This is a genomic window from Acinetobacter sp. UNC436CL71CviS28 (genome assembly GCF_000620525.1).
GTDB classification, from domain to species: Bacteria; Pseudomonadota; Gammaproteobacteria; order Pseudomonadales; family Moraxellaceae; genus Acinetobacter; species Acinetobacter radioresistens.
Genome location: NZ_JIBB01000004.1, coordinates 1 through 57,671, shown reverse-complemented (window position 1 = coordinate 57,671; position 57,671 = coordinate 1). Strand labels below are relative to the sequence as shown.

The 57,671-nt window shown below is 41.5% G+C and carries 53 protein-coding genes, 3 tRNA genes, 1 other RNA gene and 2 pseudogenes (1 of these 59 running past the window's edge); 29 read left to right on the top strand and 30 right to left on the bottom strand.

Features of this window, described 5'->3' with window-relative positions:
* Nucleotides 1-171: the 3' portion of an isocitrate lyase gene (locus N518_RS0103165; RefSeq protein ID WP_005027281.1), read on the top strand. 1,434 nt of this gene lie to the left of the window's left edge; the window shows 171 of its 1,605 coding nt (coding positions 1,435-1,605); the start codon falls outside the window, past its left edge; its stop codon occupies nucleotides 169-171.
* Nucleotides 172-249: 78 nt separating this feature from the next.
* On the opposite strand, the gene N518_RS0103160 is transcribed toward N518_RS0103165, so the two are convergent.
* Together N518_RS0103160 and N518_RS17180 are read right to left on the bottom strand one after the other, a co-directional pair.
* Entirely contained in the window at nucleotides 250-747 is a 498-nt protein-coding gene (locus tag N518_RS0103160) for a copper resistance protein NlpE (protein ID WP_005027279.1), read from the bottom strand.
* A 224-nt stretch (nucleotides 748-971) separates the two neighbouring features.
* Nucleotides 972-1,115, bottom strand: a complete 144-nt coding sequence (locus N518_RS17180) for a hypothetical protein (protein ID WP_005019096.1) — start codon at nucleotides 1,113-1,115, stop codon at nucleotides 972-974.
* A 283-nt stretch (nucleotides 1,116-1,398) separates the two neighbouring features.
* Between N518_RS17180 and N518_RS0103150 the strand changes: the two genes are divergently transcribed.
* A complete protein-coding gene (locus N518_RS0103150) occupies nucleotides 1,399-1,980 on the top strand; it encodes a 1-acyl-sn-glycerol-3-phosphate acyltransferase (RefSeq protein ID WP_010699851.1) in 582 nt (193 codons plus the stop codon).
* Nucleotides 1,981-2,222: 242 nt separating this feature from the next.
* On the opposite strand, the gene N518_RS0103145 is transcribed toward N518_RS0103150, so the two are convergent.
* Nucleotides 2,223-2,546, bottom strand: coding sequence for a hypothetical protein (locus N518_RS0103145; protein ID WP_026055455.1), 324 nt, complete (start codon nucleotides 2,544-2,546; stop codon nucleotides 2,223-2,225).
* Nucleotides 2,547-2,689: 143 nt separating this feature from the next.
* Nucleotides 2,690-3,451, bottom strand: coding sequence for a 3-oxoacyl-ACP reductase (locus N518_RS0103140; protein WP_005027272.1), 762 nt, complete (start codon nucleotides 3,449-3,451; stop codon nucleotides 2,690-2,692).
* Nucleotides 3,452-3,771: 320 nt separating this feature from the next.
* On the opposite strand from N518_RS0103140, the gene N518_RS0103130 reads away from it, so the two are divergent.
* The gene (locus N518_RS0103130) at nucleotides 3,772-4,008 is read left to right on the top strand and encodes a hypothetical protein (protein WP_005027268.1); all 237 of its coding nucleotides are present in this window, start codon (nucleotides 3,772-3,774) and stop codon (nucleotides 4,006-4,008) included.
* Nucleotides 4,009-4,027: 19 nt separating this feature from the next.
* Here N518_RS0103130 and rsmD read toward each other — a convergent pair whose 3' ends face one another.
* Both rsmD and mrdA read right to left on the bottom strand, forming a co-directional pair.
* On the bottom strand, nucleotides 4,028-4,579 hold the full coding sequence (gene rsmD, locus N518_RS0103125) for a 16S rRNA (guanine(966)-N(2))-methyltransferase RsmD (RefSeq protein WP_005027266.1): 552 nt from the start codon (nucleotides 4,577-4,579) through the stop codon (nucleotides 4,028-4,030).
* A gap of 2 nt (nucleotides 4,580-4,581) precedes the next feature.
* Nucleotides 4,582-6,594: a penicillin-binding protein 2 gene (gene mrdA / locus N518_RS0103120; RefSeq protein ID WP_017400822.1), complete on the bottom strand. Its 2,013-nt coding sequence runs from the start codon at nucleotides 6,592-6,594 to the stop codon at nucleotides 4,582-4,584.
* Nucleotides 6,595-6,832: 238 nt separating this feature from the next.
* Between mrdA and N518_RS0103115 the strand changes: the two genes are divergently transcribed.
* From N518_RS0103115 to N518_RS0103100, 4 genes are all read left to right on the top strand, one after another.
* Entirely contained in the window at nucleotides 6,833-7,345 is a 513-nt protein-coding gene (locus N518_RS0103115) for a hypothetical protein (protein ID WP_005019112.1), read from the top strand.
* Between the two features lie 60 nt (nucleotides 7,346-7,405).
* Entirely contained in the window at nucleotides 7,406-8,719 is a 1,314-nt protein-coding gene (locus tag N518_RS0103110) for a hypothetical protein (protein WP_005019113.1), read from the top strand.
* Nucleotides 8,720-8,825: 106 nt separating this feature from the next.
* Nucleotides 8,826-9,485, top strand: a complete 660-nt coding sequence (gene adk, locus N518_RS0103105) for an adenylate kinase (protein WP_005019114.1) — start codon at nucleotides 8,826-8,828, stop codon at nucleotides 9,483-9,485.
* A gap of 91 nt (nucleotides 9,486-9,576) precedes the next feature.
* Nucleotides 9,577-9,762, top strand: coding sequence for a hypothetical protein (locus N518_RS0103100; RefSeq protein ID WP_005019115.1), 186 nt, complete (start codon nucleotides 9,577-9,579; stop codon nucleotides 9,760-9,762).
* A 7-nt stretch (nucleotides 9,763-9,769) separates the two neighbouring features.
* Here the strand turns inward: N518_RS0103100 and nth are convergent, their stop codons facing one another.
* A complete protein-coding gene (nth, locus tag N518_RS0103095; RefSeq protein ID WP_005019116.1) occupies nucleotides 9,770-10,486 on the bottom strand; it encodes an endonuclease III in 717 nt (238 codons plus the stop codon).
* A complete protein-coding gene (locus tag N518_RS0103090) occupies nucleotides 10,483-11,283 on the bottom strand; it encodes an RnfABCDGE type electron transport complex subunit B (RefSeq protein ID WP_005019117.1) in 801 nt (266 codons plus the stop codon). Before N518_RS0103090 ends, nth begins: the two co-directional genes overlap by 4 nt.
* A gap of 335 nt (nucleotides 11,284-11,618) precedes the next feature.
* On the opposite strand from N518_RS0103090, the gene gdhA reads away from it, so the two are divergent.
* Nucleotides 11,619-12,962 (top strand): NADP-specific glutamate dehydrogenase, encoded by a 1,344-nt coding sequence (gdhA, locus tag N518_RS0103085; protein ID WP_005019118.1) that lies wholly within the window; start codon nucleotides 11,619-11,621, stop codon nucleotides 12,960-12,962.
* Between the two features lie 67 nt (nucleotides 12,963-13,029).
* Here gdhA and N518_RS0103080 read toward each other — a convergent pair whose 3' ends face one another.
* The 3 genes from N518_RS0103080 to rlmH form a co-directional block, all read right to left on the bottom strand.
* Entirely contained in the window at nucleotides 13,030-14,133 is a 1,104-nt protein-coding gene (locus tag N518_RS0103080) for an META and DUF4377 domain-containing protein (protein ID WP_005027260.1), read from the bottom strand.
* Between the two features lie 158 nt (nucleotides 14,134-14,291).
* Nucleotides 14,292-15,068: a dioxygenase gene (locus tag N518_RS0103075; RefSeq protein WP_026443964.1), complete on the bottom strand. Its 777-nt coding sequence runs from the start codon at nucleotides 15,066-15,068 to the stop codon at nucleotides 14,292-14,294.
* Nucleotides 15,069-15,185: 117 nt separating this feature from the next.
* Nucleotides 15,186-15,665 carry a 23S rRNA (pseudouridine(1915)-N(3))-methyltransferase RlmH gene (rlmH, locus tag N518_RS0103070; protein ID WP_005019124.1) on the bottom strand — a complete coding sequence of 160 codons (480 nt, stop codon included), beginning with the start codon at nucleotides 15,663-15,665 and terminating at the stop codon, nucleotides 15,186-15,188.
* 154 nt (nucleotides 15,666-15,819) lie between these two features.
* On the opposite strand from rlmH, the gene N518_RS0103065 reads away from it, so the two are divergent.
* Nucleotides 15,820-16,770: a M28 family peptidase gene (locus N518_RS0103065; protein WP_005027255.1), complete on the top strand. Its 951-nt coding sequence runs from the start codon at nucleotides 15,820-15,822 to the stop codon at nucleotides 16,768-16,770.
* Nucleotides 16,771-17,029: 259 nt separating this feature from the next.
* On the opposite strand, the gene lon is transcribed toward N518_RS0103065, so the two are convergent.
* Nucleotides 17,030-19,456, bottom strand: a complete 2,427-nt coding sequence (gene lon / locus N518_RS0103060) for an endopeptidase La (protein WP_005027253.1) — start codon at nucleotides 19,454-19,456, stop codon at nucleotides 17,030-17,032.
* Nucleotides 19,457-19,608: 152 nt separating this feature from the next.
* The gene (locus tag N518_RS0103055) at nucleotides 19,609-20,190 is read right to left on the bottom strand and encodes a 5-formyltetrahydrofolate cyclo-ligase (RefSeq protein WP_005027251.1); all 582 of its coding nucleotides are present in this window, start codon (nucleotides 20,188-20,190) and stop codon (nucleotides 19,609-19,611) included.
* An 842-nt stretch (nucleotides 20,191-21,032) separates the two neighbouring features.
* Here N518_RS0103055 and N518_RS16075 point away from each other — a divergent pair.
* Nucleotides 21,033-22,358 (top strand): annotated as a pseudogene (locus N518_RS16075) (amidohydrolase).
* Nucleotides 22,359-22,450: 92 nt separating this feature from the next.
* On the opposite strand, the gene N518_RS0103045 reads toward N518_RS16075, so the two are convergent.
* The gene (locus N518_RS0103045) at nucleotides 22,451-23,479 is read right to left on the bottom strand and encodes a helix-turn-helix domain-containing protein (RefSeq protein WP_026443963.1); all 1,029 of its coding nucleotides are present in this window, start codon (nucleotides 23,477-23,479) and stop codon (nucleotides 22,451-22,453) included.
* A gap of 114 nt (nucleotides 23,480-23,593) precedes the next feature.
* Nucleotides 23,594-24,799 carry an alkane 1-monooxygenase gene (locus tag N518_RS0103040; RefSeq protein ID WP_026443962.1) on the bottom strand — a complete coding sequence of 402 codons (1,206 nt, stop codon included), beginning with the start codon at nucleotides 24,797-24,799 and terminating at the stop codon, nucleotides 23,594-23,596.
* A gap of 834 nt (nucleotides 24,800-25,633) precedes the next feature.
* Between N518_RS0103040 and N518_RS0103030 the strand changes: the two genes are divergently transcribed.
* Entirely contained in the window at nucleotides 25,634-26,395 is a 762-nt protein-coding gene (locus N518_RS0103030) for a sulfite exporter TauE/SafE family protein (RefSeq protein ID WP_005027230.1), read from the top strand.
* A gap of 185 nt (nucleotides 26,396-26,580) precedes the next feature.
* Nucleotides 26,581-26,691: a hypothetical protein gene (locus N518_RS17175; protein WP_016801167.1), complete on the top strand. Its 111-nt coding sequence runs from the start codon at nucleotides 26,581-26,583 to the stop codon at nucleotides 26,689-26,691.
* Between the two features lie 193 nt (nucleotides 26,692-26,884).
* Here the strand turns inward: N518_RS17175 and N518_RS0103020 are convergent, their stop codons facing one another.
* A complete protein-coding gene (locus N518_RS0103020) occupies nucleotides 26,885-27,517 on the bottom strand; it encodes a LysE family translocator (protein ID WP_005027228.1) in 633 nt (210 codons plus the stop codon).
* Nucleotides 27,518-27,655: 138 nt separating this feature from the next.
* On the opposite strand from N518_RS0103020, the gene N518_RS0103015 reads away from it, so the two are divergent.
* Nucleotides 27,656-28,126: an Lrp/AsnC family transcriptional regulator gene (locus N518_RS0103015; RefSeq protein WP_005027227.1), complete on the top strand. Its 471-nt coding sequence runs from the start codon at nucleotides 27,656-27,658 to the stop codon at nucleotides 28,124-28,126.
* Nucleotides 28,127-28,168: 42 nt separating this feature from the next.
* Here the strand turns inward: N518_RS0103015 and ssrS are convergent.
* The 3 genes from ssrS to N518_RS0103000 form a co-directional block, all read right to left on the bottom strand.
* Nucleotides 28,169-28,352, bottom strand: a non-coding RNA gene (ssrS, locus tag N518_RS16655) — 6S RNA.
* A gap of 101 nt (nucleotides 28,353-28,453) precedes the next feature.
* The gene (locus tag N518_RS0103005) at nucleotides 28,454-28,738 is read right to left on the bottom strand and encodes a cell division protein ZapA (protein ID WP_005019143.1); all 285 of its coding nucleotides are present in this window, start codon (nucleotides 28,736-28,738) and stop codon (nucleotides 28,454-28,456) included.
* A complete protein-coding gene (locus N518_RS0103000; protein WP_005019144.1) occupies nucleotides 28,735-29,295 on the bottom strand; it encodes a hypothetical protein in 561 nt (186 codons plus the stop codon). The genes N518_RS0103005 and N518_RS0103000 overlap by 4 nt, the downstream gene beginning before the upstream one ends.
* A gap of 64 nt (nucleotides 29,296-29,359) precedes the next feature.
* Here N518_RS0103000 and N518_RS0102995 point away from each other — a divergent pair, with 64 nt between their 5' ends.
* From N518_RS0102995 to N518_RS0102975, 5 genes are all read left to right on the top strand, one after another.
* Entirely contained in the window at nucleotides 29,360-29,989 is a 630-nt protein-coding gene (locus tag N518_RS0102995) for a UPF0149 family protein (RefSeq protein ID WP_005027221.1), read from the top strand.
* 71 nt (nucleotides 29,990-30,060) lie between these two features.
* Nucleotides 30,061-31,386, top strand: a complete 1,326-nt coding sequence (gene pepP, locus N518_RS17065; RefSeq protein WP_026055443.1) for a Xaa-Pro aminopeptidase — start codon at nucleotides 30,061-30,063, stop codon at nucleotides 31,384-31,386.
* A 24-nt stretch (nucleotides 31,387-31,410) separates the two neighbouring features.
* Complete coding sequence (gene ubiH / locus N518_RS17060; RefSeq protein ID WP_005027217.1) at nucleotides 31,411-32,619, top strand: 2-octaprenyl-6-methoxyphenyl hydroxylase; 1,209 nt, start codon at nucleotides 31,411-31,413, stop codon at nucleotides 32,617-32,619.
* A complete protein-coding gene (locus N518_RS0102980; RefSeq protein ID WP_005027216.1) occupies nucleotides 32,616-33,857 on the top strand; it encodes an FAD-dependent monooxygenase in 1,242 nt (413 codons plus the stop codon). The genes ubiH and N518_RS0102980 overlap by 4 nt, the downstream gene beginning before the upstream one ends.
* A gap of 147 nt (nucleotides 33,858-34,004) precedes the next feature.
* Nucleotides 34,005-34,265 (top strand): hypothetical protein, encoded by a 261-nt coding sequence (locus tag N518_RS0102975; RefSeq protein ID WP_005027214.1) that lies wholly within the window; start codon nucleotides 34,005-34,007, stop codon nucleotides 34,263-34,265.
* Between the two features lie 74 nt (nucleotides 34,266-34,339).
* Here the strand turns inward: N518_RS0102975 and rsmI are convergent, their stop codons facing one another.
* Nucleotides 34,340-35,182: a 16S rRNA (cytidine(1402)-2'-O)-methyltransferase gene (gene rsmI, locus N518_RS0102970; RefSeq protein ID WP_005027211.1), complete on the bottom strand. Its 843-nt coding sequence runs from the start codon at nucleotides 35,180-35,182 to the stop codon at nucleotides 34,340-34,342.
* A gap of 12 nt (nucleotides 35,183-35,194) precedes the next feature.
* Here rsmI and N518_RS0102965 point away from each other — a divergent pair, with 12 nt between their 5' ends.
* The 4 genes from N518_RS0102965 (at nucleotide 35,195) to N518_RS0102950 (ending at nucleotide 38,225) form a co-directional block, all read left to right on the top strand.
* Nucleotides 35,195-36,145 carry a penicillin-binding protein activator gene (locus N518_RS0102965; RefSeq protein WP_005027209.1) on the top strand — a complete coding sequence of 317 codons (951 nt, stop codon included), beginning with the start codon at nucleotides 35,195-35,197 and terminating at the stop codon, nucleotides 36,143-36,145.
* Between the two features lie 20 nt (nucleotides 36,146-36,165).
* Complete coding sequence (locus tag N518_RS0102960) at nucleotides 36,166-36,570, top strand: YraN family protein (RefSeq protein ID WP_005027205.1); 405 nt, start codon at nucleotides 36,166-36,168, stop codon at nucleotides 36,568-36,570.
* Nucleotides 36,571-36,651: 81 nt separating this feature from the next.
* Complete coding sequence (locus tag N518_RS0102955; RefSeq protein ID WP_005027202.1) at nucleotides 36,652-37,347, top strand: BON domain-containing protein; 696 nt, start codon at nucleotides 36,652-36,654, stop codon at nucleotides 37,345-37,347.
* 5 nt (nucleotides 37,348-37,352) lie between these two features.
* A complete protein-coding gene (locus tag N518_RS0102950) occupies nucleotides 37,353-38,225 on the top strand; it encodes an alpha/beta hydrolase (RefSeq protein WP_005019162.1) in 873 nt (290 codons plus the stop codon).
* 10 nt (nucleotides 38,226-38,235) lie between these two features.
* Here the strand turns inward: N518_RS0102950 and nudC are convergent, their stop codons facing one another.
* The 3 genes from nudC to dnaQ all read right to left on the bottom strand — a co-directional run bounded on the left by nudC (nucleotide 38,236) and on the right by dnaQ (nucleotide 42,140).
* Complete coding sequence (gene nudC, locus N518_RS0102945; protein WP_005027199.1) at nucleotides 38,236-38,994, bottom strand: NAD(+) diphosphatase; 759 nt, start codon at nucleotides 38,992-38,994, stop codon at nucleotides 38,236-38,238.
* On the bottom strand, nucleotides 38,995-40,638 hold the full coding sequence (locus N518_RS0102940) for a hypothetical protein (RefSeq protein ID WP_005027196.1): 1,644 nt from the start codon (nucleotides 40,636-40,638) through the stop codon (nucleotides 38,995-38,997).
* A 134-nt stretch (nucleotides 40,639-40,772) separates the two neighbouring features.
* Complete coding sequence (gene dnaQ, locus N518_RS0102935) at nucleotides 40,773-42,140, bottom strand: DNA polymerase III subunit epsilon (RefSeq protein ID WP_005027195.1); 1,368 nt, start codon at nucleotides 42,138-42,140, stop codon at nucleotides 40,773-40,775.
* Between the two features lie 221 nt (nucleotides 42,141-42,361).
* Here dnaQ and N518_RS0102930 point away from each other — a divergent pair, with 221 nt between their 5' ends.
* The 6 genes from N518_RS0102930 to N518_RS0102905 all read left to right on the top strand — a co-directional run bounded on the left by N518_RS0102930 (nucleotide 42,362) and on the right by N518_RS0102905 (nucleotide 52,340).
* Nucleotides 42,362-45,415: a lytic transglycosylase gene (locus N518_RS0102930; RefSeq protein ID WP_005027193.1), complete on the top strand. Its 3,054-nt coding sequence runs from the start codon at nucleotides 42,362-42,364 to the stop codon at nucleotides 45,413-45,415.
* A 25-nt stretch (nucleotides 45,416-45,440) separates the two neighbouring features.
* A complete protein-coding gene (locus N518_RS0102925) occupies nucleotides 45,441-47,285 on the top strand; it encodes an extracellular solute-binding protein (RefSeq protein ID WP_005027192.1) in 1,845 nt (614 codons plus the stop codon).
* A gap of 37 nt (nucleotides 47,286-47,322) precedes the next feature.
* Nucleotides 47,323-48,390 carry a microcin C ABC transporter permease YejB gene (locus N518_RS0102920; RefSeq protein WP_005027190.1) on the top strand — a complete coding sequence of 356 codons (1,068 nt, stop codon included), beginning with the start codon at nucleotides 47,323-47,325 and terminating at the stop codon, nucleotides 48,388-48,390.
* Nucleotides 48,390-49,403 (top strand): ABC transporter permease, encoded by a 1,014-nt coding sequence (locus N518_RS0102915; RefSeq protein WP_017400826.1) that lies wholly within the window; start codon nucleotides 48,390-48,392, stop codon nucleotides 49,401-49,403. Before N518_RS0102920 ends, N518_RS0102915 begins: the two co-directional genes overlap by 1 nt.
* Complete coding sequence (locus N518_RS0102910) at nucleotides 49,378-50,973, top strand: ABC transporter ATP-binding protein (protein WP_005027186.1); 1,596 nt, start codon at nucleotides 49,378-49,380, stop codon at nucleotides 50,971-50,973. Before N518_RS0102915 ends, N518_RS0102910 begins: the two co-directional genes overlap by 26 nt.
* Before the next feature lie 122 nt (nucleotides 50,974-51,095).
* Nucleotides 51,096-52,340 carry an NADH:flavin oxidoreductase/NADH oxidase family protein gene (locus N518_RS0102905; RefSeq protein ID WP_005027184.1) on the top strand — a complete coding sequence of 415 codons (1,245 nt, stop codon included), beginning with the start codon at nucleotides 51,096-51,098 and terminating at the stop codon, nucleotides 52,338-52,340.
* A gap of 299 nt (nucleotides 52,341-52,639) precedes the next feature.
* Here N518_RS0102905 and N518_RS0102900 read toward each other — a convergent pair.
* The 6 genes from N518_RS0102900 to pyrC all read right to left on the bottom strand — a co-directional run bounded on the left by N518_RS0102900 (nucleotide 52,640) and on the right by pyrC (nucleotide 56,463).
* Nucleotides 52,640-52,715, bottom strand: a tRNA-Glu gene (locus N518_RS0102900).
* Nucleotides 52,716-52,916: 201 nt separating this feature from the next.
* On the bottom strand, nucleotides 52,917-54,335 hold the full coding sequence (locus N518_RS0102895) for an amino acid permease (RefSeq protein WP_005027182.1): 1,419 nt from the start codon (nucleotides 54,333-54,335) through the stop codon (nucleotides 52,917-52,919).
* Nucleotides 54,336-54,433: 98 nt separating this feature from the next.
* Nucleotides 54,434-54,509: transfer RNA gene (locus N518_RS0102890), tRNA-Glu, on the bottom strand.
* A 179-nt stretch (nucleotides 54,510-54,688) separates the two neighbouring features.
* Nucleotides 54,689-54,764 (bottom strand) — tRNA-Glu (locus N518_RS0102885).
* 20 nt (nucleotides 54,765-54,784) lie between these two features.
* Complete coding sequence (gene rnt, locus N518_RS0102880) at nucleotides 54,785-55,444, bottom strand: ribonuclease T (protein ID WP_026055442.1); 660 nt, start codon at nucleotides 55,442-55,444, stop codon at nucleotides 54,785-54,787.
* The gene (gene pyrC, locus N518_RS0102875) at nucleotides 55,429-56,463 is read right to left on the bottom strand and encodes a dihydroorotase (protein WP_005027176.1); all 1,035 of its coding nucleotides are present in this window, start codon (nucleotides 56,461-56,463) and stop codon (nucleotides 55,429-55,431) included. Before pyrC ends, rnt begins: the two co-directional genes overlap by 16 nt.
* A 136-nt stretch (nucleotides 56,464-56,599) precedes the next feature.
* On the opposite strand from pyrC, the gene N518_RS16070 reads away from it, so the two are divergent.
* On the top strand, nucleotides 56,600-57,544 hold the full coding sequence (locus N518_RS16070) for a GGDEF domain-containing protein (RefSeq protein ID WP_228133326.1): 945 nt from the start codon (nucleotides 56,600-56,602) through the stop codon (nucleotides 57,542-57,544).
* On the opposite strand, the pseudogene N518_RS17055 reads toward N518_RS16070, so the two are convergent.
* Nucleotides 57,506-57,671, bottom strand: a pseudogene (locus N518_RS17055) (IS4 family transposase); the annotation flags it as partial. The gene N518_RS16070 and the pseudogene N518_RS17055 overlap by 39 nt on opposite strands.

The window sequence follows — 57,671 nt, the reverse complement described above, 5'->3', positions numbered from 1 at the left end:
GTTGCTGGTGTACAGCGCAAAGAAATCCGTGGTGGCATCGCTTGTGTGAAACACCAAGCAATGGCGGGTTCTGATATCGGTGATGATCATAAAGAAATTTTCGCTGGTGATAACGCGCTTAAAGCGGGCGACGATGCGAAAAACACAATGAACCAGTTTGCTAACCACTAAGGTTTAAGCTGATTCAAAAAAACCCCGCTTCTGCGGGGTTTTTATTTGGTCGACGTTAAAGAACTAAAATAAATTTTTTTAAAATTCTTTCTTCAAGGTGTAATTCAGCTTGCTATCTATTTTTTCACCAGTAATGCGATCGCGCAATTCAGCAAAGCTTTCACCAATAAAATATTTACGCTGATCACCAGCCTGATCCAGTACAACTAGAGAAGGGTTAGCAGCATCAAAATGGAACAGCCCACGTACCTTAAATTTATTATTTGGCCCTTTACCTAAATATTCTTCTGTTAATTCATAGGTTTTATCGGCATGCAATTCCAGCTCTGTTTTAATGCCTTCGCAGTCAGCACAAGGTAATATACCTTCATATTCACCTTCCCAGTCGAGTGAGTTTTCAACATTATGGGCGCTATCCGCCATTTGAGCTTTACGAGAAGTCGATGGAGTAGGCGTCATTACAGTAGTAGCATGTCGGTCATTATCCTTTTCAGAATGTTGAGTAGCCTGCTCATTTGTACTACAGGCCGTAAAGAAAATAGATGAGATCGCAAAAATACAGATAGTCTTTTTCATTATTCCCTCTTGGCAGTTCGTGAATAAATAATTTATATAGATAAATTGATATAAGTAGTTTAATAGAGTAAGTATTTCGACTTATAGGTCATCATTAGAAATTACTACAACACTGTAAATAAAATGCTACTAAAATAGTTACAGGCCAAAACTGGCCTGTCTTTAACTAATTTGGTTATGTTGGAATGATCTGGTCAACTAGAAGTTAGAAGCTTGGTACAAAGTTATTTCTGCTTTTGAGGAATTCCTTTATCAATTTCTTTCTGCTGTTGTTCTTTCTGTTGTTCTTCTTTTTCAGAGAATTTTTCATGAGTATTGTCCGTATGCTGAACATGGGGATTATCATTCGCAGCATTTGGTGTAGTCATAAGAATTACCTCTAACATGGCTATTTTATAGATTCAATATAGAAGTATTAAGTCTGTGTCACGAGTAGAGATCTGTATTTAAGTGTTAAACAATGTTAGGTCTAAAATAACGCTATTTTATTTCGCAAATTATTCTTATATTAGTCTTGGATCAGATAAAAATTAAATTTATACATATATATATTAATTGCATGTATTTTGATCAAATTTAGATTGAATCTCCCTCTTTTATACAGAATAAATTGTTAGAATCTGCCTCCTTTTAGAAAGTGGGTAAGCTTGAGTGTTAAGAAAAATTGCAGAATATAGCTTGGGCCTGATGGGGTGGGAAACAGATAATCAATGGCCACAAGGTCTTGAACAGTGTGTAATGATTGCTGCGCCGCATACCAGTAATTGGGATGCTGTTTATGCCCGGCTGGCCTTAAAAGTTTTAGGGGTTAATGTACGTATTACTATTAAAGACAGTTATATGAAGTTTCCTCTAGGACCGTTTGTTCGTGCTATGGGCGGTATTGGAATTGACCGCAGTCCAAAAAAAGAAGGACAAGCCCGGGCAAGTATGGTGCAGCTGATGGCTGACCTGTTTAAAGAACATCCTCATCTGGTAATGCTGGTAACACCAGAAGGCACACGAGCCAAGCAAGAAAACTGGAAAACTGGTTTTTATCATATTGCAATGACTGCCGGTGTTCCAATTGCGCTTGCTTATATGGACTATCAAAAGAAACGGGCAGGAGTCGGTAAAATCATTTACCCGACTGGAAATTATGAGCAGGATATGCAGGAAATTATGCAGTTTTATGCCAATATCGAGCCTAAATTTCCAGAAAAGTTCAGTGTTGATGTACGTTATCTAAATTGATTTTGCTTACTTTTTCCTGAATATAGAAAACAGACTCAAGTCTGTTTTCTATAAAATATATCTTAATGGTAGTCCTAATGGCTTGTTCTAGCATAATAAAACGAGTTTACTAGGTTGAAGAGTGATTATGTTGTTTCAGCGCCAAGTATAAGCAGCAGAGAACTTAACAATAATAGAATCCGTTATTTTTTAATATGGGCATGGTATTAAGTCTTAAAACCTTAATTATAAATTCTCCCACTTTATTCATCTGGACTAATTCCCCCTAACGATTCGCAAGCCGCCTTATAAAGTTGATATTGTTGTGCTACAACTTCATCAAGAGGCATATCGAGCTCTGCTTCTCCATCCTTATAATTTTCTATATAGCTTCTTACTTTGGCTTTAGTGGCTCCAAGAGACTGCTGGTGATAAGTATTAATATCGCTATGGGTAATCTGAGTACTTTCAATATTATTACATTCAAACTGGCTGAACAGCTTTTCTGCTCGTTTAAGCTCAGCGGATGAGCCAAATGAACAGCCAGTCAAAAGGATTAGGCTGGAAAATAATGCTAAAATTTTCATTACTTTTTCATGCAGCATAAAAAGGGCGGTATTGTAACGACTTCCTGTTTATACTGCTGTTGAGAGCAGTAAAATTTTCTAGATTTTGTGTTTGCTTGTTGAATAAATCAGCAGTATTCCTAAATTTATTAAACAGAGTCGTCTTATCCTTTAACTAATCCACCATCCACAATCAGATTCTGGCCCGTCACTGCACGTGCAAATGGGGACAAAAACATTAAAATGGCATCTGCAAATTCTTGAGGTGTAACCACCCTTCGTAGTGGTGTAGAGGCTGCGATAAGTTGAAAGACTTCATCTGGTGTGGCTCGGCTGGCGTCTGTAGCTTGTAACAGGCCGCCAGAAAGCATATTTACATTAATACCATATGGCCCTAAATCATGTGAAGCAGTGCGGGTAAAGGCTAATAATGCAGCTTTTGCAGTAGTATAGTCATGATAGGGGACTACCGGATTCTGAACCAGATTAGTACCAATATTGATAATACGGCCAAAATGTTCGGCTTTCATATCAGTAAATGCAGCTTGCGTAGTATTTAGTGCGGCCTTCACTGCACCTTCAAACTGGTTTTGTATTGTCTGCCAGCTTAGCTCTTCTATTTTGGGACGCGCATCCCCATTAAACTGGAATTGAACCAAGGCATTATTGATGACCGAGTTAACTGCCTGCCCGAAATGCTGTTTAGCAGCTTTAAACATGGCCTGTACCTGAGAAGAATTGGTCACATCAGCCTGATAAATAAAAATCTGTTCTGGAAAATCTTGTTGTAACTGTCGTGCTGTTTCATGACTGCTCATATAGTTAACTACTACACGGGCTCCCTGACTCACTAATGCTTGAGTGATCGCTATGCCTAAACCACGGGCTCCTCCCGTCACCAGTACTACCTGTTCTTGAATATTCATATAACTTTGTCCTGTAACTTTTTAGTTAAAATAGCAATTTATGGGTAAAAGATAAAAATGAAAGCTATTTTAAACCCTGTTGAAATCGCATTCGGCCTGTAATGGGCTGATATACGCCATTGTAATTCTTCTTTTAAATTAGAAGTTGGAAATAATATTTTAAATATCTGTAATTTAATATAAAAATAAATAATGAACAAAAAGTGAAGAAAGTTTGCAGAGCTTAAAGAGACTGAAAGATTCGGCAACATTGTATTGGCTAATTCTTCATAAAACCCTTTCATACTCATTTTTTATTAATAAGTAATTCAGGAGGTAAGATGAAGCAGCTGTTCTTACTATGGTTAACCATGGCGGTATTCAGTGGAGCTGTTGCGGCGCATATGAATGATTATCCGGAACAGTCTGTAAAATCTTCTTCACCGGTGTACCATTTTAATTTACAGGCTGGAAACAGCCGGATGACTGAAGATGTTAAAAATGGCCGGCCACGACCTAATCTTATCCAGTCTGGTCGGGGGAGCCGTTTACAGGGAAACCGTAACCTACGGCCATAACAATAGAACTAGGTCTACGTTATTTACTCTGTTTCTGGTAAAGACCGGCTCTTACTGTGCCAGCCCTAGTTTGCTTAAGCAGTTGCCAGTTCACAGGCAACTGGAGCCGCTGTAACTCCCGATCTGCTTCTACATAAATATAAGCCTGATCTTTAATGAGTGGATCAGCTAGCTCAGCAAGTTCCTGCCACAAGTCCAAGCTATAGGGAGGGTCTAAAAACACTACATCAAAGCTTTGTTGAAGTGTAGGTAAAACCTGTTGTGCAGTCGCAATCTTGAGCTGGCTGTTTTCAGCTTTTAACAGCTGACGGTTTTGCTGAAGGAAGCTGGCCTGTATAGTGTTGGGTTCAATCATAACAACTGAAGCAGCACCGCGTGATAAAGCCTCAAAAGCAAGTGCACCGGAACCTGCACAGATATCTAGAACATGGACATTCTGGATTTCCCACATGAGCCAGTTAAACAGCGTTTCACGTACCCGGTCTGGGGTAGGCCGTAAGCCTTCAATACTGGCAAATGGCAGTTGACGCCGTTTCCATTCACCACCAATAATGCGGAGCTGGTTTTTCATCTTTAATCACTCTCTACATTTTGTACGCGGCTGACCGTATTGGATTGAACAACAGGCTGGTTTGTACCGGATGCTGTTTCAGGTGAAGGGAGGCCTGTAGTACCACTAGGTAGCTCTGCCGGTTTAATACCGGCAGTCATCAAGCCACCGCTGATCTGGTGTGCACTTGGGCGGATCGGATTTTTCTCTTTTTTGACCAGCCAGTAATCGAAAATGGGGCGGGCGAGCTGTGCAGCGGAACCACCATGACGGCCATTTTCCCAAACTACCGCAATGGCAATTTCAGGATTTTCAGCAGGTGCAAATCCTACAAATAAGCCATGATCAAGCTGGCGTTCAGTAAGCAAGGATTCATTATAACGCTTGCCTTGTGCAATACTTTTAACCTGTGCTGTCCCTGTTTTTCCGGCAATGTGATAAGACAGGCCACTACGGATTCCTTTACCTGTACCGGTTTGAATTACATCCACCATGGCCTCACGCATCTTGATCCAGTCTTCAGGTGTTCCATTAAACTGGATTTTTCCATTGGTGCCGTTATGCACATGGTAAGTTTTGGTCCCGCGGGTCTCACGTAAAACATGAGGCGTTACCCGGGAGCCCTGATTGGCCGTAATAGCTGTGGCAAGAGCCAGTTGTAGGGGAGAGGCAGTAAATGCACCTTGGCCAATACTGACTGAAATTGTTTCACCTTTAAGCCATTTTGCTTTACGGGTACGCATTTTCCATTCAGGATTAGGATACAGACCTTCGCTTTCGCTAGGCAGATCTACGCCAGTTTTTTCACCAAAACCAAACTGACGCATCCAGGCATTCATTTTCTCAATACCCATACGGTAAGAAAGCACATAAAAGTAAGTATCGCATGATACATTTTGAGCTTTATGCAAATTTACCATGCCATGACCAGTTTTTTTATGGTCACGGAAACGGTGGCTGTCACCGGGCAAAGTAAAGTAACCTGGATCAGAAATAGCAGTATTCCAGTCGACATAACCATAATGAATACCACCTAATCCAAACATGGGTTTGATGGTTGAACCTGGAGGATAAGCTCCCTGTACGGCACGATTATATAAAGGCTGGTCCAGATTATCACGGAGACCGCTATAGTCTGTATGGCTGATACCAGTTACAAATAAATTCGGATTAAAGCTGGGACTGGAAACCAGCGCCAGAATTTCACCAGTACGAGGATCAAGGGCAACAATGGCGCCACGACGGCCAGCCAGCTGTTCTGTGGCAACCACTTGCAGGCCATAATCAATAGAGAGGTAAAGGTCATTACCACGAACCGGGTCTTTACGTCCCAAATTGCGTAACACATTACCATGTGCATCTGCCTCAACTGACTCGTTCCCAGGAATACCATGCAGCAGTTCTTCATAGGACTTTTCAACACCAATTTTTCCAATCAGGTTGGTGCCGGCATACAGATCTTTATCAATTTTCTTAAGTTCTTTATCATTAATCCGGCCCACATAACCAATAACATGGGCAAATAGGTCACCATGTGGATAATAACGAGTCATCTGGGTTTCAATATTGACTCCCGGAAACTGATATTTTAATTCGCTAAACTTGGCAATATCTGTCTCGGTCAGATTCATTTTGATTGCCACACGTTCAGTTTTTCTGGAAGCTTTGATTCGGCTTTCAAAACGGGCAATATCTTCAGGAGTCAGACTTAAAACTGGAGTAAGACGCGCCAGCGTAGCCTCAATATCTTCGATATCTGCACGGCTCATGGTCGCTGAAAATACCGGATAATTATCAGCCAGAAGAATACCGTTTCGGTCATATATATAGCCGCGGGCAGGTGCAATCGGTTGCAGGCGAATACGGTTTTTATCTGAAGCTGTACTGAACTCGTCATAATGCGCAATCTGCAAATATGCGTAATGTCCTGCGAGTAAAAGTAAAAAGAACGCCACAATACCCATTGTGATGAAAATGCGGCTACGATAAATCCGCTTTTCCTGCTGTTCATTTTTAAGGGGGAAATGCTGCTTCATACGGCGTACTTTGACCAAACGTACAGGGAGAACAAATGACCGGCTATTTTAGCCTATCATCATTTGGAATGATCAGTTATTTTTAAATAAAGTAAAAAATAAATAAGCTGCCCATTCTTTGACTTTATAGACAGCAAAATTCTAAAGTGCTGTATATAACAAGCATATTAATTCTGTTAAAGTCAGGAGTTAGGCCAGCTGGACTGCTGTTGTTTTTACAGGGAAAATGGAGAAAATAATGAGAAAAATCTATCCCTTACTGGCACTCTTTGTGCTGGTGAATGCTGCCCATGCCCAAAATTTACTTCAGGCCAAGCTGGGAGCAGGGGACGCTGCTAGCTGGAATGTAGGCGCAGGGATAACCCAGGAGCTTCTTCATCTAAATGCTGAATGGGTTAATCAATATGGTATTGCTTACACTAAAGCTGGTGTTTTTCTGGACGATGATAATCCGTTTGGTGCCCAAGTTGGCTTCCGTTATCCATATTATTTCACCGGAGAAGCTAAAAACGGTTACTATATCGGTGCCTATCTGGGACATCTCGACAGTCAATTTAACAATAACGAGTACAAGTCTCGTTTAGGTGCTGGTATAGATTTAGCATATGTCTGGCTCAGTCCTGAACGGATCAGTACTTTAAGTGTCGGACTGGGAGCGGCAGAAAAGTTTAAGAACCAGGCGGGTGAAGTAACTGCCGATACTGAACCTCAACTACAATTTTCTTACACCCTGAGTTTTGGCCTGAAGTAAAAATAGCGAACTTGATAACGTGAATAATTTAGCGAATAGAAATAAATACGAGAGTCATGCATGTTAGAGTACGTCAGTGAACTGTGGCAAACCTTTTCAAATCGACCTGATTTTTGGGCCGTGCTCAGCATTATTCCTGTCACAGCTTTTGTTACTTGGGCCCATGTCTGGATGGCACTGAAAATGGTGTTTTATCCAATCAATTTCTGGGGCTTTTACTTAGGTCCTATTCCAATTGGCTGGCAAGGAATTGTGCCGCGTAAAGCTGGCCGTATTTCGGGCATTATCACTGACAATACCTTATCTAAACTTGGGTCGCTTCAAGAGTTTCTCGAGGCAATGGACCCAGCCGATATGGCACGTATTATTGGTGAGCAGGTTGGTTTTGAACTGGAACACCTGATTGATGAGGTTATGCTGGACCGTAATGCTGTGCTCTGGGAAAATCTGCCTTATTCAATTAAACGCCGTATTTACGCACAGGCCCATAAGCAGCTTCCGGTTGTTCTGCATGACCTGGTCACTGAGCTTACCCTCAATGTAGAATCTCTAGTCAATATGCGTGAGATGGTGGTTCGCCAGATGGAAGGTGACCGTTTGCTCATGGTTCGCATGTTTCTGAAAGTTGGCCAGAAAGAGATTAACTTTATCTGGCATATTAGTGCCCTGATTGGTATGTTTTTTGGTATCTTCCAGATGATTGTCTGGTTTGTAGTGCCTTGGCACTGGACAGTTCCTTTCTGGGCATCCATCTGGGGGTTCCTGACCAACTGGATTGCAATCTGGATGGTGTTTAACCCGGTAGAGCCACATTACATTCGCTATCCACAGTTATTCCGTTTAACTAAAGACCGTAAATTCCCGTGGATTGTACCTGTCTTGCGTATAGGCCGTTATAATATGCAAGGCGCTTTTATGAAGCGTCAGGATGAGGTCTCTGATGTATTTGCAAGAGTAGTGACTGAAGACCTCATTACTTTAAAATCGATTATGACCGAAATGATGTACGGTACCCGTAGAGAGAAAACCCGTCGTATTGTAAAACGTCATATTAATGAAATTATGGAAACTCCGCTGGTTCGGACATCGTTACAGCTGTCTTTAGGGCCAAAAGAATACGCAAGACTCAAGACAGACTTGATCGATCGCTCAATTGAAATTACGATGGTGCCTGTGTGTGACCCGGCATTCAATGCGAGCCGTGCACAGAAGATCTATCAAATGTTTAGAGACCGTATTCGCGAATTGACGCCTAAAGAATTCCAGAACCTGTTACGCCCTGCGTTTCAGGAAGATGAGTGGATTCTGATTGTATTGGGCGGTGTAACCGGATTTTTCGCTGGTTTAATACATTTGTTTGTCGCCTTTTTATAATTGTTGATGGCTTCCTTCTTATAAAGAGTCGCCACAAGAAATGACAATTACAACGCTAGTTATTATGTAAATGTCGAATACATTGTTAAAATGAGGATGTTTTTTTATGCGCATTATCTTACTCGGACCACCTGGAGCAGGCAAAGGCACTCAGGCTCAGTTGATCTGTAAGCGCTACAATATCCCACAAATTTCAACCGGTGATATGCTCCGTGCTGCAATTCGTGAAGGTACTGAATTAGGTCTTAAAGCTAAAAGTGTGATGGATGCTGGTGGTCTGGTGTCTGATGAGCTGATCATCGGACTAGTTAAAGAACGCATTGCTCAGCCAGATTGTGAAAATGGTTGTATCTTTGACGGCTTTCCTCGTACCATTCCGCAAGCTGAAGCGCTGGAAAAAGAAGGCATAGCCATCGATCATGTCATTGAAATCGATGTGCCGGACGAAGAAATTGTAAAACGTCTTTCTGGTCGTCGTCAGCATCCTGCCTCTGGCCGTGTATACCACATCGTCTATAACCCGCCTAAGGTAGAAGGTAAGGATGATGAAACTGGTGAAGATCTGGTACAGCGTCCGGATGATCTTGAAGAAACTATTCGTAAGCGTTTAGGTTCATATCATACTGAAACTGAGCAGCTGGTAGGTTTTTATCAAGGCCGTGCCGCCTCTGGTGAAAATGCGCCAACTTATAATAAATTAAATGGCTTGCGTGCTATTGATGAAGTTCAGACTGAACTGTTTGCTATTTTAGACCAGACCAAATAAAACTCGGGTAAGCTCGAGATTCTTTTGACTTTAAAAGGGTCCTAAGCCATATTAGGGCTCTTTTATTTTATGCAGAGCAGAGGATGGATCAATGCTGAAAATTGGCTTGATTATCTTGGTCATTGTTTTTTTTATTATCTTGCTGGCCTTACTTTATCAAAGTCAAAAAATGTTACGTGCTGTAGAAAAGCAGGAAGCTCAGGAAAAAGCCAACAGACCAGCGCCTAAACGTCGACTGCATCCTAAACTTCAGGCACAGCAAAAGCAGAAGAAATAAAAATATCTTACTTATCTGAAAGTTGTGGAATTAATGTGGTGATGGCCTGTTCTGCGCCCAAGGCATAACGGTCCGGCCAGTTACATACATCGGCCACCACACATTCAAAACATTTTGGCTTACGTGCTATGCAGGTGTAACGACCGTGTAAAATCAGCCAGTGATGTGCATCAACTATAAATTCTTTCGGTATTACTTTTAATAGCTGCTGCTCGACTTCTAGTACGTTCTTACCTGGTGCGAGGCCAGTCCGGTTACCTACTCGAAAAATATGAGTATCTACAGCCATAGTCGGCTGCCCAAATGCGGTATTGAGTACTACATTGGCTGTCTTACGGCCTACACCAGGCAAAGCTTCAAGCTCTGCACGAGTTTCTGGAACTTGGCCATTATGCTGTTCAATCAGAATTTTACAGGCTTTAATCACATTTTCTGCTTTGGCATTATAAAGGCCAATTGTCTTGATATAGGCTTTTAAACCCTCGACACCTAAGGCATAGATGGCCTCCGGAGTATTAGCCACAGGAAAAAGTTTGTCGGTTGCTTTATTTACACTTACATCCGTAGCCTGAGCCGAAAGTGTAACTGCAACCAGTAGCTCAAAAGGGCTAGAAAACCTGAGTTCGGTGGTAGGGTGAGGGCGCTGCTGGCGTAAACGCTCAAAAAAAGTATAAACCTGTTTTTTATTCATTTTTTTTACAGGTTTGCTGGTTACTGTACTCATTTTGACGATTCCTGTAGAGCCTGTAACTGCCGGTTTAATTCTATTAGCTGTGTCTGTTTTTGTGCATCTTCACGTACAGAGAGCTGTTTTTCCAGTTTTTTAATCTGTGTACGTATTTTGGCGAGTTCAATTGTTGTCTGTGCACTTACCGTGTTCTGAACAGATATATCTTTCTGTTTTACTTCAATCGCTGGAACTGCATCAGTCTGCTGGGAGAAGCGTGCAAACAGTTCGCTGTCGATCTCCGCACGTACAACAGGACCTTTCCGATACATCCGTCGAGTTTCCTCACGTTGGATATGCGCATAATAACGGCGGCGTAAATCGTTCTGCTCCTGAATCCGTAAATCTTCTGTAGGCAAGGGCTGAACATCTTCAATCAGGTCGATACAGTCAACCGGGCAGGGGGGAATACACAATTCACAGCCAGTACACAGGTCAGTCAATACAGTATGCATGAGCTTACCACTGCCTATAATGGCATCCACTGGGCAAGCACTAATACATTTGGTACAACCAATACATTCATCTTCACGAATTACTGCTTTCATGCGTTGCGGACGTCCATCCGCCTGAATTGGCCAGACACTTTCTTCAGCTTTTAGTGCTCCACGATCGAGCAGTTTTGCCAAAGCATCTGCTACCGGCTGCCCCCCAGGAATGCATTTATTGGCGGCTTCACCTTCAGCAATAGCCTGCGCATAAGGCAGGCATCCATCACGATGCCCACATAGTCCGCATTGGGTTTGTGGTAGAAGGGCATCAATTTGGCGAATCATGGAAATGGTTGAATTCATGGTCAAATCATAAGTGCACAGCAAAAAACAGGAAAAGCAGAAAAATGCCTGATCAGAAATAGTATTTTAACATATCTCAGCGCTATAATTTGCCGAGTTTCACTGTAATGTTTCAGTAAATGGGTAATATTGACAAGTGATTAACTGATCAGAATTATGATTAAAAGTGATATAATTCATAAAAAAAAGTAATTTAATTATCATTTTAATTAAACTTTTTTTAAAAAAGTCTTGTGCTAGCAGTGTAAACGATATTTAATAATTTGCGCCAAAATATATCACTTTGAGTAAATTTTTGCACAATTTTGAATCACCTTTCTGCAGAGGACTAAGCGTTGAAATATAACAGCCTTAACGACTTCTTAGACTACGTCAAAGCACGTGATCCACATCAACCAGAGTTTTTACAAGCTGTAGAAGAGGTGATGACCAGTTTATGGCCTTTTATTGAAAAGAACCCAAGTTATGCAGAACATGGCCTGCTTGAGCGTTTAGTCGAACCAGAACGTGCAATCCAGTTTCGTGTTTCCTGGGTAGATGACCAAGGTCAAACTCAGGTTAACCGTGCATTTCGAGTACAATATAATTCGGCAATTGGGCCATTCAAAGGTGGAATGCGCTTCCATCCTTCTGTAAACCTTTCTATTCTTAAGTTTCTTGGTTTCGAGCAAACTTTTAAAAATGCATTGACCACATTACCAATGGGTGGTGGTAAGGGCGGTTCTGATTTTGACCCTAAAGGTAAGTCAGAAGGTGAAATCATGCGTTTTTGCCAAGCATTAATGATCGAGCTTTATCGTCATTTAGGCTCAAATACCGATATTCCTGCGGGGGATATTGGAGTAGGCGGTCGCGAAGTTGGCTACATGGCCGGCATGATGAAAAAACTCAGCAATGACACTTCATCTGTATTCACGGGTAAAGGTCTGTCATTTGGTGGCAGTCTGGCCCGTCCCGAGGCTACCGGTTACGGTACTGTATATTTTGCAGAAGAAATGCTTAAAACCCGTAACGAGGTTTTTCAGGGTAAAGTGGTTGCAATCTCGGGTTCTGGTAATGTTGCCCAATATGCTGCAGACAAGGCTATGTTCTTGGGTGCTAAAGTAGTATCCCTGTCTGATTCAAACGGTACTGTCTACGTAAAAGATGGCTTTACTGATGAATTACTTGCAGAGGTCATGGAACTTAAAAATGTGAAGCGTGGCCGTATGTCAGAATTCGCTTCCAAGCATGGATTTGAATATCTTGAAGGTAAACGTCCTTGGGGAATTAAATGCGACATCGCACTACCATGTGCTACACAAAATGAACTCGATGGTGATGATGCACGTCAACTGTTAGCCAATGGAGTGATGTGTGTGGCCGAAGGTGCCAACATGCCTTCTACCCTTGAAGCAGTAGAAGAGTTTGTTAAAGCAAAAATTCTTTATGCACCAGGCAAGGCATCAAATGCAGGCGGCGTGGCTACCTCAGGTTTAGAGATGTCTCAGAATGCACTGCGTTTAGGCTGGAGCTTTGAAGAGGTGGATGAGCGTCTGCATGCGATCATGAAAGAGATTCACCGCAACTGTGTAAAATATGGTACCCAGGAAGATGGTACTGTCAATTATGTAGATGGTGCTAACATTGCTGGTTTCGTAAAAGTTGCTGATGCCATGCTGGCACAGGGCGTATACTAAGTTTTTCTAAAATTACTTATAAAAAACCGATGCATTGGCATCGGTTTTTTATTATTTAGATATAAACTTAAGGCTTTTTAATAGTTTCCTGTTCTACAGTCATATCATGCACATACGCATATTTTGATTGATCGGCAGCAACATTTTTACGTTCATAGCGCTTTACCCGTACGATGACTCGCTGATTAGGTTCATGCTTAAAACCTTCAATATGATCATAAAATAGTGTCCAATCTTTATCGACCTGTGTTTTTATACCTTTATCATCATATTTGATTTCACGCACTTGCAGGCAGGTTTGTGGTGCAACTCCTGTACATGACTTGGTTTCAGGTGCTATTTCTAGAAAAATAGTTTCACCTTGAGACTGATATTGAGCTTCAGGGGTCATGTTACCCTTAAATGTATAACTTTGACCTTGGGTATCTTTCAAGATCAGGGTGGGCTGTTCAGGGTTCGCCAGATTGAGTTCAAAAGGAATACTGCGTTTTTGAAATAGGGAACTGGAGAACTGCTCCTGTTTCATTAATACCGGATCACATGCCATCTGTGTTGAAACTAAGTCACCAGTCAATAGCTGACCATTTTCAATTTTCCAGCTTGTACCCTGACGGTTACATCCGGTATCAATTCCAATCCGGTCATTGGAAAAATTCAACAGGATAGGTTCTTTGGAACCTTCCGGTTGATAGGTCCAGTTATAAGAAGTTAAAGCACTATGTTCAAGCATTTTACTACCTTTAAACACGTGCTTTTGTCCCTTTGTATCTGTAATGGTTAAAATGGCCTGACCATTCGCTAAGCTAATATCAAAATTTGAACGTGCTTCATTGAAGATACTGCTAGAGAGCTGTTCCTGTTTCATTAAGTCTGACTGGCAGGCCATCATGGTTGAAATCAGATGAGAAGTTACCAATTTACCTTCTTCAATTTTCCAGCTGCCGCCTTGTCCGTTACAGCCAGTCTGTATAGATAACTGATGATTATCTATAAAATTGATGACTAGAGGTTTAGAAGCTTGAGAATTCTGGTAAGTCCAGCTATAGGCAGAGAGCTGCTGCTCAGTATCGGCTTGTTGTGAGACATGTGGCTGCTTTTGATGCGGCTGAATAGATTGGCAAGCCATTAAAGAAAAAGGAAGCAGGGCAAGAAACAAATATTTCAATTTCATTTTAAATCTTTTGTTACAACTAAATTAGAGCATAGCTTAAGGCATCGTTCAGCTCATAAAAACCGGACTGGTTAGGTTTTTAGTTTTAAAACGTATTGTTTTGTAACTTCAAATGAGGGTTTCAAATGAAGTTTTTCTAATCATAGTGAATATTTGTACTAATCAAACCTGTAAATATCCATTCCTAGAGCCCCCATAGAAAAACTGCTATGAACCAAACTGAATCTTGAGCCAGTACCCATAGCAAAGAAAAGGGGAGCTAAATGCTCAAGAGTGGGATGATTCCGTGCAATATAAGGCAAATGTTGCCATTCAAGTACTTCATCATAACTGCTATGGCTAAGTTTACTCACCACATGGTTGCGAAAAGTCGAAGCCCATTCAGGTACTTCAGACGTATTACCGTGCCAGTTTAACTCGGCCAGATTATGAGTAATGTTACCTGAACCAATCAATAAAATTTGTCGTTCACGTAGAGGCGCCAGCACCTGCCCAATTTGATAAATCTCATCAGCACTCATGCCCATAGGCAGCGAAATCTCGATTACCGGAATTTCTGCTTCGGGATACATGTGCAATAAAGGCATCCAGACACCATGGTCACGCGGGCGGATATTGTTTGCATGTGCCTGTATCTGTGCTTCAGCAAACAGATGCAAAATTTCTTCGGCCAGTTCCGGGTTACCCGGAGCACGATAGTGAATTTCATAAAGCTCGGCTGGAAAGCCACGAAAATCATGCCAGGTTTCGGGACGCGTTGCTATACTCACTTCCAGGGCCTGACTTTCCCAGTGAGCCGACATTACAATAATAGCTTCCGGTTTAGGCAGGTTAATGCTCAAACGTTCTAAGGCAGGTCCCACCTGTTCCGGATAAAGAGCGAGCATGGGAGAACCATGCGAAATAAATAAACCGGGGAGAGTCTGTAAATTCATGAGCGCCTGACCTGAGCAATTTAAATTAAACTTCATGATGCAGAAAAAAAGCCGCTTATTAAAGAAGCTTTATTTCAACGGTATGTTTCAAAAATGCAATTATGGGATTAAGAATATTCAAGCGCGATGATAAGGATGATTATGATTAATACTCATTGCCCGATAAAGCTGTTCGATCAACATCACTCGGACTAAAGGGTGAGGTAAAGTCAGCTTGGAGAGTGACCAGTGCCAAGCTGCTGTTTTACGGACTTGATCTGAAAGCCCATCCGGTCCACCGATTGCCAGAGCTATATCGTGTCCTTCAAGCATCCAGCCTTTCATTGTTTCAGCCAGCTTCTCGGTGCTGAGCTCTTTTCCACCCACTTCTAGAGCAATCAGAATTTCGCTGGGTTTAAGCGTAGCGAGAATACTTTCACCCTCAATCTGGCAATATTTTAATATATCTGCGTCTGAGTCATTCTTGCCGCGTTTAGCCATGGGTAACTCAATGACCTGAGTTTGTACAAACGGTTGAATACGTTTGAAGTAATCTTCAAAGCCAGTCAAAACCCAAGCTGGCATTTTTTGACCTATGGTTAAAATACGGATTTTCATAACTGCTGTTTGGTATCAAAATAACATTATTATAACGTTGAAATGCTATCTGTACTGATACAAAAAGACATAATGAAGCTGGAAAATAACCAGAAGGGCAGGTTGCCCATACGAACAACAAGCCTGTCATGATAACAAATGGAAAAATAAGCGAATGTGGAATCGGTTGATATACAGATACTTAATTTTAATTATAAGTGGTTTTTTTTCATGTGTAGCAGCAGCTGATCTAAGCACATCTTTTAAGCAGGCAGATCCTTCTAATCTAACAGTTTACATGAACCAGATTATTCGGCCGGGAGTTGCACGAAATTATAAAAATGTAGAGGAACTTAATCGGATATCAGCAGGATTAAAAGAGCAGATGCGTCTGTTCGGTATACCCTGTAACTATCAGACTTATGAAGTATACGGAAAAAATTATCGAAATGTCTTGTGCTATATCAATGTTGGCCGCTCAGATAAAATAATTATCGGTGCGCATTATGATGCTTTTGAAAAAACTTCTGGAGCAGATGCCAACGCCTCCGGAGTCGCCGGTGTACTTGAAATAGCACGCATTCTGGCAGCAGAGCGCTCTTCCTTAAAGCATAATATCGAATTTGTCTTTTATACCTTAAAAGAGCAGCCATTTTTTAAAACTGCACAAATGGGAAGTTATATTCATGCCAAATCGGTACAGCAGCAAAAAGAGCAGATTAAGGCAGCTTTCATACTTGATATGATAGGCTACTATGATATTAAGAATGTACAGCAGTATCCGGCAGGCATGAAATGGATATATCCAAGTCATGCTAATTTTATTGCAACCTTAAGTAATATACAGTCAAGTGAAATCGGGAATGCTTACTGTGCATCAATGCAGAAGTTAAACCAGCTGGATTGCCAGCGTATGGTAACACCTTCATTTCTGGCAGGGGCAGACTTTTCTGACCATTTTAACTATTGGCAATTTGATATTCCGGCAATTCTGATTACAGATACCGGAAAATACCGCAACAAGTTTTACCATACACAAGAGGACCGTATTGATAAGCTTGATACTGTAAAGATGGCTCAGGTAATTAACGGCTTAGCCTCTACCATTCTTGAATCTAACTTCTAAAATTAAAGTATTTAAGACAAAAAAACGCAGTCCTTAAAAGGGGCTAAAAGGACTGCGAAATAGGCCATCCGTCTGGAGATACAGATGGCCATTTAGTGTACGTTGTGAGAAAAATTAAAACCCACAGAACCGTATGTCTATACTGAATAAGATGGGGAAACTGCTCAGCTTTTTCAAGCTAAAATAAAGGCTACACATACTATATATACATTTTTTAACACAAAAAAGAGAGCCGAAGCTCTCTTTTTCTTATTTACCCTTAGTGGCGGGCTGTATTTGACTCTTCAACTGGTTTTACCAGAGGTTGCTTTGGAAGAGGTTTTGGCATAGAGGTTAAAGCAAGTGGCAATATCTCATCGATACTTTTCACTGCCTTGATTTCTAGCCCTTCCTTCACATTTTCTGGAATTTCTGCAAGATCACGTACGTTCTCTTGTGGAATGAAAACCAGCTTGATACCTCCACGGTGGGCAGCAAGCAATTTTTCTTTCAACCCACCAATACGCATTGCACGACCACCCAGACTGGTTTCACCTGTCATTGCAATATCTGCTCGAATTGCAATACCAGTAAATGCTGAAACAAGTGCAGTAGTTAAAGCAAGACCGGCAGATGGGCCATCTTTTGGTGTTGCACCTTCAGGCAAGTGAACGTGTACATCCGTTTCTTCAAAACGCGATGCCTCAATTCCAAGTTCATCTGCACGGGTACGCACTACTGTCATAGCCGCAGTAATCGATTCTTTCATAACATCACCCAAAGAACCGGTAGTAATGAATTTACCTTTACCTTTAACTGCTGCAACTTCAATAGTCAGTAATTCACCACCGACCGAAGTCCATGCCAGACCATTTACACGGCCAACTTGGGCTTCTTCTTCCGCCATGCCAAAGTCAAACTTGTGTACACCCAGATAATCTGGCAAGTTTTCTGCAGTAACATCGACATGCAGATTTTTGGCTTTCTTGCTCACGGCTTCTTTCACGACTTTTCGCGCAATTTTGGAAACTTCACGCTCAAGACTACGTACACCTGCTTCACGAGTATAACGACGTACGATGTCACGAATCGCTTCTTCATGTACTGTTAACTCTTTAGCACGTAACCCGTTATCTTTAATCGCTTTGGGTACCAAATAACGATCAGCAATATTTACTTTTTCGTCTTCGGTATAGCCCGGCAAACGGATGACTTCCATACGGTCAAGTAATGGACCCGGAATATCCATACTGTTTGCAGTACAGATAAACATGACTTCAGACAGGTCAAGATCCAAATCAAGGTAATGGTCATTGAACTTGTGGTTCTGCGACGGGTCAAGCACTTCAAGTAATGCAGAAGCAGGGTCACCTCGATAATCCTGTGCCATCTTGTCAATTTCATCAAGCAAAAACAGCGGATTCTTAACGCCGACTTTTGTCAGGGACTGCACAATTTTACCTGGCATCGCACCAATATAAGTACGACGGTGTCCACGTATTTCAGCTTCATCACGCACGCCACCTAAAGCCATACGCACAAATTCACGACCTGTAGCTTTAGCAATAGATTCACCAAGAGAGGTTTTACCTACACCTGGGGGGCCAACCAGACAGAGGATTGGTCCACGCAGCTTTTTCACACGCGACTGTACTGCAAGATACTCAACGATACGCTGTTTTACTTCATCTAGGCCATAGTGGTCAGCATCCAGGATTTCCTGAGCTTTATTCAGGTTAATACTAACTTTGCTAGCCTTGTTCCACGGTGTATCTAAAATAACTTCCAGATAGTTACGTACCACAGCCGCTTCACTTGAAGCCGGTTGCATCGCTTTTAGCTTACGGAATTCAGCTTCAGCTTTTTTGCGTACATGTTCTGGCAGATCAGCTTCTGCGAGACGTTTTTCAATCTCGGCCACATCATCTTCAGCGCCACCATTCATGTCAGAGAGTTCGCGCTGAATAACTTTCATTTTTTCATTCAGGAAATATTCACGCTGATTCTTTTCCATCTGGCGTTTAACTGAATCATGCAAGGTCTGTTCTAGCTGTTGTTCTTCAGATTGCTGAAGCAGATAAGTCATCAGTTCTTGCAGATGAACTTCGAACTCATCATGTTCAAGGAACTTCTGTTTCACTTCAATATTAAGTGGAACTCGAGTCGCAACAAAGAATAACAGTTGCAGCAGATCTTCAATTTTATTGGCCGCCGCAATCAGCTCACGCGCATTACGCAATTTTGCTTCAGCATACTGGGCAAACAAGGTACGCAAATCTTGCAGGCGGGCATCTTGCTCTTCCTCGCTAGACTCTACAGTCATTGGACTAAGAGTATGCTCAGCGCTCAGATATTCTTCTGAGTCAATAATACGGGTAAGTTTAGAGCGATGCAGGCCTTCAATCAGGACTTTAATACAGTTTTCATCATTTTCATGATTCACAACTTGCACAATCTTCGCGACAGTACCGTATTGATAAAGGTTGTCGTGATCAATTTCTTCTGTAAGCGAATCTCTTTGTGCAACTACAAATACTAAATTGTCACTGTTACGAGCCACATCAACTGCATTGATCGATTTTTCACGACCCACAAATAACGCAATTTGCATGTGTGGATACACCACCACATCACGTAGCGCTAATAGTGGTAATACACTTGGAACCTGAGGCTCTAAGGTTTGTTCATTCATAAGATATTCGGACATGGGCACTCCTAATGAGTGACAACGGTGTTGCCATGACTTTTATAGTGATGGGTAATTTAAAAAATACAAGGGCCCATGCAGATAAATTGTTTTATTTTTAGGTGAGATATGAAAAGTTCATAGTTTTAAACAAGTTAAACGTATAGTTAAGATTAAAAATAATGTATTTTCGTAGGTGTAACTAATGCATTTAAAGGTTGATCCCATTTTTCTCGCTTTAATCTTGAGGGAATAAACTGGAAATCATGTGCTACTCCTAACCGGTACGGATACTGTGCGGCCTGAGCCAAGGTACGATCATAATAGCCTCCGCCCATACCAATGCGTGTCCCGCTAGAGTCACAAGCAAGCAACGGCATTAAAATTAAATCTAATACAGTAACATTACAGCCACGGCCTGCCATGGGCTCCTTCATGCCTAATGGATGATAGGCAAAGCACTGATTACGATACTGATCACGACTTATAGAAACCCAAACTAGTTTTTGATTCATGTTGCAGATCATAGGTAAGTAAACTTTCTTACCTTTTTTAAAACAGTACTCAATAATTTTACGTGTATGGATTTCACCAAAAGCATTCAGGTAAATACCGATTTTATTAGCATGTTGAAACCTTGGCATTTTTATAAGATGTGTCAGCACTCTTTGTTCAGATTGCCGATGCTCAAAAATACTGACTTGGCGGCGTTGAGAACGCAGAGATCGCCGTAAAGAGTGAAGAGAAGTGGACATAATAATTTCAATTACTTTCCAAGTTAAATCGATTTAAAGACTGATGATCTATAAACTGATCAGACAGCTATCTTATTATTAACATGTTATATTGTCCCAATAAGATAATTTGGCTCTGTACCCTTAACCAGACTTTATACTATCACAATCTTATTTTAGTATCAGCTCGCAGCTATAACAGAGCAACTAAAAAATTCTGCCACTACGGCAATGATTAAAAAGTGATAGACTGTAACAATATATTGTCTGATTTTATTATTAAAGTTGAATCATTATATTTTTATCAGTCATATGTATATCTATTTTGGAGTAAATCTTATATAAATAATATAATGTTATATTCTAAATATTATAAAACTTGGAGTTGAAAATAAAATGATTATATATCGAAAAGGTTATAATATTCATTATAATATTAAACTAAAAATTAGAAAAGTAAAACTAGCTAATAATTATGGCTCTGAAGGATTATAAATATGTGTATTATTTTTATAAAGTCTTGAGAAATATATAAAATAATAATTATTATTAATCTGGAATATATTGATTTATACTGCAATATACATGTGAGAAATACTATTTTATCTTCCTATAAAAATTTTTAATTAATAGTTTAATTGTATTTATAATAATTTTTTTTAAAAAATACCTTGTATTTTTTTTTGGTTAATCTTATGCATCTTGGAACCTTATGATTATATTTTTATATATAAAAGGTATTAAGAGTAGTTAAGAATAAAATATAATTCATTATAAAAAACTGTAAGATATTTTTTATTAATTTACTTTAATCTTAAACATTGAAAAATGAATAATTTTAACGATTAAAATAGGAATATTTCATGTATTTAAAAAAGAGTTTTATAATTATAAATCTTATATTAAGTATACAACATTTAGCCTATGTAGACTGGATTAACCAAGCCGCTATGAAAGTTGAACCTCATACTATCCAGTTAAGACACTATATTCATGCAAATCCCGAGTTGGGAAATTTAAAATTTAAAACCTCTGAACTGGTACAAAAAGAACTTAATACCTATGGTGTTGAGGTTAAAAAAGGCTTCGCAAAAACAGGTATTATAGGTGTACTGAAAGGAGGAAGACCCGGACCGTTCATTGCACTACGTGCCGACATGGACGTTTTACCTATGCAAAAAAGCTCCGGTTTCTTTTGCCAGTCAGGCCACAGGGTTATATCAGGGTAAAATAACGCCAGTTGCCCACGCATGTGGCCATGATGCTCATACTGCTATGTTATTGGGTGCTGCGCAAGTTTTGGCTGAACATAGGGAAAAAGTTGCAGGTACAGTTGTATTTGTTTTCCAGCCTACCGAAGAAGGGAGAGCAGATATTGATAATTTTAGTCAGGACGAACAGGTGGGTTCAAGAAAAATGATCGCAGATGGTGCATTGAGTAATTCAAAGCCAGAAGTGATTTTTGGATTGCATGTTATGGCAGGTATGCCAAGTGGCCACTTATATTATAAAGATGGAGCTGTCTTAAATAGTGCTGATGGTGTCCGGATTACTTTAAACGGCCAACAGGTTCATGGTTCCATGCCATGGAAAGGAAGAGACTCGATTGTTGCTGCAGCAGACATTATTCAGAACATGCAAACACTGGTATCGCGTGGTACTGATCTTAGCAAGGGCATGGGCGTTATAAGTATAGGTCAGATTCAGGGAGGAACCAGTGGCAATATTACGTCGGAACAGGTATCAATGACCGGAACTATCCGCTCCAATCGTGAAGACATTCGCCAGAATATTTAAAGAGCTTGCCTGAAATGATTGATCGTACTGCAAAAGCCAATGATGTTCAGGCCAAGATAGAAATTTCTGCTTATGCTCCTGTGACACTTAATGATAAAACTTTAACTCACCTTATGGCTTCCAGTTTAAAGTCAGTTGTAGGGGAGAATAAAGTTCATGTGCTGGAATAAAATGAAAGTGCCAGTGAGGACTTCGCGTATTATGGACAGATCATGCCAGCTTTATTTGTATTTCTAAGGGCTACCCCAACCGATCAGGACATGCACAAGGCAGCCCCTAACCATAGTCCCTACTTTATGGTAGATGATAAAACCTTAAAAACAGGAATAGTTTCACATATACGTTTTGTGATGGATTATCCAAAAATTGCCGGTCAGGTTCAGGCTGCCTAGAGAGCGAAAAAATGATAGAAATTCATATAGAAATCAGAAAATAGAGATACTGATCCCTATTTTTGGCTACTTTTTTGGATGATAGAGATTCTTTATTGAAATTGCTGTCGATAAGCTTCTGGCGTAAGACCCACTAAAGCCTTAAAGGCACGGGAAAAATTAGAAGAAGATGAATAGCCGAGTTCATAGGCAATCTGGGTAATGCTGGCAGATGAATGACTTAGTCTCTCTTGTGCTTTTAATATAATGACTTGTTTTTTTATTCCATTGAAATCAGCATTTTTTTTATGTAACTGTCGTTGTAAGGTTTTGGTTGAAACATGCAGTAATTCTGCACATTCGGTAAGAGTTGGCATTTGATAAGTATTTAAGAGAATCATTTTGATCCATTCAGGGAAGTCCTGACTTTGGGTAATCTCCCTCATTTGCTCCTGACATTTAAACTCTACCGCTTTTAAGGTCATTTCATCTGCTAATGGCAGTTTATAAGCTAATAGCTCCTGACCAAGAGTAATTTTTAAACCAGGGTGGTTAAGGGCATTAAAATGAAACCTGACCTGCTTTAACTGGTTAATTTGTTTAAGATGAGGCGGTTCAGGCAGAGATAAAAAAATAGAAAAGGATAAGAAAGGTGAATCGATCAAGTCATTAAGATTATTATGCAGGGCGATAGCAATCGCTTCAATGTGAAAATTCAACACAGATTGATCCATGTCCAGTTCAGGCTCAATCAGCCATTCGGCCTGCTGATTTTTATTGAAATAAATTGATGCTTTAAAACTTGGCATAATCAGACTGAAGTATCTGGTCACCAGCTTAAGAGCATGTTCAACTGTCTTGGAGGTTAAAATTGCATAACCTACCAAGCTATGTGAACTTAAGTGTAACGAGCGGCCAAGTTCAAAGGCCAGATCAGTATTTACCGGGAACCTTAAACAGTACTGAATTATTTTTTCTACTTGAGAAATAGATACTTTCGAGTCCGGTTGAGCCAGATACTGTTCTATATCGATATGCAGTTCCTCCAGAAATACCTGTATAGGAATATTTCTGGATATGAGCAGTTCGACCAGCTTCAAATAGTAACGTACAGGTATAAGTGGAACATTTTTATTAATCATTTTAAAACAGCTCTGGTCTCCATACCGATAAAAACTTAAGTAATTCTCTCTATTATTTTCTAAAACTATAATGAGAACTAGCAATAACTTTATTTTCTGTATTATTTAATCAGTTTAAGATCGTTCAGTTCTGGTTTTAAACAAATGCACATATTTACCTAAAACCTTTTCTCGGGCTTTAGGATAAAAATTAATCTTATCTATATGACCATCATAGTGTTTAATCACACGTTCATCCATTAATTTAAACCACCATTTTGGAATTAGAGCGGGGAGAACCATACTGGCATAACCCGCGGGTAACTGTGGAACATTATCGTAATGGCGCAGGGACTGAAAGCTGCGGGTCGGATAGGCATGATGATCCGAATGGCGCTGTAGCTGATAGAGCAGTACGTTACTGAACCTGCTGTTATTGTTCCAGCTGTGTTCTGGCCGGGTACGGGCATACCGGCCACTACCTAAATCCTCACGTTTTAAGCCATAATGTTCCATGTAATTAACGACTTCAAACAACGTGATACCACAAAATGACTGCGTAAGCTGGGTTGGAATAATTCCTGCTCCAAACAGCTTTAGCATAAGCATGTGATAGGCAGCAGTTATTGTCCATCCATGAAACAGCTCGTTCTCTAGAGACCAAAATGTTTTCCCTTTGCGGGCCAAGCGTCGTGTTTCAATTTCTATGGCTGACTTAAAGCTTCCAGTTACAGTTCTTGGCCAGAACTGCCAGAAACTTTCACCTAACTGCGAAGAAGCCGGATCTTCAGGGGTAGCTACACGACGGTGATGCCCATAAGGATGTTCAATACGGAAATGGTTATACCCTGTAGGGGCAAGACAAAGATGCGAAAGGTAATGTTCCAGCTTGCCTGACTTATGGCTCAGCTCATGTGCAGTATTAATTGCTACACCATTGACTAGACCAAGAATATGGCCAAAAAGAATACGCTCTTCCAGTGAAACTGCTTTTTGACTGACAAGATAATTACCATACAGATTGGCAATTATCTGTAAAGGAATAAATAATTTAACAACCCGTGCATAATACGGATCATTCTCCAGATCAGTTACAGCTTCTTCAGGCGGATTTTCCGGGTCTTCTCCCATATACTTATCAATGGCTGGAATGATAATATGTAATGCCAGAGGACCCATATAAGTAAATAATTTCTTAGTAATTTTAGGGCCAAACTGATAACCCAAAAAGGTAGCATTGGCAATATTGGGTACAACCAGACCTAACAGCCAGAGTTTACGTTTTTTATCTGTGAATTTAACGGGCTCTGTGATCTTGTCTACTTGAGTAATTGTATTCATCATCTATTCCATGAGTTATTTTATTTATTGATAAACTCAAGTATGACTTTAAAAGGTTGTAAGCAAAATTCATTAGCGGACATTTATCATTCATTTTAAGACACTAAAAGAGTGGCTACTGACTTACCTTTATAAAAATAATAGTTTTTGTGAGGTAATATCTGGTGATTAAAATAATTAAGATATTTCTTAAGAAAAATAGAAGTATTGTTTTAGTAAAACTATAGAATATTGTCTACTATTTTAATATTACTTAAATTTTTAGGATCATATTTAATCTTAACTTTATTTCCGACATGATAAAATGGGATATCCTTTTTATTTATAATGACTTTGATATTTGGACTTTCTACTACACCGGATGATATTTTAAATTTGAATCTCATATAAAATAGAGGGCGATACTGTACATAAATAGCAGAATCTAGTACATAACTGAGCTCAGCAATTGTAACTACTCCTCTTCTATAGAGAACTATTTTATAGAATAAATCTTTTAAAATTATTTTCCAGAAAATATAGGCAATAAAAAGCCCGAACCATAGAGAGAAAATAGTATAAAATATTTCTTTTAAATTCATATGATTATGAAGATTTCTGTGGTTTGAAAGCAATATTTAATATACTTTGATTTCTGAGATAAACCAAGTAAAAATATAATCAGATATATTGATTATAAGAATTTAGATTTTTTATTATATTTTAATGCCCTACTTTAATTAAATTTTACTTCTAAGGCGATATTGATATAGGGAAGTAGAAAGATATTTATAAATAACTAAAGCCAAAGGCTGATCATAAAAAATTAAAAACTAATATTTGAGGAGGGCTGCATTGGATATTACTCTTATTCTTTTAGGTTTGTTTGCCTTTTGTGGAGGATTAATTGATGCGGCAGTGGGCGGCGGTGGCCTCGTTCAGTTACCGGCACTAATACATGCTTTACCCCAATATAGCTTGGCTACCGTATTTGGAACTAACAAGATTGCTGTCCTGGCGGGCACTTTCTCATCTATTTTTACTTATATAAAAAGAGTGAAAATAGTTTGGAAGCTGATATTTCCAACTATGATTTCAGCTTTTACCTTTGCTTTTCTAGGGGCAATGTCTGTTTCCCTTATTCCTAAAGAATTAATGAGATATATTGTTTTTTGTCTGTTGATTCTGATTGCAATATATACTTTTATTAAAAAAGATCTAGGAAAAACTCATACTGAGCTACAGTATGGTAAAAAAGAAATTGGTATGGGCATACTTTTTGGTGGATTGATTGGCTTTTATGATGGAATTTTTGGTCCAGGCAGTGGTAGTTTTTTAATTTTCCTGTTTGTTAGAATTTTTTCATTCGATTTCCTTAATGCTTCAGCATCTGCAAAGCTTGTAAATCTGGGAACATTTACTGCCTCATTATTGTTTTTTATTCCTGCAGGCCATGTATTATGGAAAATTGGTGCCTTTGTAGGCGTCTGCAATGTCTTAGGCTCCCTGGTCGGGACTATCTTGGCATTGCGATATGGTAGTGGTTTTATCCGTATTTTTTTTCTTGTTCTTCTTATATTTTTGATTGGGCGAATGGGCCTTGAGCTTTTTAAATAGCCTAAAAAATAATCTGAAATTAAAACGGATTAGTTTGAGTCTGTGGCTACTGTTAAAGATAAAAAATTAAGCTTCATCTAAAGTGACCAAAGAATTTAAATACTGAACAAGACTTTTTATGGTCGCGCTAATCTGTAAAAATGCGTTAAGATGGTGCAAATCGGGTTAAAGGCTGGGGTATCAGTATGAATTTTTTTAAAAAGAAAAATAAGGCAAGCTTTGTATTTTTTATTATTACGCTTTATGCACTGATCGGCTTTAGTTTAGGGTATTTCATATGGGAAGACCTTTTATAGCAGAAATGGATCAGGCGATAGCGCTATGATTAATCACTGCTTAAATCAGTCGGCTAGCTGGAATCTGTTCCTCATGTACCTATATCTGGCCAACAAATATACCTAGGCGCTTTGTTAGCTTTGTATAGCGACTTAAAACAATGTCTATAGAAAGCTAACCTGAAGATCTAGAAGTTATTTATAAATCAATTCGTTAATTTAGCAGGATAACCTCTTTATAAAGCATGACTACAGCTAAGAAGCTCATCATTAAAGAAAGGCTTTTCAACAGTATTCTTTGTATTTTGATATTTTTAAGAATTTTCTTTATCTTCCATGAGAAAAATATATAGAGACTGCCAATAATGGAGAGAGTAATAACCGTGATAATAATGAGTAATAAACTATACTGTTGAAGCGAGTTTAACCCAAAAATAGCAGGGACCAAGGCAAGATAAAATGAAATGGTTTTAGGATTACTAAGAGTAATCAGTAAACCGTCTCTATAGGTTGAGAAAGTTTTATTTACATCCAGGACAGCCTGTTCTTGAACAAGATTTTCATTGAACATCCAGAATTTATAGGCGATAAATAATAAGTAAAAGCATGAGATAATGACAATATAGGCTGAAAAATTGGAACTCAATTGAGTAAGATAAGAAATAAAAAAAATAGAAATAGATAAAAAAATAATATCTCCTGTAATTAGACCTAGAAGCATCAATATGCCACTCCAATAGCCTTGGCTAAGTGTCTTAAACATTAACCCCGTCATGCCTGGTCCAGGCAGAAAAGCTGCCAATGCTAGCGTTAAACTGTAGGTGAAAATCTGGGTTAGAATATCCATACTATAAAGAATCAAATAAAAAACTGGTTTTATTTTTCTATAAAATCACAGAAAAAAATGATCTATTTATTCTATTAAAATTAAAAATTAAGGTATAAATTTAATTTTTATTATATTTATTGGAAATATTATACCCATATGCAAATCGATAAGACAGATGCCAGAATTCTGGAGCGTTTACAGGCAGATTCACGAATTACCAATTCTGAACTATCGGAATATATTGGTATGTCAACATCGCCGTGCTGGAGAAAAGTGAAGCAGCTAGAAGAAGCACAAGTTATTAAAGGTTATGGCGTGCTTATTGACCGAAAGAAAATAGGTCTGGGTGTGATGGTTTTTATAAGGGTTTCTATTGATAGCCATAGTGAAAAAGAGGCAAGGAAATTTGAAGAAGAAGTAATTGCTTTAGAGCATGTAGTAGCTTGTTATAGTATTGGTGGGGATGCAGATTTTTTATTACAGGTCGTTTCTCCCGATCTGGATACTTACGCTGAATTTTCAATGTCAGTGATCAGGCGTTTACCGGGCATAAAAGAAATGCAAAGTATGTTTGTATTAAAAGAAATAAAACCTTTTCTGTCTTTTCCAGTCAGAAGTCAAAGATAGTTTTTATAAATTATTAAAATTTAAATTATTTTAGTGAAAACTGGTGTCTCCGGTGATGCCGCTGCATGTCGTTACCCTTGAACCCTAAAGTTCAAGGTGGACGCGACGCATACTTGCTGGGTTTCCTGCTCAGGGCAGGCATACACTCTAAATATGCAGAACGCAATCCTAAAGTGATGATATCGGCTCAGGGGAATAGACTCGCTGGCGAACATCTCAGAGACAAGTTAAGTATAACTGATCTGAAGCTGATGGCAATTGAATAAACTTTTAGGAGTGTAAAGTTAATTTTCAATTGACGAGTATTTATACGTAATCATGTATATGTCAGACAATTTTCTCGACATCTTGCATAATAGTACTCAGCAAACGTTCACAGTGTGCATATTCCTGAAGTGATTTATTTAAAGTGAGTACTTCCTGCATTAGGGAAAGCGCTACCATAATAACCAGTTTGTTATGTTCAGTCCGTGGCGCATTACGGCGTATTTCATGAAATTTTTCATTTAACAATTGCCCGGCACGCTCCAGTTCTTCCTTTTTGTCCGCAGTAGTTGCCAGCCGGAAAGTCTGTTCAATCAGACGCAGTTCAACCATTACCGGTTCACTCATGTCGAAGACTCCTCACTCATATCCGTGTTTGGGTGGGCAAGCTGCTGGATTTCCTGCGCATGCTGATCCTGACTGGTTCCTAAAATGGCCAGACGCTGAATAATGGCTTCTACCTTGTGTTTAGCCAGTTCGTTTTTCTGAAGCAGCCGCTCACGCTCCTGCTGAAGATCATGTATTTCCTGCTGGGACTGACGTTGCTGGGCCTGTAACTGCTCTTTAGTCGCACGGAGTTCATTCCGTTCGCTTAAAATTTCCTGAAAACGATTTTTAAGGTCAGTACAGCTTTTTTCTAGACGGCTATACCGATCTGCCAGAGCAGTGGCATCTGTATTGAGCTGTTTGAACTGACTTTCTACACTGCCCAGTTTCTCTGTCAACTGGTCAATTTCTTCTTGTTTTTGGGTAATGATGCCATTTTTTTGCACAACTTGAGCGTGATGATGCTGATCACTCTCTTCTTTGGCTTGAACGAGCGAACTATTTTCACTCTCAAGATGATGAAGTCGTGTTTTTAAAACACCAATATGCGCCTGTAGACGCTGTAATTCTTCTAACATAACGAGGTCGCACAGAATTGCAATCAAAGGTAATATATAAGCAGTATAAAGATTGGAAAAGCGAATGCAAGACGATATTTCAGGTTGGACAGACTGGCAGCAACAATTTAATGGAATTGAAGAAATTTCGAGCCCAAGTGAGTTACATGGCTTACTCACAGGTATAGTTTGTGTTACAGAGGCGCCTACTCGAGATGAGTGGATGAATATTCTCGCAACTCTTCATGTACCTGCTTTAAATGATGAAGCACTGGCCATGCTGGCAGAGGAAGCAGAAGATGTATTTCATGCGCTGTCAGAAGATGAACTCGACTATTTACCTTTACTACCTGATGATGAGCATATGCTGGCTGATCGGGTACAGGCACTGGCAGACTGGTGTGCAGGTGTAGTGCTGGGGTTTGGTCTTGCATCAGGACATATTCGATCTGACGAAAAAGAACTGATTGAGCACTTACAGGATGTAGCCGCAGTTGAATTTGAAGAGTCAGATGATGATGAAGAAGGTGAGGAAAGCTATCAGGAGTTATATGAGTTTGTACGTCTGATACCGGTTAGCCTTTCGATTGGACGTAAAAAAATTACAGTGTCAGAAAGCTCATTATTGCAACATGTTCAGGCTCAGGCTAAAAAGACCGCCTTATCTGATAGCCAAAATGTAGTTGAAATGTTTACGCCGCACCGTCCGAGTTAACTCGGACTTGGTTTTTGGTTAATACCAGCCGTGTTATATCCCATACTTTACAATTAAAGATTACCAGCATGATAAAACTAACTCAAGAAGACTTTCAACAGCGTCGCGACTGTCTGGCTGTACATATGGGGCCAAACAGTATTGCCATTATTGCCACCAGTCCGGTTGCCTACCGTAACCGGGATGCTGACTATAAATTCCGTGCCGACAGCAGCTTTTACTATCTCACCGGGTTTGCAGAACCAGAAGCAGTGGCAGTCATTGAAACCTTTGAGACAGCAGATGACTACACCTACAGCCTGTTTTGCCGTGAACGTAACCGGGAAATGGAAATCTGGAATGGATACCGTGCTGGTATTGATGGCGCAATTGAAGATTATGAAGCTGATGAAGCTTATGCGATTGATCTGCTTGATGAAGAGATTATTGAAAAGTTGCTGAATAAAGCACGTCTGTACTATCGTATTGGACACAATGCCGAATTTGATGCCCGAGTCAGTCAATGGATTAAGCAGGCTGATACCCAGCAGCGTCGTGGCGATGGTTCTCCATCACAGCTTTTACAGCTGGACCGTATTTTAGATGAAATGCGCCTGATCAAATCTGCCAAAGAAATTGAGATCATGCAAGCCGCATCTGTAATTAGTGCACAGGCCCATACTCGTGCCATGCATCAGGTACGGCCGGGAATGATGGAGTATGCTCTGGAAGCAGAGCTAAATTATGTATTTGGCCAGCATGGTTGCGTACCTTCCTATAACAGCATTGTCGGTGGTGGAGGTAATGGCTGTATTTTACATTATGTGGAAAATAACCAGCCACTTAAAGATGGTGATCTGGTATTGATCGATGCGGCTTGTGAATATGAGCATTATGCCTCTGATATTACCCGTACATTTCCGGTAAATGGTAAATTTAGCCCTGAACAGAAAGTCTTGTATGAAATTGTATTAAAAGCTCAGCTGGCTGCTATTGACGCAGTACGCATCGGGAATTCTTACCGTGAACCGCATGAGCGTGCAGTTCGTATCCTTACAGAAGGTCTGGCAGCACTTGGACTTTTAAAAGGTAATGTAGATGAACTGATCGAAACTGAAGCTTACCGCCAGTTCTATATGCATGGTACCGGCCACTGGTTGGGGATGGATGTGCATGATGTCGGGTCTTATAAGAAAGATGGGGAGTGGCGCAGTTATGAAGCTGGTATGGTGGTTACTGTTGAGCCCGGATTGTATATTGCTCCAGACGATGAAGCCGTAGACAAAAAATGGCGGGGTATTGGAATCCGCATTGAGGACGATGTAGTGGCTACAGAACATGGTCCACTGATTTTAACAGCTGAAGTCGTAAAAACAGTTACAGACATTGAACATTTAATGGCTCAGGCCCAGCATTGATCTGCCAGAAATAAGGAAACTGTTATGCAGCAACAAGTGATTATTGTTGGTGGGGGGATGGTCGGCTTAAGTCTTGCTTTAATGTTGGCTAAAGCCAAAATCGGAGTCAAGTTGCTCGAAGCTATTCGCTACCCTGACTACACCGATACAGAAAGTGTTCCCTATCACTCAAGTTTTGATGCACGTAATACGGCACTTTCACGCCGGAGTGTACAGATTTACCAGAAGTTAGGGCTGTGGGAGGCTCTTCAACAGCATGCTACACCTATTCTGGAAGTTCATATTACAGAACAGGGAAGTTTTGGTAAGGCTCGTCTGAAAGCTGAGCAGGAAAATGTTGAGAGCTTTGGACAGGTGATTGAGAATGCCTGGCTTGGACGAGTACTTCTAACTCAAGTGCGCCAGCAACCTTGGATAGAATTAATTGATGGAGTACAGGTTAAGGCATTAACTCAAGATACAGAACAGGTCTACATTGAGGCAGAACGAGAAGGTCAAGAACTGCAACTTACTTCAAAACTGGTGATTGCTGCTGATGGCCGCGATTCTTTTTGCCGACAGGCCTTGGGTGTTGGTGTAGATGTGCATGATTATGACCAGGTGGCAATTGTCACCGCGGTACAGACATCCAAACCGCACCGTCAGGTTGGTTTTGAGCGTTTTAGTCCTTTAGGACCGTTGGCGCTCTTGCCACTTCCGGGTGAGTATCGACGTTCTGTGGTCTGGCCAGTCAAAAAGGGGACTGAACATGAGTGGCTGGGTGAAGAAAATGATCAGCATTTTTTAAATGCCTTACAACAGACTTATGGTGACCGGGCAGGGAAATTTGAAAAGACCGGAAAACGCTTCAGTTATCCATTGTCACAGGTTCTGGCCCATAAACAGGCAGTTGGCCGGGTAGTTTTGATGGGCAATGCTGCACATACACTCCATCCTGTGGCCGGTCAAGGCTTTAATCTGTGCCTGCGTGATGCGGATGTCTTGTTGCGTTTTCTCGGCAGTCATCTGACAGTATCTGATGATCTGGGTGAGCCAGAAGTTCTAAAAGCTTATGAACAGGCCCGCCTGACCGACCAGCAACGGGTCATCAAGTTTTGTGATTCGGTAGTACGAGGTTTTAGTAATCAGAATCCGGTTCTGAAACTGCTACGCAATACCGGTCTGATTGCTTTTGATATAGTCCCGGGAATAAAACCTCTAGTAGCCAATTATGCAATGGGGCTAAAAGCATGAGTGAAATTCTAGATGTGGTTATTGTCGGTGGTGGTCTGGTTGGTGGTCTAACAGCATTATTATTGGCGCAAGGTGGAGTTCAGCCTACTGTACTGGATGCGGCACCGGTCTTGGCAGAAGCGCAGATATTGCCTGTAGTAAATCCCAGGGTATTGGCACTGAGCCAAGCGACCGTTCATCTTTTAAAAACAGTAGGCGTGTGGAAAGAAATCGCCAGACATATGCCCTATACCGGTATGCAGGTCTGGAATAAAAATGGCTATGGCGAAATAGCTTTTGGTCATGAATCACAGTCCTTTCCGCCAGAAGATCAGTGGCTTGGCTCAATGGTCGAGCCAAGTATACTCAATCTTGCGATTCAGAAAAAATTGCTGGAAAATGTACAGGATTATCGTACCCAAATTAAAGTCACTCACATTGAACAGGGTATAAATTGCTGGCATCTACAGCTTGCTGATGGTTCAGCAATATATACCCGGTTACTGATCGGGGCAGACGGTGCCCAGTCATTTGTACGTGAACAGGCTATGATCGATCTGGACGTGCTGGACTACAAACAATCAGCGGTTAGCTGTGCCATTAAAACCGCCCAGCCACATCAGCACGTAGCACGCCAGATCTTTTTGCCCACTGGCCCGCTGGCTTATCTGCCTATGGCCAGTATACAGCCCGAAGTATATGGCTACTGGCAATCAATTGTATGGACTTTGCCAGAAGATTATGCCGATGAATATTCGGCTCTAAGTGATGAAGAATTTGCCCGGCTTTTAACTAAAGAAAGTCAGCATATGCTGGGAGAAGTTCAAGTAGTGCGTTCAAGGGCCAGCTTTCCTTTAAAAGCGCGCTCCGCTCAGCGCTATGTAAAAAAAGGACTGGCATTGATAGGAGATGCTGCTCACGTAATCCATCCGTTGGCCGGTCAGGGAGTAAATATTGGTTGTCTGGATGCTGCCATACTTTGTGATGCATTATTACATGATGCTAAACGGGGAGTATGGGCACATGAGCAGACATTGCTACGTTATGAGCATCGCCGTAAAGGACAGAATGCAGCTATGATGCATGGTATGTCAGTATTGGGCTGGCTTGAAACCCGAGAGCTGTTTCCAGTGATCTGGGCACGAAATCTGGGGAAAAAGCAGGTTAATCAGCAGCCATTACTTAAAGATCTTTTTATGTCGCAAGCCAGTGGCCTGATTCACTTAAAAGATACACGTTATTGTAAAACTGGCGAATAAAAACACTTTCGTGCATTTCTTTTATAATTGATTACGAATTTGATTAAAAAAGATACGTTTTTTCTGCTTTTAGCTCTTTGCGAATTCGTTAGAGATTGCTAAATTCCAATCTAAATTACCACGGTTCACCATGGAATATAGGCATTTATGGGGAGTGAGAAAACAGATATGAATGATTATGATGATGTAGAAGATGTAGCAGTCGATGAAGATGAAGCAAAAGCAGCTGAGAAAGGTGCAGTTGACGAAGAAGCGGTTCTTAACGACACAGATCTGGCGGAAGCTGAAACTCTGACCGTCACTGCAAAGCAGAAGAAACGTCAAGCTTTGGAAGATGAAATAGCACGCTTTTTGGCAAGTGGTGGGAAAATTATTGAAGTCCCGCCTGATGAAGGTGTACGCAGCTAATCGCATTGAACAGAGTTAATCTAAAAAAGCATCATTCGTGATGCTTTTTTAGTTAGGACATTAATTTCAATAACCTATCCGGTTTGAGACTGCAATTCCAAGGCGCGCTGGTAAGCCACTTTCTTTTTAATACCAGTCAAGTCCGCAGCAAGTTGAGAAGCAGCTTTAACTGATAAATCCTGAAGCAGGCGGCTCAGAAGCTGGTCGAGTTTCTCTTGATCAATATCTTTTTGCTGGATAGAGCCTCCTATCACAACGACAATTTCACCCTTTTGCTGATGATGGTCTGCTTCAATAAAAGTGACCAGTTCACCTAGGGTCATTTTTTTGATGGTTTCAAAAGTTTTGGTAATTTCCCGTGCAAAACCGACCGGACGCTCTGATCCAAATACCTTTGCCATATCCTGGATGCTGTCCAAAATACGGTGAGGTGCTTCATAAAAAATTAAAGTTTGCGTTTCATCTTTCAGTTTTTCCAGCTGCACCAGACGCTGTGAAGACTTGGAGGGCAAGAAACCTTCAAAACTGAAACGGTCACTAGGCAGGCCAACTGCACTTAAGGCTGCAATTGCAGCACAGGCGCCAGGCACCGGTATCACTCGAATACCTTTTTCTTGAGCAGCACGTACCAGTTTAAAGCCAGGGTCACTGATCAGGGGAGTACCTGCATCACTGATCAGCGCCATATTTTCACCTGATTGTAATTTTTCAATTAAATAATCAATTTTATTATTTTCATTATGATCATGACATGCAGTAAGAGGCGTGGTTATATTATAATGTTTTAATAATTGGGCAGACTGTCGTGTATCTTCTGCTGCGATCAGAGCTACAGATTTAAGAACATCAATTGCTCGATAGGTCATATCATCCAGGTGCCCAATCGGCGTTGCCACTACAAATAATTGAGCACTCATAAGGGTGGTTCCATGATTAATAATAAAAAAGTTTTGCTGTTGATCAGTTTGTTCAGCTTCATGCAGACAGTGCAGGCAGAAGTTCTGGTTATTCTACCTGAAACCGGCCCGCTCGCGCGAGCTGCCTCCAGTGTGAAGCAGGGGTTTATGAGTGCTTATGAAGCATCTGGCAGTCAAGAACAGCTTAAATTTGTAAACTCATACGGACAAAACATGAAAAGCCTGTTCGCCAAACATATAAAACCCAAGACTCGGCTAGTTGTAGGGCCATTGAGCCGTGAAAAAGTAGAAGAGGCCGTCAGGCTTAATCCAAAAGTACAGGTACTGGCTTTAAATGAAATTGGGCAGCATCACAATAAGGTATTACAGTTTAGCCTGTCTAAAAATGCAGATGCAGCTACTATGGCCGCGCTTATGCTTCGTGACAATATCCGTCAGGTGTCAGTTTTAAGAGAACCGGGCATAGAAGCAGATAGTGAAATCTTTTTAATTGCACTGATGTCACAACTGGATTATCCGGTTCAGATCATTGAAGTTTTGCCTAAAAAACTGCCGAAACAGCAGGCACTTTTACTGCTGGGTAAGACTGACTGGCTCAATAGCATGGTTAAATTACCAAAAACAGGTATTTATGCCCATGCGATTGCGATTGAAGAGGGAGCAAAAATTCCGGAGGGCTTGAAATTCTGTGATGCTCCGGCACTTTATGAAGCAAAATGGCCAGAAATGATCATAGCTTATCAGCAGCAGCCGGTTAACATGGCTTATCAGCGTCTACTGGCTTTTGGTGGAGATGCATGGACTTTGGCAGAGCATTACTTACAGCAGCCCAAAAATATTCCCATAGGTGACTTCAGTTTTGAAGGACGAACAGGACAGATCCATGTAGAGACCCGGCAGATAAAGCGCACTCCACAATGTTATCAGCAGGTGCAGGGTAAGTTGCAGCGAATAGCATTATAAAATCTTTGATTATTATAAAAATGGTTACTTTTACTAAACAGTTAGGGCAGTGGGCTGAGCAGCAGGCCAAGATATTTCTAGAGCAGCAGGGCTTTGTATTTTTGAATCAGAATTATCATTCCCGGTACGGAGAAATAGATCTGATTGTATGCCGGAACCAGGAACTAATATTTGTTGAAGTCAAAGCCCGTAGTATGACAGGTTATGGACGTGCCCAAGAAGTCATTTCCAGAAGTAAACAAAAAAAGATTATTCAGACGGCAATGTCTTTTATAAGCCAACATCCTGTTTATGAAAATTATTACTGCCGTTTTGACGTGATTTGCTTTAACTTCTCTACACAAATTGCAAAAAAGGTACAGCAAGACTTTTATAAGCTACCGTATGATCTTGAGTGGATTGAAAATGCATTTACTTTAGATTGAGAGTTCTTTACTCTGTCATACAGTCTGGGAAAATGAACCTGTCAATAAAGATCAGATCTAAAAATTAGGGAGTCTTGCTGAGTGTTTAATCGTTTCACTTTGGCTTTGCTATGTGTGGCAAGCTTATCTGGATGCGCAAGCTTTATTTCAAATGGTACTGGTGCTACTCCTGTTGGTACTGATAGTGGTGTGCGTTCATTGGGACAAGTTTTTATTGATTCTTCAATTGAACGTACTGCCAATATTAATCTTTATAAACTTGATCCCCGCTTTAAACAGTCACGTATTAATGTCGAAAGCTTTCATGGCAATGTCCTGCTTACAGGACAAGTACCTGATGTTTATCTGAAACAGCTAGCAGAGGACAATGTACGGGCCATGTCTGATGTCAAAACCGTGCATAACTATATTACAGTGGGTGATAAAGTCGGTTATAACACTATCATGCAGGACGCAGCCGTTACCGCAAATACGCGCGGACTGATTATGAAGGCCAAAATGGTCTCTGACAGCAAAGTACTGGTGCATACAGAAGATGGCGTACTTTATGTAATGGGTCGTCTGAATAATGCTGAAATAAATGATCTTAATCAGGTTTTACAGCAGGTAGGCAATATTACCAAAATCGTTACCCTGATTGATAATGTCGAGCAGGGTTCAGGCCCAGTTGCCAGTTCTTCTCTCGCAAGTCCAGTAGCAAACAACTATGCAGCACCGGAAGTCGAAACTCCTGTTGCCATTGATCCTGATCAGCCTGAACCGGTCTCTATTCAGTAAATCTTATGCAGATTCTTCAAAATTTACAGCGTTTAACTACACAGGCGAAGCTTCGTTATCAGGAGTTTCGCCTGTATGACGCGGCTAGTTATATGCTCAATCATCTGACGCCTAGACAGTCTTTTGAATTGAACCAAGATATAGCATATGGCACAAAAGCTAGACAGCTTCTTGATATTTATCGTACTAAACATCCACTGCCTCAACGTCCGCTAATTGTCTTTGTACATGGAGGAGCTTGGCAGCATGGAGATAAAAAGGATTATGTGTTTATCGGCGAAGCATTTACACGCGAAGGCTATGATGTAGTAGTTTTAAACTATCATCTGGCCCCCCAGCATATTTTTCCGAGCTATATTGATGATCTGACCCTAGCATTAAACTATCTGGACCAGCATCAGCAGGACTTGCATATTTCAACTGAACAGCTGATTCTGATGGGACACTCTGCAGGCGCATTTAATGTAATGTCGGCAATCTATCATCCTACACCCTATACCTTGGAATGCCGTTCAAAAATCAAGGCAGTAATTGGAATCGCCGGCCCTTATCATTTTGATTATAAGGGTGATCCAATTGCTCAGGATGCGTTTGATCAAACCATTCCTTATCATGAGGTCATGCCTTATTACTTTGTTGACCATAACCCGATCCGGCACTGTCTGGTTGTAGCTGAGAATGATCAGATCGTTAAAAAAAGTAATAGTGATGACTTGGACCAGCAATTACGGCAGTGTGGCAATTATAGCCAGATCGTGATGATCCCTAAAACTGGACATATTACAGTTTTAGGGAGCTTATCGAGTCTGTTCAGTTGGCACTTTCAAACCAAGCAAAGCATACTTAAATTTCTTGATGAAGCACTCAAGGCCAGTTAACTGGCCTTTTTTAATATTCAATAATTGGCGTTCCATGAAGTACGTGCATAATCATGGAATGGGCAATACTGCCTTTGAACGGAATTTCTGGTAACTCATCAAATTTGAAAAAACGGGCATCACTGATTTCTTCTTCCTGAAGCTTGATGTCACCCGACTCATATTCAGCATGAAAAGCCAGCATCAGATTGCTGGGAAATGGCCAAGGCTGGCTGGCCAGATACCGGATGTTCTTCAGGTGCAGGCCTACCTCTTCTAAAGTTTCACGACGTACTGCATCTTCTAGCGTTTCACCTACCTCGACAAAACCAGCAATCAATCCGTACATTTTGCCTTTATTGCGTACAGACTGCGCCAGCAGAATTTCATCTTCGCCGCGAGTAATAATTGTAATCACGCAAGGTTGTACACGTGGATATTGCCGATAACGGCAAGTAGGGCAGATCATGGCGTATTCGAGAGGATGGACCTCTGTTTCATGTCCACAGTGGCTACAAAATTTATGATTACGACGCCATTCTAATAGCTGCACAGCACGGCTGGCCTGTTCAAACTGCATACGGCTCCATAAACTGATCAATTGCCGGATCGGAACCAGATGCAGACCTTCAGGAATAGCGTCTATATCAAGAAGATCACGGGCAATGATCTGATCGCCCGGAATAAAATCAAGATCATCTTCCAGCTTCTCGACCTCAGGAAGCTGGAAGTTTTCATCAACTAACAACTGTTGTTCATGAAAGATGTAAGCAAGTGATAGTTCAGACATTTAGGCAGCGGCAACAAGTTTTTGACTACTTGCTAATGCTACATTAAACATCGAGGCTAAAACAGGCTGTTTGTTTTTTAAATTTTCAATCAGCATATCGGCGCTCGCCAGAATATTGAGCAGATCTTCAATATGCTGGGCTTCAATAACCAGCGCATGTTTGTTTGAATGTTCCAGAAACCGCGCCCCTTCAAGTAAAGCCTGTTGACATTTTTCCATTCCCAAGAATAAAACGGCACCAGAAATTTCCTTAAACTGGTTACATACCCCTTCAATGTTTAAGGTGTTCGGGTCTTGCAGATAAAGGGTAAGGCTCTGGCTGGCCAAATCGATGAGTGATTTGGTCTCGGTTAAAAGCATTTCATGAGCTTCATCAAGCCTGTCCAGAGAGATACTCATGTTATTTACACGAATTTGCAGGCGGCTGGAGGTGTGGTGGCGTTCCAGTATTCCAATAGAGTTCATTGCCGATAAAATACTGTTCATGAGCTGTTGGGCATAGTTTTCATCTGTCAGAACGTTCGGCTGACTTAAAGCCCGAGCCTGCTGCGTTAACTCTATATAAGCTTCATTCAGGTTCAGCAGTTTGAAAATATTGGCCAGCATCAGCAGGTTCTGCTGAATATCCTGACTTTTTTCTGGCGACATATTCTGATAATTGTATTCAATATCATGACGAATCTGGGCCATCTGGGTGGTGATCAGATCAGTAATTGCATGAATGGTTTCATAGTCCGGTCCGAACAGATGACGGCTCAGTACCTGAAGCTGAGTATCAGTCAAGATTTCATCACCAATATTGAGCTGTTCACGGACATGTTGCGACAGTGTATCTTCTTGACTAATACACAGTACCACTATGTCAGCCAGATCTTCAATTGATGGGCTAAAGCTGTCTGGTTGTGTTAAAAACTTATCAATACTGGTTTCAATACGGATTAAGGTGCGCAGGCGCGGTTCATTTAAAATCAGTTTTTCTATCTGGTTAAAGGCCATATACACCAGATTCCAGTACTGTTGACTAGGCTGGTTATTGGCTAGAAATGCCAGATATGCTCCTACCAGTTTAATGCCTTGTAAATCGAGCTCGGTTTCCTGCTGTTTTAATATTCTGTTCAAACACATTTTATAAAGCTGGTGTACATAGCTGGATTGTTCCAGATGTGGCGCAGCAGGCAGTTTAAACTCAGGTGACATAAAGTCGAGCAGTGGAACCAGTGGCTGACCTTCACGGGTTAGAGGCTTATCCAGTGCTTTTTCAAGTTGATTCAATGTATCCAGTAGAAATTGGGGAACTTTGACTTCACGCAGGCAAATAAACTCAACATAGCGTTTGAGCATGGTTGTACCCTCACTGAGCGCCACCACCTGGTCATGATCAATATGTTGTGGATCGCTCATAATCTTGCGCATCAGTTCTGCAGAGTAAGCTGCAATCTGGGCCAGATGTGGTATATCAATCAGTGCAAGTACATGTGCGCATTGCTGAAACTGCGCTAGGGTATCCTCAATACCAAAAGGTAAACTCTGATCCTCTGCCAAGGTGCTTACAGCGGATTCAACCAGTTTTATAGAGTTGTCGATTTCATTTTTTATTATCAGTAATGCAGTTGGATCAAAATGAATCGAGGTTTGGTAAGACATGTGATCTGCACCTTTCCTAGTGTTATATCTGTTCATGTAAGGACTGGTATAAATAACCGCCTTACTTCTAGAGATTAATATAACTTAACTAGAAAAGGTTTATATACAAAAAATAACACTTTATGTGGTTTTTTTTATCGGGCAAATAAACAGGGTTCGCCATTCTTTTCCTGATAGTGTTGAACCCACTCTTCATGAGCCGCAAGCTCTTCGGGTGAAGGCATAATTACGGGCAAATCAACATTGATTACTTGTCGTGAAGCCTGTGACTGACTTATTTCGCTTTGAGACAGGGCATCCATATCAAAGGATACTTGTCCACCTGTCATGGCCAGATATACATCGGACAAGATCTCGGCATCGAGCAAAGCACCGTGAAAAGTACGGTCTCGTGCTGGAATTTCATAACGGCGAACCAGAGCATCCAGCGAGTTCTTCTGTCCGGGATGCTTGCTTTTAGCTAGTGCCAGGGTATCAGTTACTTCACACACTTCAGATAATGCAGGGAATCCTGCGCGTTTGAACTCCATATCAAGGAAGTTCATATCGAAGCTGGCATTATGGGCAATAATCTCGGCACCTTTTAAATAATTAAAAAGAACCTCTGCAATTTCCGCATAACGTGGCTTATCCTGCAAGAATTCATCAGTAATACCGTGAATGTCTACTGAGTCACCCACCGGTTTTTCCGGATTGATATAAATATGGATTGAGCTGCCGGTAAGTTTACGATTTACCATTTCAATGGCACCGACTTCAATAATCCGGTCTCCATCCTGGAAATAAAAACCAGTAGTCTCCGTATCAAGAATCAGCTGGCGCGGACCATGTAGCTCCAAGGTCGCTTCAGTAGTGACTACATATGGATGGCTTGACTCAGCCGTCTCTATTTCAGTAGCTAATTCATCATCCATTAATTCAACCTGATCTGGCAATAACAGAGTCGACTCTTCTATATGCTCCGGTTCTGATTCAAGTAAATCGAAGCCTAACGGATCATCCAGTAACCAGTCGCTTTCAGACTTTTTTTCTGATGTATGCTCACTATTGAGCTGTGCCTGAACCGGGGTACTGATGCCTTGCATGATTTGATCTGCACCTAAATTTGCCAGCTGGTCTGCCATTTCATTGCCTGCATGGCCAGCATGTCCCTTAATCCAATTCCATTCGATTTCGCGTCCTTGGCAGGTTGCATCCAGTTTTTGCCATAAGTCAGGATTTTTGACGTCTTTCCAGTTTTTCTTTTTCCAGCCTTGAATCCATTCGGTAATACCCTTTTTGACATAGTTAGAGTCTGTCCAAATGACAAGCTTGGCATCTTTTGGGCAGAATGAAATGCCTTCAATTGCAGCAGTCAATTCCATACGGTTATTGGTAGTAAGGGGTTCACCGCCACAGATTTTATGTTCTTCCTGCTCGGTAATGATATATGCACCCCATCCACCTAAGCCGGGATTACCGCGGCAAGCACCATCTACATAGAGTGTGATTGTTTGAGACATAAATCAGAAACCTGTCAAAAAAATACAAGGGGAAAATACATACCTGAGACTTCTATTGTATACACAAAAACTGGAAGACGACCTGCTGTTAAAGGGAAATTTTAATTTCTTGTAACATTTCAGGTGGAATCGCGCTAAATTATTGCCTTGTGTCATTGGCAGTCATCACTACAATGGCTTATTTAAAAAATAAACTTTGTGCGAGTTGTTTGGAATTTTTTATGTATAAACCAACCACAGCAGTGTGGCAGCCTTCTGCGTCAATCTTGTTTAAAATTACTCTACTTGGCTCTGCTATTGCAGCACTCGGGATGACGACAGGCTGTTCATCAACTCCCGCGAATTCAAAAACAATAAAATCAAACCAGGTTGGGTCCGGTCTTTTAGATGCCAGCAGTCTGGATTCACTTGAAGATCTGCTTTCTGCGACTGATATGCGCGCTGTCGAAGGCGATCGTCTGCTGATTCTCAAGCACGGTGATGTGTGGAAGCGGATGACTGTAGGCTTCAAGATGGATTTAAATCACTGGGACTCACGTATTGAGGCACAGCGTAGCTGGTTTATTTCACGTCAGCCTTATCTTGACCGTCTAAGTGCACGTGCCAGCCGCTATTTGTACCATACCGTAAAAGAAGCCGAGCGTCGTGGTCTGCCAACTGAATTGGCCCTATTACCAGTCATTGAAAGCTCCTATGACCCGGCAGCGACCAGTAGTGCAGCAGCAGCAGGTTTATGGCAGTTTATTCCAAGCACCGGTAAAATTTATGGTCTGAAGCAGACTTCACTATATGATGGCCGTCGAGATGTGGTTGAATCGACTCGTGCAGCCTATGAGTTCTTAGGCAGCCTGTATAATCAGTTCGGTTCCTGGGAATTGGCACTGGCTGCCTATAATGCCGGGCCGGGTCGCATCCAGCAGGCCATTAACCGTAACCGTGCTGCAGGCTTACCTACTGATTACTGGTCGCTTAAACTGCCACAGGAAACCATGAATTATGTTCCACGTTTCTTGGCAGTAGCACAGATTATTAAAAACCCGTCAGCATATGGGGTATCTTTACCGCCAATTGCTAACCGTCCACACTTCCGCGAAGTTAATTTAAATGGCGGAGTCGGGTTAAATCAGGTTTCTTCTATTACTGGCCTAAGCCGTGCCGAACTTTATGCCTTGAATCCCGGCCATCGCGGTGAATATGTAGATCCGGCCAGCCCGATGCGTATTCTGATTCCAGCTGATCTTAGTCCGGCAATTGATACAAAGCTGCGCAGCCTGAATTCAGGTTCAGGAGGGCTATGGGCAAGCAACCAGCCGCCAGTAGCTTCTAAGCCCGCATCATCGGTAAGAGTCCAGACCAGGGTAACTCCAGCTGCTTCTGCAACAGTTCCTTCATCTTCATTAAGCTCTGCACCTGTGTTGGCAAGTAATAGCAGTAAAACAACTACAGCTAAAGTCTCAACACCTAAAGGTTCGGATGCTCTGGCTTCATTTGCAGCAAAAGCAGACATACCAAGTGCTCCGCGTATACCTGTTGCAGTGACACCAGCGGCAAATATTACACCGGTACGTGTAGAGCCACCAATTTCACAAACTGAACGTGACCAGATTCTGGCTCTGGTTAAGGCTGAAGGTGAGAAAAAGTCAGTTGAAGAGGTACTCCAGCCTCAAGCCAGCCAGGCTGAAAAAGATGAAGTAGTTGCTGAGCTAAAAGCCTTGGCTCCGCAAGGTACAGAAATTGTAGATCCATATGATGGCAAGATTAAACTGACAGCTATCCAGACTAGTCTCTCAGTAGCCGAACAGCAGGGTAAAGAGGTTAAGCGTGGATTCTCTTATCCAAAAGCCGTGGCGGAAAATACCCTGGCAAATTCGGAAGAGTTAGAGCGCAACAAGGGCAAAGACTATATTAAGACTGACAGCGAAATTGTAGTTATACCACCAAAGGGCAAGCGCAGTACCTATACGGTTCAGCCAGGTGATACCCTTGCAGTAATTGCCATGAAAAATGGGGTAAGCTGGCGTGATGTGGCGAAATGGAACCAGATTGACCCAAGTGCTACCTTATATGTAGGAACTTCTTTATACCTGTACGATGCCATTCCACAAAAAGTTGAAGAAAAAACTGTAAAAGCCAGCAAACCGGAAACTTACCTGGTCAAAGCCAATGATAGTCTGACCAGCGTTGCTGACCAGTTTGGTCTCTCATTGAAACAACTGGCCGACTGGAATAATCTCTCTGTAACTAGTGGTCTGTTTGTAGGACAGAAACTTCAGTTGAAAGATAATCCGAATGCAGCTGTGGCAAAACCTGTTAAGGTGGCTGACACCAGAGTAACCGCAGAACAGCGGATCAAGACCAAGAGTTACACTGTTAAACGTGGCGAATATCTGAAAATGATTGCTGAACGTTATGCATTATCTAATCAAGAATTGGCAGATTTAACACCTGGCCTGACTTCAACCAGCAGCCTGCTGGTAGGTCAGAGAATCAATGTTCCTGTAGAGGAGACCAGTGTTTCTGCTAAAGTCGAAACTAAAGAAGATAAGAAAACAACTTTGAATGACAATATCAAAGTCAGTACGAATTATAAGACTGAAAGTTATAAGGTACAGCGTGGCGATACTCTCACCAGTATTGCAGCACAATCTAAAGTGTCTGTAAGCGACCTGGCACAGCTTAATAATATCAATACCGGTAGTGGAGTCCGTATTGGCCAGACTTTAAAAGTTCCGGCTGGGGCAAGCATGCCGGATGAATATATTGTTCAGCCGGGCGATACTCTTACATCAGTTGCCGGAAAATATCATTTACAGGTTAATTTTCTGGCAGGCCTAAATGGAATTAACCGTAATTCAGGCTTGCGTGTCGGCCAGAAAATCAAGCTTGATGGAGAACTGCCAGTATCACCTGCACCTGTAGAGAAAGAAACAGTAACTGCAAAGAACAGTAAAAATAATTCTTCTGGCAGTCATCGTGATACTGAGCGTTATACCGTAAAAAATGGAGAGTCTCTGAATACCATTGCCAGCCGTGTCGGTATTTCGGTTAAAGAGCTGGCAGAGTTAAATAATCTGGAGTCACGTGCTGGTCTTTTACGTGGTCAGAACTTGCTGATTCCAAAAACAGTAACTTCATATACGGTAAAACGTGGGGATACATTAATTGGTCTGGCCAACAAATATGGTATGAATACGAGCGAACTGGCAGAAATGAATAATATTCAGCCAAGTACGCAGCTTCGTATCGGTGAAGTGATTAAAGTACCAAATCTATAATAAAAAAACCTGAACAGGATCTGGTATGCACTGGAGTTTTGCAAAAGCTAAGCAGCTGGGGTTTGCGGCTGGATTAAGTGTATGTGCTCAAGGCGGGTTTGCTGCATTGCAAACCACGCCTTATATCGCGCTTCACACCCAGCCCAAGTATAGCGGCCTGAATGCCATGCCATATGCTAATCCGGCAGCTCCTAAAGGTGGATTATTAAGTACAGCCAGTAATGGTACTTTTGATAACTTAAATAGCATGAATGGTAAAGGCAGCTCGGTAGATGGGATTAATTTTCTGTTTGATTCCCTGATGAGCAGTTCTCTGGATGAGCCGGGAGTGCTTTATCCGCTATTGGCAGAAAAAGCCAGCTATGATCCAGAACATACTAAATTTGTTATTTTCTATCTGAATCCTAAAGCACGTTTTAGTAATGGTCTCCCTGTCACAGCTGAAGATGTGAAGTTCAGCTTTGACGCTTATCAGACCAAATCCAATCCGGGGTTGCAGATGTATCTGGCGGATCTGGAAAAAACTGAAGTTCTATCTAGGTATCAGGTCAAATTTACTTTCAGGTCAGATAATAATGCAGAGATGCCACTAATTTTGGGAACATTACCCATCTATTCCAGGCAGGACTGGAAAAACCGGGATTTTACTCGAATTACTATGCAACCTATTGTTGGTTCAGGCCCCTATCTGATTGACCGGATTGATGCAGGGCGTAGCGTTACCTATAAACGAAATCCGCATTACTGGGGGCAGAATTTACCTGTAAATAAGGGACGTTATAATTTTGACCGGTTAAAATATGTTTATTACCGAAATCTGGATATTGCTTTTGAAGGTTTTAAGTCAGGGCAATATACTTTGCATGAAGAGATGACAGCGCGTAAATGGGTGACAGAGTATAATTTTCCGGCAGTAAAAGCTGGGATGGTCAAGACCTATCGCTTTCGGCATCAGAATCCGGTGGCAACCCAGAGTTTTGTGTTTAACACACGTCGTAGCCCCTTTAATGATATTCAGTTCCGCCGCGCTTTAACTTATGCGTATGACTATGAATGGCTGAATAAGGCCCTGTTTTATGGTCAGTATCAGCGGTTGCAAAGTTATTTTGCCAATAGTGAACTTGAAGCAAAAGGACCACCCGGCCCTAAGGAAATGCAGATCCTTCAGCCGCTATTACCCAAATTGCATACTGTAATGCGTCAAGGTGTACTCAAGAACTGGAAGTATCCGGTTTCAGATGCCAGCGGATTTAATCGTAACAATCTGTTGATTGCACGTCAGATTTTAATTAAGGCCGATTATCGAATTCATGATGGCAAACTATATGATTCCAAAGGACAGCCGGTTGAAATCGAATTCCTCATTCATCAGGACGGTTTACAGCGTACCTTAATGCCTTTTGTACGTAATCTGAAAAAACTCGGTATTGTAGTGACGCTACGTCAGGTAGATGTACCTCAGTATCTTGAAAGGATGCGCCGTTATGATTTTGACATGACGACCAGCGTAATGCCGCAGTCACTGACGCCTGGTAATGAACAGGCACAGTTATGGGGAAGTGCTGCAGCTGATCAGGCAGGAAATTATAATTATGCCGGTATCAAGAACCCGGTTATTGATCAAGTAATTAATAGTGTCATCCGGGCACCAGACCGTCAACAGCTGGTTATTCGTACCCGCGTATTAGACCGTCTGCTGCGTGCGGGCTACTATCAGATTCCAACTTATGGCAAGGGGGAAAATTGGTTGGCATACTGGAATATGTATCATCAGCCAAAACAGAAACCAAAACTTTCTGTAGGTTTAGACTACTGGTGGATTGATAGCAAGCAGGCTCAGCAGGTGAGCAGTTATTTGCGCAGGCAATAACCTTATAACAATTGAAGTCACAGGGAATGGCGTCTTTATGGGCACATATATATTAAAAAGACTTCTGTTAATTATTCCAACTCTATTCTTGATTCTGCTGATTAACTTTATGATGATCCAGCTAGCACCAGGAGGGCCGGTAGAGCAGGCTATCCAGCAAGCCCAGAATTTCCAGGGAGTGGGAAACACTAGCCATGCTGAAACAGCTGGCCATTCATCTGAATATCAGGGTGCACGGGGCCTTAGTGATGAAATGGTGGAAAAAATCAAAGCACAATACGGTTTTGACAAATCGGCACCTGAACGTTTCTGGATTATGCTCAAGGGATATCTCACTCTGGACTTCGGCATCAGTTTTTTTAAAGATAAGCCCGTTACCCAGCTGCTCTGGGAGAAAATGCCGGTTACAGTTTCTCTGGGGTTATGGAGTACTTTACTGATTTATCTGGTGTCTATTCCATTGGGGATTAAAAAGGCCAGACAGCACGGCACGCTATTTGATAAGTCTACTTCATTACTTCTGGCGGTTGGTTATGCTGTACCGACCTTTGTATTTGGTGTTTTACTGATTGTATTTTTCGCTGGCGGCAGTTATTTTCAGTGGTTTCCGCTGCAGGGGCTAGTCTCGGAAAATTTTCAGGAGCTCAGCCTGCTTGGAAAAATCAAAGATTATTTCTGGCACATGGCCTTGCCTTTATTCACCATGATTCTGGGCGGGTTTGCTGGACTAACCTACTTGACAAAGTACTCTTTTATGGAAGAGTTGAGCAAGCAGTATGTGTTAGCTGCACGTGCCAAGGGATTAAGTGAAAACCGGGTTCTATACGGCCATGTATTTCGTAATGCAATGCTGATAGTGATTGCCGGTTTACCTGAAGCTCTGATAGGGATTTTCTTTGTAGGCAACCTGTTTATCGAGATAATTTTTAATCTGGATGGACTGGGATTGATGGGTTTTGAAGCCATAGTACAGCGTGATTATCCAGTTATTTTTGGCACATTGTTTTTATTTACCCTGCTGGGTTTGATTTTGCGTCTCATCAGTGATGTGCTATATCAGATTATCGATCCACGCATCAATTTTGATTCACGGGGGGCAAAATAATGTCTCCATTAATGCGGGCACGCCTTCAACGTTTTACCCATAACCGTCTTGGTATGGGCTGCCTGATTATTTTTATTCTGATTTTTATTTGTTCTCTTGCGGCAGAGTTTATCGCCAATGATAAACCGCTACTGGTGAAATATGAAAATTCTTATTATGTGCCTGTACTGAAGGAATATCCGGAAACAGCTTTTGGCGGAGTTTTTGAAACGGAAGCTGACTATAAAGATCCGGTGGTACAGCAGCTTATCAACGCCAAAGGCTGGGCAATCTGGCCCTTAATTGAATTTTCTTATCAGACGCCAAATCTTGAACTGGCTGTTCCTGTGCCATCGCCACCAACAGCACAAAACTGGTTAGGTACTGATGATCAGGGAAGAGATGTACTGGCACGTGTTTTATATGGTTTGCGTATTTCTTTACTGTTCGGCTTTGCCCTGACATTTTTTGCTGCCTTAATTGGTATCGTGATAGGTGCAGTACAAGGCTATTACGGTGGGTGGATTGATCTGCTCGGGCAGCGTGTACTTGAGGTATGGGGTGGCCTGCCCATGCTGTTTATGGTCATGATTCTGGTCAGTATGTTTACTCCAAATGTTTATTGGCTATTTCTGATTATGTTACTGTTTGGCTGGCCAGCCCTGGTTGGTCTGGTTCGGGCAGAGTTTTTGCGTGCAAGAAATTTCGATTATGTGCGCGCTGCACGTGCGCTGGGAGTAAAAGATCATGCCATTATCTTCCGGCATATTCTTCCCAATGCCATGAGTTCCAGTCTGTCCCAGCTCCCTTTTATGCTTACCGCCAATATTACTTCCCTGACTGCACTGGATTTCTTGGGCTATAGTTTACCACCTGATGCTGCATCATTAGGGGAAATTCTGCTGCAAGGGAAAAATAATCTTAATGCGCCCTGGCTGGCTTTATCTGGTTTTTTTAGTCTAGCACTGGTTCTTTCATTATTGATCTATATTGGGGAGGCAACCCGCGATGCATTTGACCCAAGACGCCAGTGACCAGTCAGCTGCGCTAAAGCTACAGGTTGAACAGCTGCATATTCAAAATGAGCAGGGCGAAGTTCTGGTAGAAAATTTAAATTTCCATCTATATGCCGGACAGACCTTAGCTATTGTCGGAGAGAGTGGTTCAGGAAAATCCATCAGCAGCTTGGCTTTGCTTGGACTGTTACCTGCTAATCTTAAAGTTCAGGGGAATGCTATTTTAGATAGTCAGAATCTTTTAAATCTGTCTGAAACAGCAAAACGCCAGATTCGTGGCCATAAAATTGCCATGATTTTTCAAGAACCCATGACTGCACTTAACCCGCTGCATCGGGTAGAAAAAATTATTGGAGAAAGTCTGTATTTACAAGGCTGGTCTAAAGATCAGGTTCGGCAGAGAGTAGTAGAATTACTCCATGATGTCGGAATAACTCATCCGGAAGACAAACTGCGCCGTTATCCACATGAGCTTTCCGGCGGCCAGCGACAACGGGTAATGATTGCGATGGCGTTAGCCTTAGATCCCGATATCCTTATCGCTGATGAACCTACTACCGCTCTGGATGTAACTTTACAGGCGCAAATTCTTAAACTGCTACAGAGCCTGCAACATCGCCGAAATATGGCCATGATTCTAATTAGTCACGATCTTAATATAGTTAAGCGCTGTGCCCAGCAGGTGGTTGTGATGAATCAAGGCAGAGTTGAAGAACAGGGGAGTGCCGAACAAATTTTTAAACAGCCTAAGGCTGAATATACCCGGCATTTATTGGCACATAATTTTGGTCAGGCATTGCCATCCTCCGCAGGCTCCGAACTGTTGAGACTGGAACAGGTCAGTGTATGTTTTCCTATTCGCCAAGGGTTGCTTAACCGTGTAAAAGATTATTTTGTGGCAGTTGAGCCTTTAAATCTGGTCTTAAGACAAGGTGACTCCATTGGAATTGTTGGGGAAAGTGGCTCTGGTAAAACTTCTCTGGCTTTAGCGATTGCCCGGTTGATAGAGAGTAAAGGCCAAATCTTTTTAATGGAGCAGGACCTTAACCTGCTTTCCGAGAAAAAAATAAGGTTATTACGCACTGATTTCCAAATTGTATTTCAGGATCCGTTCAGTAGCCTGAATCCTCGTATGACGGTCGAGCAAATTATTGGTGAAGGGCTGAATTTAAAACATCATATGCCGTTAGCTGTAACTGAGCAGATTGACCAGATTCTACAGACGGTAGAGTTGCCTGTACATTTTAAACAGCGCTATCCACATGAACTTTCTGGCGGACAGCGGCAACGTGTAGCACTGGCACGGGCTTTGATTCTTAAGCCCAAGCTTATTATTTTAGATGAGCCTACTTCTGCATTGGACCGTACCACCCAGCGGGCAATTGTACAGTTATTACGAAATCTGCAACAGGAATATCAGTTAAGCTATCTGTTTATCAGTCATGATTTACAGGTAGTCCGTGCCTTATGTCAGCAGGTGATGGTGCTACGGCATGCGCAACTGGTCGAATTTCAGGATACTGAACAGCTATTTTCAAATCCTCAGTCCGAGTATACCCGGCAATTGATAGCTGCAAGTCAATATTAAAAACCGTCATCAGGAACTTTTTCTGTGACTCCTGCGGCATGCATTGTAATAGAGTAAACCTTGACTAGACAGGCGTTTAAACTAGAGTAAGGACTCTAATTCAGTAAATTGGAAAAAATATCATGAGCTTGATTGCTGAACCGATCACAATTCGTAATACAACCTTTAAAAACAGAATTATTAAGGGCGCAATGAGTGAAGCACTGGCTAACGCAGCAGGGCAACCTAATCATCTGCATTATGGCTTATATGAGGCATGGGCTAAAGGTGGTCTGGGCTGTGCCATTACTGGTAATGTAATGGTTGATATCGGCGCTAAAAATGAGCCAGGTGTAGTAGCAATCGAGACTGAACGTGATCTGGAACAGCTCAAGCACTGGGCAGAAATTGGCAAAGAATATGGTATGGTTCAACTGGTCCAGCTGTCTCATCCGGGACGTCAGTGTCCTAAGGGCCTGAACAAAGAAACAGTTGCACCTTCAGCTGTGCCATTTAGTCCGGTTCTGGCAACTACTTTTGGTACACCGCGTGAACTGCGTGAAGAAGAAATTCTGGATATTATCCAGCGTTTTGCCCATGCTGCCAAAATCTGTGAAAAAGCAGGCTTTGAGGGTATACAGCTACACGGTGCGCATGGTTATCTGATTAGTCAATTCCTGTCGCCACTGACCAACAAACGTCAGGACCAATGGGGCGGTTCAATTGAAAACCGTATGCGTTTCCTGCTGGAAATCTACAAGGCCGTAAGAGCAGGGACTTCAGAGAACTTTATTATTTCTGTAAAACTCAACTCGGCAGACTTTCAGCGTGGTGGTATTACCGAAGAAGATGTTATCTATGTATTCAAAGCAATTGATGCGGCTGGTATTGACCTGATTGAAATTTCAGGAGGAAGTTATGAAGCACCAGCTATGGCTGGTGTCAAGGAAGGTCAACGTAAAGCCAGTACAATTGCCCGTGAAGCTTATTTCCTTGATTTTGCTGAAAGGATCCGTCAGGAAGTCAAATGCTATCTCATGGTAACAGGCGGTTTTAGAACCGTAAAAGGTATGAATGATGCCCTGGAGAGTGGGGCATGTGATTTTATTGGTATTGCACGGCCATTTGCGGTAGAAACTGACTTGACTAACCATTTGATTGCCGGGAAAGACGTTCGTTATGGTGTAGAGAAAATTAAAACTGGCATTCCGATGATTGATAAAATGGCAATTATGGAAATTATCTGGTATGCGGCACAGTTTAAAGCAATTGCTGAGGGTAAAAAACCTAATCCAAAACTTTCTCCCTTAAAAGTATTTTTTAAATACCTTAAGGGAAACCTGACTGCTGTGGTCAAGGGGCAGATTAATTCGCGTAAATCGGCCTAGTTTGTGTATATAGATGAATGTGTTGCATCTAGTGGTAAATAGTCCTGTCTTTAGGGTCTTTCAAACCTGAGGGCAGGCCTGTTTTATATTCTCAGTATGTAATGAAATAAACAGGTTGATTGATTCAGTATAGATGCAGGAAATAAGTAAAAATATCGAACTTCTTCTGTCTGTTAAAAACTTGCTCTGATTGCAGCTCTCATCACTGCATCAGAATAAAACAAGATTTAAAAATAAGAATAAAAAAAGCCCAAGTCATAATGCTTGGGCTTTTTTATAGTGTGCTTTCATCTTGAATATGGCGTCCCTACGGGGATTCGAACCCCGGTTACCGCCGTGAAAGGGCGATGTCCTAGGCCTCTAGACGATAGGGACGTTTCAGAGGTGGGCGTATATTAGGGTGAATCCCCGGATGTGTCAAACACTTTTCTGGCATCTTTCCCTTAAAAATATACCGTTCGTATAAAAACAAAGCAAAATGCCATAATTTGTTTGAAATTGCTGCAAGATATTCTGATTCATGCTTTTGTATAAAAAAGAGCGGTATTTGCCGCTCTTTAGTGCTTTAGGTCGGCATCAAGACTTAGGATGGTAAAACACATAATAACTTGTATAGCATGCTGCAATAAACAACAGGCATCCGAAGAAACTGATTCGCATGGATGGATCAAAAACCATACTGATACAGGTAATCAGACAGAAAACAAAACCTAGAATCGGAACAATAGGAAACAGCGGCGCAGCAAACGCAAGATCTTTAGCAGTTTTTCCCTGCTTATACCAGTCTCGGCGGAAGTTAAACATGCTGAGACAGATACTCATCCAGACTACTACCATGGTAAAGGCTGCGATTCCGAGCAGATTAGTAAAAATAGTTTCTGGGGCAAACTGCTCAGACAACAGACCCGGCATACCGCCGATCATGGTAACGATTACTGCAACATAAGGAATGCCGCGTGCATTTACTTTTGAAAATACTGCTGGTAATTGCTTGTTATAAGACAATGACCACATCATACGTGAGGCAGCAAATAAACCAGAGTTGGCCGCTGACAGCAATGCTGTGATAATAACAAAACGGATAATATCTTCAGCATAAGGGATACCAATGTGCTGAAATACCGTAACGAATGGGCTACTGCTTACACCCTCGGCTGCTAAACCTGCTTCCTGATGAGGTAGAAGTGCAGTTACCACCAAGATTGTTCCTACAAAGAAAATCAATAAACGGAAAATCGCTGCATTGATGGCTTTGGGTACATTTTTGGCGGGGTCTTGGGTTTCACCTGCTGCTACCCCAATCAATTCGGTCCCAGAAAAAGCGAAGTTCACAATCAACATGGTAGTGAAAATAGGAAACAGGCCTTCAGGGAACCAGCCTTGCGCGGTCAGATTACTAAAGAGTGGTGTAGACTCATAACCTTGGTAGCCAATTACACCGAAAATTGCCAGTAAACCAAACAGAATAAACGCGACAACAGTGATTACTTTCACCAGTGCAAGCCAAAATTCAGATTCGGCAAACCAGCGTGTGGAAATCATATTTAAGGTAAATACGAAGGCACCAAAAACCAGTGTCCACATCCACATGGAGCTATCTGGAAACCATTCCTGCATAAGAAGTGCAGCAGCAGTAAATTCGGTACCAAGGGTTACTGACCAGGTTAGCCAATATAACCAGGTAATGGTATATCCTGTTCCCGGACCAATAAACTTATTGGCATAGGCACCAAAAGAGCCTGAAACAGGCATATGTACAGCGAGTTCGCCAAGGCAAAGCATCACCATATAGGCAATAAGGCCACCCAGCACATAAGCAAGGATGGCGCCGACCGGCCCCGTTTGTGCAATGACTTCACCCGAGCCTAAAAACAGGCCAGTACCAATTGCGCCTCCCAGAGAAAGCATAACCAGATGTCGGGTACTCATAGCGCGTTTTAATGGCGCAGAATTGCCCTGATGCAACGCATCATTCGGAGAAGGAGATGACGGCATAGAGTTAAACGGAAAAGAGTAATGAAGCCGGCTATTTTAGAGAAAAAATGTAAATGTGCAATCGAAATAAAAAGCAGGAGAAATAACAGCAGAAGAATTGGCGTCCCTACGGGGATTCGAACCCCGGTTACCGCCGTGAAAGGGCGATGTCCTAGGCCTCTAGACGATAGGGACGTTTCAGAGGTGGGCTTATAATAGGGAGATTTTAAGGATGTGTCAAATGGCAGCTGGTATTATTTTTAACCAAATGAAAGCCTTACATCAATCAACTAACTTCTATGTTCGGGTTATAGGCAGATATACTTATGCCTAGGCCAGAGAGTTTAATTAGGCGATCAGAATAAAATAAAAGATGGCGTCCCTACGGGGATTCGAACCCCGGTTACCGCCGTGAAAGGGCGATGTCCTAGGCCTCTAGACGATAGGGACGTTCAGAAGGTAGCGGTATCTTATTGATCCGCTACCAGAGTGTCAAGCAGTTGAGGTGCGAGTTTGTTTAAAATATAGCAAAACAGCTCGGCAGTTTTCTGCGTGTCATATAATGCTGAATGTGCTTCTTTCCCGTCAAACTCAATTCCCGCCTGTAGACAGGATTTAGCCAGCACGGTTTGGCCAAACATTAAGGCACTGAGCGTGACCGTATCAAACACTGAAAAGCTATGAAATGGATTCTGGTTTTTAGTTCCACTTCGGTTAATAGCTGCCTGTAAAAAACCCAGGTCAAAATGGGCATTGTGGCCAACCAGTATGGCATGAGTACACAGCTGTTCACGGCGGATATCATGAATAGACTTGAAGATACGTTTCAATGCAGTCTTTTCATCTTCTGCCATCGCCATACGCATCGGATTAAAAGGGTCAACCCCAATGAAGTCTAGCGAGCGGCGATCCAGATTAGCGCCTTCAAACGGATTAATATGTGCATGATAGGCAGGACCCGGAATAAATTTTCCTTCCTCATCATAGATAATCGGAATACAGGCAATTTCAAGTAACGCATCAGTCTGTGCATTAAAGCCCGCAGTTTCCACATCTACCACAACTGGCAGAAAGCCACGAAAACGCTGACCAATCACAGGTCGTGAATCTTGTTTCACACTTTTCTCCATTGAATGGTTTGACCGGCATAAAGTGGAATAATCTGTTCATTTTCTAGATATTCTAGGCTCGCTGGAATCACCTGCGGTTCTTTAACCAAGGTAATTGTTTGAGTATTACGTGGTAAGCCATAGAAGTCTGCACCAAACATGCTGGCAAAACCTTCAAGCCGCTCAATACGTCCTACCTGATCAAATGCCTGTGCATAAAGTTCAATAGCAGTAGGTGCACTATAGCAGCCTGCACAGCCACATGCATTTTCTTTAGCATTTTTAGAATGGGGCGCACTGTCTGTACCAAGAAAGAATTTCGGGTTACCACTAGTTGCCACTTCCAGCAGGGTCTGCTGGTGGGTCTGACGTTTCAGAATTGGTAAACAGTAAAAGTGCGGCTTGATTCCGCCTACCAGCATATCATTACGGTTAAATAACAGGTGTTGTGGAGTAATGGTAGCTGCAACATTACGGTCCTGTTCCAGAACAAAATGTGCTGCTTCACTGGTAGTAATATGCTCAAGCACAATTTTAAGTGCTGGAAACTGCTTCAAGAGAGGAGAAAGCACTTCATCCAGAAAACGCTTTTCGCGGTCAAAAATGTCTACATGATTGTGAGTAACTTCACCATGTAACAGTAAAGGCACCTGATATTTTTCAAGCTGCTCTATGACTGCATATACTTTACGGATATCGCTGACACCATTGTCTGAATTGGTAGTTGCACCAGCCGGATAAAGCTTGATGGCATTAACATATTCTGAATCTTTAATTTTTTTAACTTCTTCAGGTGAAGTGTAGTCAGTAAAATAAAGAACCATACGCGGATCAAAATTTACCCCTTCAGGCGCATGAGCCATAATCCGTTCACGATAGGCTAGAGCCTCATCAACCGTTTTTACTGGTGGAACCAGATTGGGCATGCAAATGGCGCGGGAAAACTGTCTGGCCAGATCAGGCACGGTACGTTTAAGGACTAGGCCGTCACGTAAATGGACATGCCAGTCATCTGGTTGGAGAAGAGTAATCGTATTCAAAGTGTTCAGGCAAGAAAAATAAAATAGATGATAATCGATAAACTCTAAAAATGATAACGGCAATTATGGATAAAAGGCACAATAAAGTTCGTAATTTGCCCTAAGGGTATGCTATTTTTATAGAACTATAAAAACTATGCACGATGTTATGGAATATAAATATTACCTTACAACGTTGCAGCAACAAAAAGAAAAAATTGAAACTCTGGTCGCCCTGCATTCTCATCGTACCAGTAGTTCGTTGCCACAGGCACTTGAACAAGAGTTCTGGCAGCAGAATACTGAACGGGCCCGGATCAATATCTCACAATCTTTTGCTGCAGGTGTGTGGGCTTACCTTTTGTTTACGGCTTTAGTGTTGCCAGGTGATTACTGGCTCTCTGGTCAGCGTTTTTTCTCTGCAGATTTCCTGCTGTGTATTGTTGCCATGCTTAATGGCGCAGTAAGCCTGTTGACCCTTTACGGCTTTGCTAGAAGTAAACTGCTTCAGCCTTACTTTTATCAGGCTGCATTAGGTTTAATGCTCTGGACTATTATTTCAAGCTGTCTGCTGAGTATGAGTTTTGCTACCCCTGCACTTAAGTATCAGTCAGCGATTGTGTTGTGTTTTATATATATGCTGGGGTTTATGATCAGTGGGGTACGGCCACTCCACATGCTTTTGGTCGGGACACTGGCCGCGGTTATATCTATTTACTTACTGTTCGTATTTCATATTTCTTTTGAAGTGATCATTTTAAGCCGGGTACTGTTGGGAAGCTGTCTGTTTGGTTTTACTTTAAGTACCATGCTGATCAAGCGGGAACGTATACTGTTTTTAAATACCAAGCTTGCACAGCTTAATGAAAAAATTCAGTATATTCATGCTTCTGAACTTTTACATTTAAGCCAGCATGACGAGTTAACCCAGATCTCTAACCGCCGTAATTTTGATGAGACTCTGGACAGTTTTTATAGGCAGTCACGTAAAGAAGGAACGCCCTTATCTCTACTGTTTATCGATGTGGATTTTTTTAAAAATTATCTCTGTACACGACAAATTTCACAGAACCCTTATCCTATCAGGGTTCTGCCTTCTTAAAATTGCCAAAATTTCCTTAAACTCTTCTTTTTTCCCAAAACCAATTAAACGCTGAATCGCCATTTGAACATAGTCTAAACCATAGCGAAATAAACTCATTGAGAGTCGTCCATGCTTCTTTATTTTT

Excerpts from the sequence above, each read along its gene's own strand:
- ubiH (WP_005027217.1), top strand. The coding sequence starts at position 31,411 with ATGCAGCAACAAGTGATTATTGTTGGTGGGGGGATGGTCGGCTTAAGT.
- N518_RS0103145 (WP_026055455.1), bottom strand. The coding sequence starts at position 2,546 with ATGAAAATTTTAGCATTATTTTCCAGCCTAATCCTTTTGACTGGCTGT.
- N518_RS0102965 (WP_005027209.1), top strand. The coding sequence starts at position 35,195 with ATGATTAATAATAAAAAAGTTTTGCTGTTGATCAGTTTGTTCAGCTTC.
- rnt (WP_026055442.1), bottom strand. The coding sequence starts at position 55,444 with ATGGAGAAAAGTGTGAAACAAGATTCACGACCTGTGATTGGTCAGCGT.
- adk (WP_005019114.1), top strand. The coding sequence starts at position 8,826 with ATGCGCATTATCTTACTCGGACCACCTGGAGCAGGCAAAGGCACTCAG.
- N518_RS0102905 (WP_005027184.1), top strand. The coding sequence starts at position 51,096 with ATGAGCTTGATTGCTGAACCGATCACAATTCGTAATACAACCTTTAAA.
- N518_RS17180 (WP_005019096.1), bottom strand. The coding sequence starts at position 1,115 with ATGACTACACCAAATGCTGCGAATGATAATCCCCATGTTCAGCATACG.
- N518_RS0102960 (WP_005027205.1), top strand. The coding sequence starts at position 36,166 with ATGGTTACTTTTACTAAACAGTTAGGGCAGTGGGCTGAGCAGCAGGCC.
- N518_RS0102925 (WP_005027192.1), top strand. The coding sequence starts at position 45,441 with ATGCACTGGAGTTTTGCAAAAGCTAAGCAGCTGGGGTTTGCGGCTGGA.
- N518_RS0103055 (WP_005027251.1), bottom strand. The coding sequence starts at position 20,190 with ATGTCCACTTCTCTTCACTCTTTACGGCGATCTCTGCGTTCTCAACGC.
- N518_RS16070 (WP_228133326.1), top strand. The coding sequence starts at position 56,600 with ATGCACGATGTTATGGAATATAAATATTACCTTACAACGTTGCAGCAA.
- N518_RS0103015 (WP_005027227.1), top strand. The coding sequence starts at position 27,656 with ATGCAAATCGATAAGACAGATGCCAGAATTCTGGAGCGTTTACAGGCA.
- rsmI (WP_005027211.1), bottom strand. The coding sequence starts at position 35,182 with ATGAGTGCTCAATTATTTGTAGTGGCAACGCCGATTGGGCACCTGGAT.
- rlmH (WP_005019124.1), bottom strand. The coding sequence starts at position 15,665 with ATGAAAATCCGTATTTTAACCATAGGTCAAAAAATGCCAGCTTGGGTT.
- N518_RS0103130 (WP_005027268.1), top strand. The coding sequence starts at position 3,772 with ATGAAGCAGCTGTTCTTACTATGGTTAACCATGGCGGTATTCAGTGGA.
- N518_RS0102940 (WP_005027196.1), bottom strand. The coding sequence starts at position 40,638 with ATGTCTTACCAAACCTCGATTCATTTTGATCCAACTGCATTACTGATA.
- N518_RS0102920 (WP_005027190.1), top strand. The coding sequence starts at position 47,323 with ATGGGCACATATATATTAAAAAGACTTCTGTTAATTATTCCAACTCTA.
- N518_RS0103040 (WP_026443962.1), bottom strand. The coding sequence starts at position 24,799 with ATGAATACAATTACTCAAGTAGACAAGATCACAGAGCCCGTTAAATTC.
- N518_RS0103065 (WP_005027255.1), top strand. The coding sequence starts at position 15,820 with ATGTGGAATCGGTTGATATACAGATACTTAATTTTAATTATAAGTGGT.
- N518_RS0103045 (WP_026443963.1), bottom strand. The coding sequence starts at position 23,479 with ATGATTAATAAAAATGTTCCACTTATACCTGTACGTTACTATTTGAAG.
- N518_RS0103140 (WP_005027272.1), bottom strand. The coding sequence starts at position 3,451 with ATGAATATTCAAGAACAGGTAGTACTGGTGACGGGAGGAGCCCGTGGT.
- N518_RS0102950 (WP_005019162.1), top strand. The coding sequence starts at position 37,353 with ATGCAGATTCTTCAAAATTTACAGCGTTTAACTACACAGGCGAAGCTT.
- nth (WP_005019116.1), bottom strand. The coding sequence starts at position 10,486 with ATGAGTACAGTAACCAGCAAACCTGTAAAAAAAATGAATAAAAAACAG.
- lon (WP_005027253.1), bottom strand. The coding sequence starts at position 19,456 with ATGTCCGAATATCTTATGAATGAACAAACCTTAGAGCCTCAGGTTCCA.
- N518_RS0103080 (WP_005027260.1), bottom strand. The coding sequence starts at position 14,133 with ATGAAATTGAAATATTTGTTTCTTGCCCTGCTTCCTTTTTCTTTAATG.
- N518_RS0102915 (WP_017400826.1), top strand. The coding sequence starts at position 48,390 with ATGTCTCCATTAATGCGGGCACGCCTTCAACGTTTTACCCATAACCGT.
- N518_RS0102910 (WP_005027186.1), top strand. The coding sequence starts at position 49,378 with ATGCATTTGACCCAAGACGCCAGTGACCAGTCAGCTGCGCTAAAGCTA.
- rsmD (WP_005027266.1), bottom strand. The coding sequence starts at position 4,579 with ATGAAAAACCAGCTCCGCATTATTGGTGGTGAATGGAAACGGCGTCAA.
- N518_RS0103100 (WP_005019115.1), top strand. The coding sequence starts at position 9,577 with ATGCTGAAAATTGGCTTGATTATCTTGGTCATTGTTTTTTTTATTATC.
- N518_RS0102975 (WP_005027214.1), top strand. The coding sequence starts at position 34,005 with ATGGGGAGTGAGAAAACAGATATGAATGATTATGATGATGTAGAAGAT.
- N518_RS0103160 (WP_005027279.1), bottom strand. The coding sequence starts at position 747 with ATGAAAAAGACTATCTGTATTTTTGCGATCTCATCTATTTTCTTTACG.
- N518_RS0103000 (WP_005019144.1), bottom strand. The coding sequence starts at position 29,295 with ATGTTAGAAGAATTACAGCGTCTACAGGCGCATATTGGTGTTTTAAAA.
- N518_RS0102995 (WP_005027221.1), top strand. The coding sequence starts at position 29,360 with ATGCAAGACGATATTTCAGGTTGGACAGACTGGCAGCAACAATTTAAT.
- N518_RS0103115 (WP_005019112.1), top strand. The coding sequence starts at position 6,833 with ATGAGAAAAATCTATCCCTTACTGGCACTCTTTGTGCTGGTGAATGCT.
- N518_RS0102930 (WP_005027193.1), top strand. The coding sequence starts at position 42,362 with ATGTATAAACCAACCACAGCAGTGTGGCAGCCTTCTGCGTCAATCTTG.
- N518_RS0103110 (WP_005019113.1), top strand. The coding sequence starts at position 7,406 with ATGTTAGAGTACGTCAGTGAACTGTGGCAAACCTTTTCAAATCGACCT.
- N518_RS0102895 (WP_005027182.1), bottom strand. The coding sequence starts at position 54,335 with ATGCCGTCATCTCCTTCTCCGAATGATGCGTTGCATCAGGGCAATTCT.
- dnaQ (WP_005027195.1), bottom strand. The coding sequence starts at position 42,140 with ATGTCTCAAACAATCACACTCTATGTAGATGGTGCTTGCCGCGGTAAT.
- N518_RS0102980 (WP_005027216.1), top strand. The coding sequence starts at position 32,616 with ATGAGTGAAATTCTAGATGTGGTTATTGTCGGTGGTGGTCTGGTTGGT.
- N518_RS0103005 (WP_005019143.1), bottom strand. The coding sequence starts at position 28,738 with ATGAGTGAACCGGTAATGGTTGAACTGCGTCTGATTGAACAGACTTTC.
- N518_RS0103075 (WP_026443964.1), bottom strand. The coding sequence starts at position 15,068 with ATGAATTTACAGACTCTCCCCGGTTTATTTATTTCGCATGGTTCTCCC.
- N518_RS0103090 (WP_005019117.1), bottom strand. The coding sequence starts at position 11,283 with ATGAATTCAACCATTTCCATGATTCGCCAAATTGATGCCCTTCTACCA.
- N518_RS0103020 (WP_005027228.1), bottom strand. The coding sequence starts at position 27,517 with ATGGATATTCTAACCCAGATTTTCACCTACAGTTTAACGCTAGCATTG.
- nudC (WP_005027199.1), bottom strand. The coding sequence starts at position 38,994 with ATGTCTGAACTATCACTTGCTTACATCTTTCATGAACAACAGTTGTTA.
- N518_RS17175 (WP_016801167.1), top strand. The coding sequence starts at position 26,581 with ATGAATTTTTTTAAAAAGAAAAATAAGGCAAGCTTTGTATTTTTTATT.
- mrdA (WP_017400822.1), bottom strand. The coding sequence starts at position 6,594 with ATGAAGCAGCATTTCCCCCTTAAAAATGAACAGCAGGAAAAGCGGATT.